At 73.1% G+C, this 56,211-nt stretch carries 50 protein-coding genes, 1 pseudogene and 2 riboswitches (1 of these 53 only partly in view); of the genes and pseudogenes, 28 read left to right on the top strand and 23 right to left on the bottom strand.

All coding sequences use genetic code 11. The annotated features are described in order from the left end of the window. Positions 1-167: 167 nt before the first annotated feature. The 5 genes from ACFCY1_RS08655 to ACFCY1_RS08675 form a co-directional block, all read right to left on the bottom strand. A complete protein-coding gene (locus ACFCY1_RS08655) occupies positions 168-1,214 on the bottom strand; it encodes a C40 family peptidase (RefSeq protein WP_049651827.1) in 1,047 nt (348 codons plus the stop codon). A 227-nt stretch (positions 1,215-1,441) separates the two neighbouring features. Then, positions 1,442-2,557: an NlpC/P60 family protein gene (locus ACFCY1_RS08660; protein WP_049651828.1), complete on the bottom strand. Its 1,116-nt coding sequence runs from the start codon at positions 2,555-2,557 to the stop codon at positions 1,442-1,444. A gap of 10 nt (positions 2,558-2,567) precedes the next feature. Next, a riboswitch (cyclic di-AMP (ydaO/yuaA leader) is annotated at positions 2,568-2,721 on the bottom strand. A 338-nt stretch (positions 2,722-3,059) separates the two neighbouring features. Continuing rightward, positions 3,060-4,097, bottom strand: a complete 1,038-nt coding sequence (locus ACFCY1_RS08665; protein ID WP_049651829.1) for a C40 family peptidase — start codon at positions 4,095-4,097, stop codon at positions 3,060-3,062. 200 nt (positions 4,098-4,297) lie between these two features. Further along, the gene (locus ACFCY1_RS08670; RefSeq protein WP_375874017.1) at positions 4,298-5,728 is read right to left on the bottom strand and encodes an NYN domain-containing protein; all 1,431 of its coding nucleotides are present in this window, start codon (positions 5,726-5,728) and stop codon (positions 4,298-4,300) included. Positions 5,729-5,866: 138 nt separating this feature from the next. Continuing rightward, positions 5,867-6,130, bottom strand: a complete 264-nt coding sequence (locus tag ACFCY1_RS08675) for a hypothetical protein (protein WP_049651830.1) — start codon at positions 6,128-6,130, stop codon at positions 5,867-5,869. A gap of 201 nt (positions 6,131-6,331) precedes the next feature. Between ACFCY1_RS08675 and ACFCY1_RS08680 the strand changes: the two genes are divergently transcribed. Together ACFCY1_RS08680 and ACFCY1_RS08685 are read left to right on the top strand one after the other, a co-directional pair. After that, positions 6,332-7,114 (top strand): rhomboid family intramembrane serine protease, encoded by a 783-nt coding sequence (locus ACFCY1_RS08680; RefSeq protein WP_049651831.1) that lies wholly within the window; start codon positions 6,332-6,334, stop codon positions 7,112-7,114. A 41-nt stretch (positions 7,115-7,155) separates the two neighbouring features. Next, positions 7,156-7,437 carry an Lrp/AsnC family transcriptional regulator gene (locus ACFCY1_RS08685; RefSeq protein ID WP_049651832.1) on the top strand — a complete coding sequence of 94 codons (282 nt, stop codon included), beginning with the start codon at positions 7,156-7,158 and terminating at the stop codon, positions 7,435-7,437. Positions 7,438-7,440: 3 nt separating this feature from the next. Here the strand turns inward: ACFCY1_RS08685 and ACFCY1_RS08690 are convergent, their stop codons facing one another. The 3 genes from ACFCY1_RS08690 to ACFCY1_RS08700 all read right to left on the bottom strand — a co-directional run bounded on the left by ACFCY1_RS08690 (position 7,441) and on the right by ACFCY1_RS08700 (position 10,719). Next, the gene (locus ACFCY1_RS08690; protein ID WP_049651833.1) at positions 7,441-8,823 is read right to left on the bottom strand and encodes an aminotransferase class V-fold PLP-dependent enzyme; all 1,383 of its coding nucleotides are present in this window, start codon (positions 8,821-8,823) and stop codon (positions 7,441-7,443) included. Between the two features lie 51 nt (positions 8,824-8,874). Continuing rightward, positions 8,875-8,993, bottom strand: a riboswitch (SAM riboswitch). Positions 8,994-9,101: 108 nt separating this feature from the next. Then, positions 9,102-10,178, bottom strand: a complete 1,077-nt coding sequence (trpD, locus tag ACFCY1_RS08695; protein WP_107086441.1) for an anthranilate phosphoribosyltransferase — start codon at positions 10,176-10,178, stop codon at positions 9,102-9,104. 115 nt (positions 10,179-10,293) lie between these two features. Beyond that, positions 10,294-10,719 (bottom strand): hypothetical protein, encoded by a 426-nt coding sequence (locus ACFCY1_RS08700; protein ID WP_049651834.1) that lies wholly within the window; start codon positions 10,717-10,719, stop codon positions 10,294-10,296. 396 nt (positions 10,720-11,115) lie between these two features. On the opposite strand from ACFCY1_RS08700, the gene ACFCY1_RS08705 reads away from it, so the two are divergent. From ACFCY1_RS08705 to ACFCY1_RS08725, 5 genes are all read left to right on the top strand, one after another. Then, positions 11,116-11,736, top strand: a complete 621-nt coding sequence (locus ACFCY1_RS08705; protein ID WP_049651835.1) for a heme-copper oxidase subunit III — start codon at positions 11,116-11,118, stop codon at positions 11,734-11,736. A 187-nt stretch (positions 11,737-11,923) separates the two neighbouring features. Then, on the top strand, positions 11,924-12,733 hold the full coding sequence (locus ACFCY1_RS08710; protein WP_049651836.1) for a c-type cytochrome: 810 nt from the start codon (positions 11,924-11,926) through the stop codon (positions 12,731-12,733). An 8-nt stretch (positions 12,734-12,741) separates the two neighbouring features. After that, a complete protein-coding gene (locus ACFCY1_RS08715) occupies positions 12,742-13,794 on the top strand; it encodes a ubiquinol-cytochrome c reductase iron-sulfur subunit (protein ID WP_049651837.1) in 1,053 nt (350 codons plus the stop codon). After that, the gene (locus ACFCY1_RS08720; RefSeq protein WP_074000891.1) at positions 13,791-15,452 is read left to right on the top strand and encodes a ubiquinol-cytochrome c reductase cytochrome b subunit; all 1,662 of its coding nucleotides are present in this window, start codon (positions 13,791-13,793) and stop codon (positions 15,450-15,452) included. The genes ACFCY1_RS08715 and ACFCY1_RS08720 overlap by 4 nt, the downstream gene beginning before the upstream one ends. 104 nt (positions 15,453-15,556) lie before the next feature. Further along, complete coding sequence (locus tag ACFCY1_RS08725; protein ID WP_375874018.1) at positions 15,557-15,928, top strand: GntR family transcriptional regulator; 372 nt, start codon at positions 15,557-15,559, stop codon at positions 15,926-15,928. Between the two features lie 30 nt (positions 15,929-15,958). Here ACFCY1_RS08725 and ACFCY1_RS08730 read toward each other — a convergent pair whose 3' ends face one another. From ACFCY1_RS08730 to coxB, 4 genes are all read right to left on the bottom strand, one after another. Then, positions 15,959-17,215, bottom strand: coding sequence for an Ig-like domain-containing protein (locus ACFCY1_RS08730; RefSeq protein ID WP_375874019.1), 1,257 nt, complete (start codon positions 17,213-17,215; stop codon positions 15,959-15,961). A 188-nt stretch (positions 17,216-17,403) separates the two neighbouring features. Then, entirely contained in the window at positions 17,404-17,826 is a 423-nt protein-coding gene (locus ACFCY1_RS08735) for a cytochrome c oxidase subunit 4 (RefSeq protein WP_049651840.1), read from the bottom strand. Beyond that, complete coding sequence (gene ctaD, locus ACFCY1_RS08740; RefSeq protein WP_074000888.1) at positions 17,826-19,601, bottom strand: cytochrome c oxidase subunit I; 1,776 nt, start codon at positions 19,599-19,601, stop codon at positions 17,826-17,828. Before ctaD ends, ACFCY1_RS08735 begins: the two co-directional genes overlap by 1 nt. Then, a complete protein-coding gene (gene coxB, locus ACFCY1_RS08745) occupies positions 19,598-20,452 on the bottom strand; it encodes a cytochrome c oxidase subunit II (protein ID WP_049651842.1) in 855 nt (284 codons plus the stop codon). The genes ctaD and coxB overlap by 4 nt, the downstream gene beginning before the upstream one ends. Before the next feature lie 368 nt (positions 20,453-20,820). Between coxB and ACFCY1_RS08750 the strand changes: the two genes are divergently transcribed. Then, positions 20,821-22,347, top strand: a complete 1,527-nt coding sequence (locus ACFCY1_RS08750) for a cysteine desulfurase/sulfurtransferase TusA family protein (protein WP_375874020.1) — start codon at positions 20,821-20,823, stop codon at positions 22,345-22,347. Here the strand turns inward: ACFCY1_RS08750 and ACFCY1_RS08755 are convergent. Then, a complete protein-coding gene (locus tag ACFCY1_RS08755) occupies positions 22,340-23,317 on the bottom strand; it encodes a carbohydrate kinase family protein (RefSeq protein WP_049651843.1) in 978 nt (325 codons plus the stop codon). The two genes, ACFCY1_RS08750 and ACFCY1_RS08755, sit on opposite strands and share 8 nt — an antisense overlap. 272 nt (positions 23,318-23,589) lie before the next feature. On the opposite strand from ACFCY1_RS08755, the gene ACFCY1_RS08760 reads away from it, so the two are divergent. Both ACFCY1_RS08760 and ACFCY1_RS08765 read left to right on the top strand, forming a co-directional pair. Further along, positions 23,590-23,796, top strand: a complete 207-nt coding sequence (locus ACFCY1_RS08760; RefSeq protein WP_049651844.1) for a hypothetical protein — start codon at positions 23,590-23,592, stop codon at positions 23,794-23,796. A 112-nt stretch (positions 23,797-23,908) separates the two neighbouring features. Further along, positions 23,909-24,601, top strand: a complete 693-nt coding sequence (locus ACFCY1_RS08765; protein ID WP_117487461.1) for a hypothetical protein — start codon at positions 23,909-23,911, stop codon at positions 24,599-24,601. Positions 24,602-24,675: 74 nt separating this feature from the next. On the opposite strand, the gene erpA is transcribed toward ACFCY1_RS08765, so the two are convergent. After that, positions 24,676-25,029, bottom strand: a complete 354-nt coding sequence (erpA, locus tag ACFCY1_RS08770) for an iron-sulfur cluster insertion protein ErpA (RefSeq protein WP_049651846.1) — start codon at positions 25,027-25,029, stop codon at positions 24,676-24,678. Positions 25,030-25,274: 245 nt separating this feature from the next. Here erpA and ACFCY1_RS08775 point away from each other — a divergent pair, with 245 nt between their 5' ends. Further along, a complete protein-coding gene (locus tag ACFCY1_RS08775) occupies positions 25,275-26,138 on the top strand; it encodes a GNAT family N-acetyltransferase (RefSeq protein WP_375874021.1) in 864 nt (287 codons plus the stop codon). 62 nt (positions 26,139-26,200) lie between these two features. On the opposite strand, the gene ACFCY1_RS08780 is transcribed toward ACFCY1_RS08775, so the two are convergent. From ACFCY1_RS08780 to ACFCY1_RS08790, 3 genes are all read right to left on the bottom strand, one after another. Then, entirely contained in the window at positions 26,201-27,568 is a 1,368-nt protein-coding gene (locus tag ACFCY1_RS08780) for a pyridoxal-dependent decarboxylase (RefSeq protein WP_117487462.1), read from the bottom strand. A gap of 199 nt (positions 27,569-27,767) precedes the next feature. Continuing rightward, positions 27,768-28,232: an Lrp/AsnC family transcriptional regulator gene (locus tag ACFCY1_RS08785; protein ID WP_049651848.1), complete on the bottom strand. Its 465-nt coding sequence runs from the start codon at positions 28,230-28,232 to the stop codon at positions 27,768-27,770. 139 nt (positions 28,233-28,371) lie between these two features. Continuing rightward, positions 28,372-29,295, bottom strand: a complete 924-nt coding sequence (locus ACFCY1_RS08790) for an NADP-dependent oxidoreductase (RefSeq protein ID WP_074000885.1) — start codon at positions 29,293-29,295, stop codon at positions 28,372-28,374. A 191-nt stretch (positions 29,296-29,486) separates the two neighbouring features. Between ACFCY1_RS08790 and nadA the strand changes: the two genes are divergently transcribed. Further along, the gene (gene nadA, locus ACFCY1_RS08795; protein ID WP_375874022.1) at positions 29,487-30,671 is read left to right on the top strand and encodes a quinolinate synthase NadA; all 1,185 of its coding nucleotides are present in this window, start codon (positions 29,487-29,489) and stop codon (positions 30,669-30,671) included. Positions 30,672-30,752: 81 nt separating this feature from the next. Here the strand turns inward: nadA and ACFCY1_RS08800 are convergent, their stop codons facing one another. Next, positions 30,753-31,046, bottom strand: coding sequence for a hypothetical protein (locus ACFCY1_RS08800; protein ID WP_049651850.1), 294 nt, complete (start codon positions 31,044-31,046; stop codon positions 30,753-30,755). A gap of 37 nt (positions 31,047-31,083) precedes the next feature. Next, complete coding sequence (locus tag ACFCY1_RS08805; RefSeq protein ID WP_049651861.1) at positions 31,084-31,872, bottom strand: PspA/IM30 family protein; 789 nt, start codon at positions 31,870-31,872, stop codon at positions 31,084-31,086. A gap of 316 nt (positions 31,873-32,188) precedes the next feature. Between ACFCY1_RS08805 and ACFCY1_RS08810 the strand changes: the two genes are divergently transcribed. Both ACFCY1_RS08810 and ACFCY1_RS08815 read left to right on the top strand, forming a co-directional pair. Next, complete coding sequence (locus ACFCY1_RS08810) at positions 32,189-32,788, top strand: DUF3043 domain-containing protein (protein WP_241852715.1); 600 nt, start codon at positions 32,189-32,191, stop codon at positions 32,786-32,788. A gap of 179 nt (positions 32,789-32,967) precedes the next feature. After that, a complete protein-coding gene (locus ACFCY1_RS08815) occupies positions 32,968-33,708 on the top strand; it encodes a class I SAM-dependent methyltransferase (RefSeq protein WP_181970803.1) in 741 nt (246 codons plus the stop codon). Positions 33,709-33,738: 30 nt separating this feature from the next. Here the strand turns inward: ACFCY1_RS08815 and ACFCY1_RS08820 are convergent, their stop codons facing one another. Beyond that, a complete protein-coding gene (locus ACFCY1_RS08820; RefSeq protein WP_049651853.1) occupies positions 33,739-33,939 on the bottom strand; it encodes a hypothetical protein in 201 nt (66 codons plus the stop codon). A gap of 123 nt (positions 33,940-34,062) precedes the next feature. Here ACFCY1_RS08820 and cobU point away from each other — a divergent pair. From cobU to ACFCY1_RS08855, 7 genes and pseudogenes are all read left to right on the top strand, one after another. Continuing rightward, positions 34,063-34,623: pseudogene (gene cobU, locus ACFCY1_RS08825) on the top strand (bifunctional adenosylcobinamide kinase/adenosylcobinamide-phosphate guanylyltransferase); the annotation flags it as partial. Between the two features lie 28 nt (positions 34,624-34,651). Then, positions 34,652-35,776 carry a nicotinate-nucleotide--dimethylbenzimidazole phosphoribosyltransferase gene (locus tag ACFCY1_RS08830; protein ID WP_049651854.1) on the top strand — a complete coding sequence of 375 codons (1,125 nt, stop codon included), beginning with the start codon at positions 34,652-34,654 and terminating at the stop codon, positions 35,774-35,776. A 118-nt stretch (positions 35,777-35,894) separates the two neighbouring features. Further along, positions 35,895-36,686: an adenosylcobinamide-GDP ribazoletransferase gene (locus ACFCY1_RS08835; RefSeq protein ID WP_375874023.1), complete on the top strand. Its 792-nt coding sequence runs from the start codon at positions 35,895-35,897 to the stop codon at positions 36,684-36,686. A gap of 259 nt (positions 36,687-36,945) precedes the next feature. Continuing rightward, entirely contained in the window at positions 36,946-38,448 is a 1,503-nt protein-coding gene (locus ACFCY1_RS08840; RefSeq protein WP_049659339.1) for a leucyl aminopeptidase, read from the top strand. A 411-nt stretch (positions 38,449-38,859) separates the two neighbouring features. Continuing rightward, positions 38,860-40,266, top strand: coding sequence for a dihydrolipoyl dehydrogenase (gene lpdA, locus ACFCY1_RS08845; RefSeq protein ID WP_107086631.1), 1,407 nt, complete (start codon positions 38,860-38,862; stop codon positions 40,264-40,266). 80 nt (positions 40,267-40,346) lie between these two features. Continuing rightward, positions 40,347-42,131 (top strand): 2-oxoglutarate dehydrogenase, E2 component, dihydrolipoamide succinyltransferase, encoded by a 1,785-nt coding sequence (gene sucB / locus ACFCY1_RS08850; protein ID WP_375874024.1) that lies wholly within the window; start codon positions 40,347-40,349, stop codon positions 42,129-42,131. A gap of 181 nt (positions 42,132-42,312) precedes the next feature. After that, positions 42,313-42,828 (top strand): DUF4240 domain-containing protein, encoded by a 516-nt coding sequence (locus ACFCY1_RS08855; RefSeq protein WP_049658975.1) that lies wholly within the window; start codon positions 42,313-42,315, stop codon positions 42,826-42,828. Positions 42,829-42,869: 41 nt separating this feature from the next. Here the strand turns inward: ACFCY1_RS08855 and ACFCY1_RS08860 are convergent, their stop codons facing one another. After that, positions 42,870-43,958 (bottom strand): DUF2510 domain-containing protein, encoded by a 1,089-nt coding sequence (locus ACFCY1_RS08860; RefSeq protein WP_375874025.1) that lies wholly within the window; start codon positions 43,956-43,958, stop codon positions 42,870-42,872. 151 nt (positions 43,959-44,109) lie between these two features. After that, positions 44,110-44,607 carry a GNAT family N-acetyltransferase gene (locus ACFCY1_RS08865; RefSeq protein WP_375874026.1) on the bottom strand — a complete coding sequence of 166 codons (498 nt, stop codon included), beginning with the start codon at positions 44,605-44,607 and terminating at the stop codon, positions 44,110-44,112. A gap of 85 nt (positions 44,608-44,692) precedes the next feature. On the opposite strand from ACFCY1_RS08865, the gene ACFCY1_RS08870 reads away from it, so the two are divergent. The 3 genes from ACFCY1_RS08870 to ACFCY1_RS08880 all read left to right on the top strand — a co-directional run bounded on the left by ACFCY1_RS08870 (position 44,693) and on the right by ACFCY1_RS08880 (position 48,839). Next, complete coding sequence (locus ACFCY1_RS08870) at positions 44,693-45,598, top strand: TIGR01777 family oxidoreductase (protein WP_375874027.1); 906 nt, start codon at positions 44,693-44,695, stop codon at positions 45,596-45,598. 488 nt (positions 45,599-46,086) lie between these two features. Next, positions 46,087-47,418, top strand: coding sequence for an FAD-dependent oxidoreductase (locus ACFCY1_RS08875; protein ID WP_074000878.1), 1,332 nt, complete (start codon positions 46,087-46,089; stop codon positions 47,416-47,418). A 194-nt stretch (positions 47,419-47,612) separates the two neighbouring features. Beyond that, positions 47,613-48,839: a cation:proton antiporter gene (locus tag ACFCY1_RS08880; protein ID WP_049659880.1), complete on the top strand. Its 1,227-nt coding sequence runs from the start codon at positions 47,613-47,615 to the stop codon at positions 48,837-48,839. 71 nt (positions 48,840-48,910) lie between these two features. Here the strand turns inward: ACFCY1_RS08880 and ACFCY1_RS08885 are convergent, their stop codons facing one another. Further along, positions 48,911-50,839 carry a regulator gene (locus tag ACFCY1_RS08885; protein WP_375874028.1) on the bottom strand — a complete coding sequence of 643 codons (1,929 nt, stop codon included), beginning with the start codon at positions 50,837-50,839 and terminating at the stop codon, positions 48,911-48,913. A 368-nt stretch (positions 50,840-51,207) separates the two neighbouring features. On the opposite strand from ACFCY1_RS08885, the gene ACFCY1_RS08890 reads away from it, so the two are divergent. The 4 genes from ACFCY1_RS08890 to lipB form a co-directional block, all read left to right on the top strand. Further along, on the top strand, positions 51,208-51,969 hold the full coding sequence (locus ACFCY1_RS08890; protein ID WP_049659106.1) for a 3-hydroxybutyrate dehydrogenase: 762 nt from the start codon (positions 51,208-51,210) through the stop codon (positions 51,967-51,969). 153 nt (positions 51,970-52,122) lie between these two features. Beyond that, positions 52,123-53,502: an MFS transporter gene (locus ACFCY1_RS08895; RefSeq protein ID WP_049659105.1), complete on the top strand. Its 1,380-nt coding sequence runs from the start codon at positions 52,123-52,125 to the stop codon at positions 53,500-53,502. A gap of 67 nt (positions 53,503-53,569) precedes the next feature. Further along, complete coding sequence (locus ACFCY1_RS08900; RefSeq protein WP_375874029.1) at positions 53,570-55,510, top strand: helix-turn-helix domain-containing protein; 1,941 nt, start codon at positions 53,570-53,572, stop codon at positions 55,508-55,510. A gap of 150 nt (positions 55,511-55,660) precedes the next feature. Then, positions 55,661-56,211, top strand: the 5' portion of a protein-coding gene (lipB, locus tag ACFCY1_RS08905) for a lipoyl(octanoyl) transferase LipB (RefSeq protein WP_049656811.1). It continues 220 nt past the right edge of the window; only the first 551 of its 771 coding nucleotides appear in the window; it begins with the start codon at positions 55,661-55,663; the stop codon falls past the right edge of the window.

Genomic DNA, 56,211 nt, shown 5'->3' on the forward strand with positions numbered 1-56,211 from the left:
GGCGGGGGCGGTCCGCGCCGGCCGCGCCGGGGGCGCCGGCGGGGCGGCCCGCGGCCGCGCCAGCTGGGCCAGCCCGCCGGCCGCGAGCAGCAGCGCGCCCCGCCGGGACAGCACGCGGCGGGGGCGACGTATGGCGGCGGGTCCGGCGGGGCCGGACGACGGGGCGCTCAGAGCCGGACCACCCCGGAGACCGGCATGGCGGTGACGCTCTCGTAGCGGACCCTGGCGCCCGGGCGGGGGGCGTGCACGATCACGCCGCCGCCGGCGTACATGCCGACGTGGTGCATGTCCCGGTAGAAGATCACCAGGTCTCCCGGTCGCGCTTCGGACAGGCTGATCCGCTGCCCGGCGTACGCCTGGGCCTGCGAGGTGCGCGGCAGGGTCACTCCGGCCTGCCGCCAGCTGTAGTACATCAGACCGGAGCAGTCGAACGCGTGCGGGCCGGTGGCCCCGTAGACGTACGGGGAGCCGATCATCCGCACCGCGGCGGCCAGCGCGGCCGCCCCGCGCTCGGAGGCGGGCGGGGCGGTGCCGAGGTCCAGCCGGTCGGTGCCCCGGGTGGCGCGCTGCTCGGCGTCCCGGGCGTCCTGGACCGCCAGCCGGGCCCGCTCGACGGCGCCCAGGCCGTTCAGCAGCTTCTGCGCCCCGGCCAGCCGCTGCTGGACCTGCTGCTTGCTGTCGGCGAGCGAACGCCGGGTCCGGTCCAGCTCGGCGAGCTTGTCGGCCGCCTCGGTGCGGCGCTGGTCGAGCCGGCGCTGGCGGGTGATCAGCTCGTGCAGGGTCTCCTGCTGGCGCACGGCGGCCTGGCCCTGGGTGCGGGCGCGGGCCAGGTAGCCCTCCGGGTCGGGCGAGAGGATGAGCTGGGCGGTCTGGGTCATCCCGCCGCCGCGGTACTCGGCCCCGGCCACCATCGCCAGGTCGCCGCGCAGCCCGTTGAGCTGGTCCTGGGCGAGGGCGATCTCGCCCTGGAGGATCGTGGTCTCGCCCTGGAGCCGCCGCTGGGCCTCCTGCGCGGCGTTGAACCTCTCGGACGCCTGCTCGGCCTCGTCGTACAGCTGCTCGACCTGCGTCTTGACGTCCTGACGGTCGCCCGGGTCGGGGCTGGCGGGGGCCGCCTGGGCGCTGCCTCCGGTGGCCGCGCCCAACGCGGTGGCGGCGGCCGCGGTCAGCACCAGCGCCCGGGTGAGCAGTTGGGAACGGCGGTGCACGGGCATGGCGGCAGCGGCTCCAATCCTGCGGCGCGGCCCCCGCCGCCGCACCGGGACGGGCGGCCGTCGAGCGGGAGTCCGGTGGCAGACGTTAGCGAGTCCGGGCAAGCGAGTCCAAACCCCTCCCAACCCGAATATTCACTCCCCAATCGGACATCAGATCGAGCCGCCGGAAAAGCCGCAGGCCCGGCCTCCCCTGGGGGAGACCGGGCCTGGAGACGTCCGAGCGGGGATCAGACCCGCACGATGCCGGTCAGCGGCATGTTGGTGACCGCCTCGTAGCGCACCGACGCGCCCGGCTTGGGCGCGTGCAGCACCTGGCCGTTGCCGGCGTAGATGCCGACGTGGTGGGCGTCGGTGTAGAAGATCAGCAGGTCGCCGGGCTGGGCCTTGGAGAGGTCCGTCCCGAGCCGGGTGCCGGCCGAGGCCTGCGCCTGCGAGGTGCGCGGCAGCGACACGCCGGCCTGGTTGTACGCCCAGACCATCAGACCGGAGCAGTCGAAGGAGCCCGGGCCGGTGGCGCCCCAGACGTACGGGCTGCCGATCTTGGAGGCGGCGGCGGACAGCGCGGCGGCACCGCGCGAGCTGCCGGGGGCCACGTTCACCGGAGCGGTGGTCGTGGGGGCCGAGAGGCTGCCGCGGCTGTTGTCGCGGGAGGCGCGGTCGGCCTGCTGCTGCTGGGCCTGGGCGGCGTCGGCCTTGGCCTTCGCCTCGGCGGCGGCCTTCTCCTCGGCCTGGCGCAGCGCCTGGCGGTCCTGCTCGGTCAGCGTGTTGAGCAGGTCCTGGGCCGCCTTCAGCTTGCCCTGGACCTCGTCCTTGGAGGCCTTCAGCTGCTGGGTGGTCGACTCCAGCTCGGCGAGCTTGCCCTGGGCCTCGTTGCGGTCCTGGTCGAGCTTGCGCTGCTGCTCCTGGAGCTCCTTCAGCTGACCCTTCTGGGTGCTGCCGGCCTGGTTCAGCGCGTCGGCCTGGCTGAGGAAGCTGTCCGGGCTGGAGGAGAACATCAGCTGGACGGTGGGGGATATCCCCCCGTTGCGGTACTGCTCGCCGGCGATCTCGGCGAGGCCGCCCTGGAGCTCGGTGACCTGGGCCTGCTGACGGGCCACCTGGTCCTGCAGGCCGGAGACCTGCTTCTCCAGGTCCTGCTGCTTGGCCTGGGCGGCGTTGTAGTTCTCGGTCGCGACCTCGGCCTGCTCGTTGAGCTGGTCGACCTGCCCCTTGACCTGTTCCTTGGTCGGCTGCGGGTCCGCGTGGGCACCCTGCGCGGAGAGGACGACGGCTGCGGCGGCGACGCCGGTCAGGATCGAGACCCGGGCGCGGCCGGCGGGCTTGGGACGACGATGGGACGCCACGAAGGCGGACTCCTTCTTCCTACGGCCGCCTACCGGGTGAGCTGACGGGTTCGGGCCGGAAGCATGCCCTACGACGCCTCACGGCCGTTCCACCGGCCGACCTGGCGCCGATTCACCCCGGAGGAACGTGGTTCCCCGGCTCCGCTCCGCAGCGCCCCCTACCACTGGGCTCCCCTGTCGGACAGTCGCTTCGACCTGTCCCGCTGCCTTGCGAACTCGACGGTAACCACCGCCGCCACCCTGGCTGGGCGATCGACAGTGCGGTGGTTCGGAGCATGACCCTAGTAACTGAACCGTGATCGGTTCAAATCCTTGTCAGAAAAAAGACAGAAGATTACCCAAGTTCCTTTGTGAAAATGACCGATGGTGACCATTGACGCACACAAGGCTGATCGGTTCTCACCATGTGGTCGTCGAAGGGCCGGAAACCCGAAACGCCACCCCGGACGGGGGTGGCGCTTTTCACAGGCCCCCGCGGAAGCCCCTCGGGCGTGTCGGGCCGTCAGACCCGGCGGATGGTGTTGATCGACATCGCGTCGGCCTTCATCACCTTCACCACGTCACCGGTGTGCGGCGCGTGGACCACCATGCCGTTGCCGATGTACATCCCGACGTGGTGCATGTCGGGGCCGTAGATCACCAGGTCGCCCGGCTGGGCCTGGTCCAGCGAGGGGATCCGGGTGCCGTAGTGGCCCTGCTCCTGCGAGGTGCGCGGCAGCGAGACGCCCGCCTGCCCGTACGCCCAGACCATCAGGCCCGAGCAGTCGAAGGTGGTCGACCCGGTGGCGCCCCACACGTACGGCGAGCCCTGCTTGCTCATCGCCTTGGCCAGCGCCGTGGCCGCGTAGCCGCTGGCCGGCGGCAGGCTGCCGAGGTCGACCCGGTCGCTGCCGCGCGAGGCGCGGTCGTCCTGCGCCTGCTGGGCCCGCAGCGCGGCGCGGTCGGCGGAGCTCAGCGAGTTCAGCAGGTCCTGGGCGGCCTTCAGCTTGGTGTTGACGTCCGACTTGGCCTGGTTCAGGTCCTTGGTGGTGGTGTCCAGCGAGGCGAGGACGGCGGCCGCCTCGGTCTTCTCCTGGTCCAGCCGGCGCTGCTGGTCCAGCAGCCCCTTGAGCGCCTCGGCCTGACTGGTGCTGGCCTGCTGGACGGTGGAGGCCTTGTCCAGGTAGCCGGACGGGTCCGAGGAGAGCATCAGCTGGACGGACGGGTCGATGCCGCCGCTGCGGTACTGCTCGCCCGCCACCTCGGCGAGGCCGCCCTGGAGCTGGGTCATCTGCTCCTGGCCGCGGGCCACCTGGTCCTGCAGCTGGTCGGCCTGCTTGCGCAGCTGGTCGGCCCGCTCCTTGGCGCCGTTGTACTTCTCGGCCGCCTGCTCCTGCTCCTCCTGGAGCTGGTCGATCTGCGCCTTGACGTCCGTCTTGTTCGGCTGCGGCGCGGCGTGCGCGGCCACCTGGGCGGAGAGGGCGACCGCGGTCGCAGCGGCCGCGGTGAGCACGGAGATCCGTGCGCGGCTCGGCTGCTTGGGACGGCGGTGGGAGGCCAAGGGACCGGCTCCTTCTTCCAACGGGCTCACCTGATGGGATGAGATTCCGGAAAATAGGTTTGACGCCAGACCCTAGTGAAGATCTATCCGTTTTGCCACTCCCCCGAAGGCGTGAACTCCGGTCCCCACACTGACTTCACCGGACTCGCACAATGCTCCGAAACAGGCCCTGACCAGGCATCATGCGAACCTCCCCGGGTTCAGGGCCGGGCCAGCCGGTTCAGCAGCAGCACCGACGCCACGGGGCGCGCGCCCGCCTTCCGCACGCCCTCCGCGACCTCCCGGTCGGTGGACACCACCACCACCGGACGGCCCTGCGGCTCGGCCCGCACCAGACGGCGGATCAGCTCGTCGGCCGTCTCCCCGGTCCGGCTGAACCGCACCCGGACCCCGCGCGGTGGCGCCATGATCACCGGGACGTCCAGGTCCTGCCCGTCGAACACGCAGGTGACCTCCGCCTGGGTCCGCTGGGCCAGCATCGCCAGCCCGCCCAGCAGCCGGATCCGCTGCTGCTCCAGCGGCAGCGTCGGATAACCGGTCTTGGTCACGTTGTAGCCGTCCACCACCAGGTGCACCTGGGGGATCGCCAGCAGCTGGTCCAGCAGCGCCGGATCGTCCTCGGCCAGCCCGCGCCGGGCCACGTCGTGCGGCGAGGCCGCCCCCGGCACCACCGCCTCCACCAGGTCCGCCGGGCGGATCTGGGCGACCGGCAGCGCCAGCTCCCGCTGGAGCCCCTGGGCCGACTGCAGCACGGTGTCCAGCAGCAGCCGCAGCCGCATGTCCTCCACGCTGCGCCCCTCGCGGGCCGAACGGCGGCCCTGCTCGGCCGCGTTCTCCAGCTCCAGGACCCGGTGCCGGAGCCGGCGCGCCTCGCTCTCGGCCGCGCCGCGCTCGGCCGCGGCCTGCGCCTTCAGCGCGTCCAGCTCGCCGGCCACCCGGCGGGTCTCGGCCTGCGCCCGGCGGGTGTCGCTCTCCAGCGACCGCACCCTCTTGCGCAGCGACTCGGCCTCCCTGCGGACGCCGTCGGACTCGGCCCGCTGCCGGTCCGCGTCCGCCCGCGCGGAGGCCCGCACCTCGGCCAGCTCGGCCTGCAGCTTCTCCACCAGCCGGACCGCCTCCGCGGCCGCGTCCTCGGCACCGGCCCGCTCGGCCTCCTCGCCGGCCTCGGCCACCAGCCGGCTCCAGCCCGTCGAACGCACCAGGTAGGCGGCGGCCGCGACGTCCATCGGATCGGCCGCGCTCGGGACGGTGCCCGACTCCAGCGCCTTCACCAGGTCCGGCTGCCCGAGACGCAGCCGCTCCGCTATCCGCACCCGGAAGGCCGGCTCCGCCTCCAGCGCCGCCGCCAGCGCGGTGGCCGCGTACTTGGCCCGCCGCGCCGGGGTGAACTTGACGTACTGACGCAGGCTCTGCGGGAGCTCGGCCGGCGGCACCCCGCCGAGCGCGTCCGAGGCCAGGCCGACCACCCGACGGCGCACGCCCTCGGGCAGCGGCCGGTCGAGCTTCTCGACGGCGCGCTCCGCCGCGGACCCGGAGGCGCCGTCCGCCGTCCCGGCAGCCTCGGCCGGGGCCTCGGCCGCAGCGGGCTGAAGCCCCTGGGCTGCGCCGGGCTCCTTCGCTGCGTCCACCACGTCCTCGGCTCCGATCCTGGTCCAGCGGGGCACGGCCGCGGCCGCCCCCCGTCGGCACGCTCCGTGCGTCCTGTTCTGTATTGTCCCGTGCGGCGCGGGCGGGTGCGCCGCGCACCCACCCCGCCGCCGCGGCGGGGATCAGCCCTGGTCGGCGGGGGCCTGCGTCTCCTCGGCGCCCGGACGGGCCACCAGCTCGACCTGGTCCACGGCGTTGCACCAGCGGCAGCGCACCGACTCGACGGTCTCGCTCAGCACCTCGGTCTCCTCGACCTTGGACTCGCCGGCCAGGTCGAAGTGCAGGAACTCGGTCACCCGCGCGGTGCGGGTCACGTCGAAGCGGGTGAGATTGCCGCACAGGGTGCAGCGCCAGCGCGTCTCGGCGGTCAGAGCGGGGACGGTCATCGGGGGTCCTCTCGGGTGGTCCCTGGGTGGGGCAGGCGCTCCCCCCGGAGCCCCGGCGTCGGCGGCGGGAGGCGGGAATGCCCGCCCCAAGCCTATTGCCTGGGGCAACCGTCGCGACCACCGGTTGCCTGAACACCCGGGCTAGTCCACCTGCCGTAAACCGCCGTGTCACCTGCGGCGCCCGGAGGGATGCTTGGCCGCATGGCGCTCGCGGTCCCCGACCACACCGCCGCCCGGGGCGGCCGCCCGGCGGCGACCGCCCCCGTGGTCAGCTACGCCCTGATCGCCCTCAACACCCTGGTCTTCCTGCTCGGCCCGGCCGCGGGGCTCAACCCGCTGTACGGCACCGGCCAGGCCCGGGTCTGCGCGGAGCAGCGGTACGAGCAGCGCTGGGGCGCCGTCCCGGCCGAGGTGCTGGCCGGACGGCCGCTGACCGCCGAACAGCTCGCCGAGGCCCCCGACCCGGTCCCCGGCTGCCCGGCCGCCCCGACCCCGGGCAAGCGCCCGGCGCTGTCCGTCCTCACCGGGCTCTTCCTGCACGCCGGCTGGCTGCACCTGCTCGGGAACCTGCTCTTCCTCCAGGTCTTCGGCCCCACCGTCGAACGGCGGCTGGGCCGGGCCCGGTACGCCGTCTTCTACCTGGCCGCCGGCAGCCTGACCACGTACGGCTTCGCGCTCGCCGAGGCGCACTCGCCGAACTCCACCCGGGTGCTCATCGGGGCCTCCGGGGCGATCGCCGCCGCCCTCGGCGCCTACCTGCGCCTCCACCCCCGGGCCCGGGTGACCACCCTCGTCCCGCTGCTGTTCTTCCTGCCGCTGCGCTTCCCGGCCTGGCTGGTGCTCGGCCTCTGGTTCGTCCTGCAGTGGTGGTCGGTGCACGCGGCCGGCCCCGGGGTGGCGTACCTGGTCCACGTGATCGGCTTCTCGGCCGGGTTCCTCTACGCCTGCACCGTGGTCCGCCACCCCCCGCGACGACCGGGCTGACGCCCGATACGCTGGCGGCACCCCACAAAGGAGCCCGAACTGTGATCACCGCCATCGTCCTGATCAAGACCAGTGTCGACCGCATCCCGGAGATCGCCGAATCCATCGCCGCCATCGACGGCGTGAGCGAGGTCTACTCGGTGACGGGGGGCTACAACCTGGTGGCGATGGTGCGGGTGCGCCGGCACGACGACCTGGCCGAGGTCATCCCGGGCCGGCTCAACAAGGTCCCGGGCGTGGCCCACACCGAGACCCAGATCGCCTTCCGCACCTACTCCCAGCACGACCTGGAGGCCGCCTTCGCCCTCGGCCTGGACGAGTAGCGGTCAGCCCTCGGCGCGCCGGCCCCGCTCGACCTGCACGGTGGCGACGCAGCGCCCGCCCTCGTTGCGGTAGTTCCACGCCGCGCCCTCCGTGACCAGCTCCCGGACGGCGGTCAGGAAGCGGTCGACGTGCTCGTCCGGCGTCCCGGCGCCGAAGCTCACCCGGATCGCGTTCAGGCTGCGCTCGCCCGGCAGCGACGGCTCGGGCGCACCACACTCGGACGGTGCCTCGTCCTCGTCGCCCAGCAGCGTGCGCACCAGCGGGTGGGCGCAGAACAGGCCGTCGCGCACCCCGATGCCGTACTCGGCGGACAGCGCGGCGGAGAAGTGCGAGCTGTTCCAGTCCCGGACGACGAAGGACAGCACGCCCACCCGGGCGGAGCCCTCGCCGAACAGGTTCAGCACCTTGACCTGCGGGATCTCGGCCAGCCCGGCCGTCAGCCGGGCGATCAGCTGCTGCTCGCGGGCCTCCAGCCCGTCGAAGCCGGCCTCGGTCAGCGCCCGGCAGGCCGAGGCGATCGCGTAGGCGCCGATGACGTTCGGCGAGCCGGCCTCGTGCCGGGCCGGGCCGGTGTGCCACTGCACGGCCACCGAGCCGTCGGCCTCCCGGGCCACCGTCCGGGTCGCCCCGCCGCCGGCCAGGTACGGCTCGGCCGCGTCCAGCCAGTCCGCCCGGCCGGCCAGCACCCCGGCGCCGAACGGCGCGTAGATCTTGTGGCCGGAGAAGGCGATCCAGTCGACGTCCAGCTCGCGCACCGAGACCCGGTGGTGCGGCGCCAGCTGGGCGGCGTCCAGCACCACCCGGGCGCCGTGCCGGTGCGCGGTCGCGGTCAGCTCGGCGACCGGCCACAGCTCGCCGGTCACGTTGGAGGCGCCGGTGACGCAGAGCAGCTTGGGGCCCTCGGGCGCCTCGGCGAGCGCGGCGTCCAGCGCGGCCACCGCCTCGGCCCGCGAGCGCGGCGCCCGCAGGTAGGTGACGTCCAGTCCGGCGTGCGCCCAGGGCAGCAGCGAGGCGTGGTGCTCGGTCTCGAAGGCGAACACCCGGGTGCCGGCCGGGACGGCGGAGGCCAGCAGGTTGAGCGAGTCGGTGGTGGCCCGGGTGAAGACCACCTGGTCTCCCTCGCGCAGGTCGAGGAACTCGCCGACGGTGCGGCGGCTCTGCTCGAACAGGTCGGTGGACAGCTGGGAGAGGTACCCGGCCCCGCGGTGGACGCTGCCGTAGTACGGCGCGTAGGCGGCGACGTCGTCCCACACCCGCTGGAGCGCCGGCGAGCTCGCCGCGTAGTCGAGCGCCGCGTAGCCGACCTTCTCACCGCTGGCGAGCGGGACCTGGACGTCGGCGCCGAGGACGGCGAGCGGGGTGCGGATTTCGGTGGCCAGAGACATGGGGATGCACTCCTTCTGGGGCAAGGGACCCCGGGAGTGCTAGTCGTCGGGCGTCCGCGCTTGTCGCACGGACGGCTTGCCGTGACGACCCGGTCCTCACCCAGGGCACCCCGCCACGGACGGAGGGTTGCCGGACAGCCAGCTGGGGCTTGGCGCTGTCACTCATGACCTGGCGAAGACTCTAGGCCGGGTCCACCGGGTGGTCAAACGGGCATCCAGCATCCGGACAGCACGGGAGCCCGCGCCGGCGTACCGGCACGGGCTCCCCAACTGCCGCCTCAGGCCCGGCTGGTGGCCTCCGACCAGCGCCGCAGCAGGTCCTGCGCGGCACCGGAGTCGATCGCCTTCGCGGCCCGCTCCATGCCGGCCGCCAGCTGCTCGGTGAGCGGCGCGTCGCCCAGCTCCAGCGCGACCAGCGCCGCCGCCGTGTTCAGCAGGACGGCGTCCCGCACCGGCCCGTGCTCGCCGGCCAGCAGCCGCCGCGCGACCTCGGCGTTGTACGAGGCGTCCGCCCCGCGCAGCGCCTCGATGCCGACCAGCTCGATGCCCACGTCCCGCGGGTCGAAGGTGGACTCGGTGACGACCCCGTCGCGCACCAGCCAGACCTGCGAGGTGGTGGTGATGGTCAGCTCGTCCAGCCCGTCGTCGCCGCGGAAGACCAGCGCGGTGGCGCCCCGCCGGGCCAGCACCCCGGCGATCAGCCCGGACAGCCGGGTGTCGAAGCAGCCGATGGCGTGCGCGGTGACCTTGGCCGGGTTGGTCAGCGGGCCGAGGATGTTGAAGGCGGTCGGCACCCCGAGGTCGCGCCGCGCGGTGGCGGCGTGCCGCATCGAGGGGTGGAACTTCGCCGCGAAGCAGAAGGTCAGCCCGACCTCCTCGGCCACCTCGGCGACCCGCCGGGGGGAGAGGTCCAGCGCCACCCCGAGCTTCTCCAGCACGTCCGAGGAGCCGCTGGTCGAGGAGGCCGACCGGTTGCCGTGCTTGACCACCTTGGCGCCGGCGGCCGCCGCGACGATCGCCGACATGGTGGAGATGTTGACGGTCTTCGCCCGGTCCCCGCCGGTGCCGACGATGTCCACCGCCGGGCCGGGGATCTCCAGCGGCTCGGCGTGCGCGTACATCGCGTCGACCAGGCCGGCGATCTCCTCGACCGACTCGCCCTTGGCCCGCAGCGCGATCATGAACCCGGCCACCTGGACGGGGGACGCCTCGCCGCTCATGATCCGGTCCATCGCCCACGCGGTGGACGAGCGGTCGAGGTCCTCCCCCTGCAACAGTGCCGCCAGGAGGTCCGGCCAGGTGCGGACCACCTGCGCGGGGTCGCTACCGCCGTTCGCAGGGTTCACGTTCACCATGGCTGACTCCAGCTGTTGTCGGTTCCCCGCTCCGGGGACGTCCGTACGGATGGAGCCAGCCTATCGAGCGGAGCGCCCGCTTCTACCCCTGTCTTTCCTACTCCTGGCGCGGATTTCAGCGGACGGCCGGAGTCCGCTTCGCCAGCCGGTCCCGCAGCAGGGTGGCGACCGCCCCGGCCAGCGCCACCGGCTCCACCGGACGGGAGATCGCGGCGTCGGCCCGGCTCCAGGCGGCCAGCCAGGAGTCCTGCGGCCGGCCGATCAGCACCAGGACCGGCGGGCAGCCGTAGATCTCGTCCTTGAGCTGGCGCCCGAGGCCCAGCCCGCCGGCCGGGACGGCCTCGCCGTCCAGCACGCAGAGGTCCACTCCCCCCTTCTCCAGTGCCTTGAGCACCGCGGGGGTGGTCGCGCACTCCAGGTAGGACAGTTCCGGAAGGTCCTCGGCAGGGCGGCGGCCGAGCGCCGTCAGCACCTGCTCGCGGGTGTTGCGGTCGTCGCTGTAGACGAGGACGGTGAGCGTCTCATCGGTCGTGTACGCCATGGGCCCTGCTCCCTCAAGTGTGATCCGGACCACGTTCGCCTGATCCGGATGCTACTCCCGATCACCCTCCGCCGAGTCCCCCTCGCGCACGTTCCTCCTCAAGCCGCCGCGCCCCGGACTCACCCGCCTGGAGGACGGCCCGTCACCCGACCCCGCCCGGTCCACCCGTACGGCTCACCCGGACGCCCTCCCCCCTACCTCCCTCGGCTACTCCGACCGTGCACCGGCGCGCCGGGCAACGGGGTCCAGGCTCCTCCGAGGAACCATCAGAAAAGGGACACGCCGCTGCTCACCCCCCGTACGGGCACCCCGTCGCCCCCCAAGCGGGCATACCGCACGCACCGGACACTCCGAGGGACACCCCCCGACGTGAAGACGGAATAAGGGACCGACATAATGTCCGTCGTGGCGACAGCAACAGCAGTAGAAACCGGGCACGCGCACGGATCGGTCAACCGGCCGAACATGGTCAGCGTCGGAACGATCGTCTGGCTCAGTTCCGAGTTGATGTTCTTCGCGGCCCTCTTCGCGATGTACTTCACGCTCCGCTCCGTCAAGGGGCCGGAGTTCTGGACCGAGAAGGCCCACGCCCTCAACGTGCCCTTCTCCTCGGTCAACACCACGATCCTGGTGCTCTCCTCGCTGACCTGTCAGCTCGGCGTGTTCGCCGCCGAGCGCGGAGACGTGAAGAAGCTCCGGGCGTGGTTCATCCTCACGTTCGCCATGGGCGCGGTCTTCATCGGCGGCCAGGTCTTCGAGTACACCGAGCTGGTCAAGAAGGACGGCCTGTCGCTGTCCTCCGACCCGTACGGCACGGTGTTCTACCTGACCACCGGCTTCCACGGGCTGCACGTGACGGGTGGTCTGATCGCCTTCCTGCTGGTCCTGGGACGGACGTACGCAGCCAAGCGCTTCACGCACGAGCAGGCCACCGCCGCGATCGTCGTGTCGTACTACTGGCACTTCGTCGACGTCGTGTGGATCGGCCTGTTCGCGACCATCTACCTGATCAAGTAACCAGCTGATCAGGTCGCTGGCCACCGGCTGCGGCCCCCGCCCTCACCGGCGACGGGCCGCTTCTGCCGGTGCCGACGCTCCCACCGACCGACCGCGCGCGCAGCCCTAGACAGGCAGCCTCGTGCCGGCCAGACCGGCCGCCGGGTGCACCCACCAGTCGACCAGATCCTGACACCGGGGTTATTCCGTGAAAAAGCTCTCCGCACGACGGCGCCACCCATTGGCGGCGCTGGTCGTCCTACTTCTCGCCCTGGCGGCAACCGGGGGGCTGTACGCCGCGTTCGCGCCCGCCGACAAGGCGCAGGCCGACGTCGCCGCGCAGTCGCTCGCGATCGATGAGGGCAAGAAGCTCTTCGCCGTGGGCTGCTCCTCCTGCCACGGCCTGAACGGCCAGGGCAGCAGTGACGGTCCGAGCCTGGTCGGCGTCGGCTCCGCCGCTGTCGACTTCCAGGTCGGCACCGGCCGCATGCCGGCCCAGCAGCCCGGCGCCCAGGTCCCGCGCAAGAAGAACATCTACTCGCAGGCGGAGATCGACCAGCTCGCCGCCTTCGTCGCCTCCCTCGGTCCCGGCCCGGTGACCCCGACGGAGGAGCAGTTCACCTCGACCAACCCCGAGGACGTCTCCAAGGGTGGCGAGCTGTTCCGCACCAACTGCGCCCAGTGCCACAACTTCGCCGGCCAGGGTGGTGCCCTGACCAAGGGCAAGTACGCCCCCTCGCTGGAGGGCGTGGACGCCAAGCACATCTACGAGGCCATGCAGACCGGCCCGCAGAACATGCCGTCGTTCCCGGACACCACCATGCCCGAGGAGCAGAAGAAGCAGATCGTGGCCTTCGTCCGCCACACCACCAACGATGAGCCCAACCCCGGCGGTCTCACCCTGGGCAGCCTCGGTCCGGTGACCGAGGGTCTGTTCGGCTGGATCTTCGGCCTCGGCACGCTCATCGCGGTCGCGATCTGGGTCGCCGCCCACACCACCAAGGCCAAGAAGTCATGAGCCACGACATGTCAGAAGAGAAGCTCCCGGAGCCGCACGGCTCCGCCGGCGAGGTGGCCGACCACGGCAGCCCGTTCGCCGACCCGGGCCTGCCGGCCCACGAGCCCCGTCGCACCGACATCGACGAGAAGGCCGCGTCGCGTGCCGAGCGCCAGGTCTCGCTGATGTTCGTGGTCTCGATGCTCGCCACCGTCGGGTTCATCGCCTCGTACGTGGCCATCGACCCGGACAAGATCGTCTACATCTTCCCGCTCGGTCACGTCAGCGCGCTGAACTTCGCGCTCGGCCTGACCCTGGGCGTCGCGCTGTTCATGATCGGCGCGGGTGCGGTCCACTGGGCCCGCACGCTGATGTCGGACGTCGAGCTGCCCGCCGAGCGTCACCCGATCGAGGCCTCCGACGAGGTCCGCAACGACGTCATCGAGCAGTTCAAGACCGGTGCCGCCGAGTCCGGCTTCGGCCGCCGCAAGATGATCCGCAACACCCTGATCGGCTCCATGGCGCTGGTCCCGCTCTCCGGCGTGGTCCTGCTCCGTGACCTTGGCCCGCTTCCCGAGAAGAAGCTCAAGGAGACCGGTTGGAAGGAGGCGACCGAGACCAAGCCGCTGCAGCTCATCAACATGAACACCATGCAGCCGATGAAGCCCGAGGACATCATCGTCGGCTCGCTCACGTTCGCCATGCCGGAGGGCCTGTCCACGCACAGCGAGGACTTCCAGCAGCGGATCGCCAAGGACGCCCTGATGCTGGTCCGCATCGCGCCCGAGGACATCAAGGACGACAAGTCCAAGGAGCTGGGTTTCGAGGGCATCCTCGCCTACTCCAAGATCTGCACCCACGTCGGCTGCCCGATCAGCCTGTACGAGCAGCAGACCCACCACGCGCTCTGCCCCTGCCACCAGTCGACCTTCGACCTGGCGGACGGCGCCCGCGTGATCTTCGGCCCGGCCGGCCACCCGCTGCCGCAGCTGAAGATCATCACTGACGAGAAGGGCAACCTGGTCGCCACCGGCGACTTCGCGGAGCCCGTCGGCCCGAGCTACTGGGAGCGTGCTCGATGAGTAGCGCGAGCAGCACCACGACCGGTGCCGCCAAGCCCTCCAGCACGCGTGAAAAGCCCGCCAACAAGTGGGAAGCCGCGGCTGACTGGACTGACGGCCGGCTGGGGATCTACTCCCTCGCCAAGGCCAACCTGAGGAAGATCTTCCCGGACCACTGGTCCTTCATGCTGGGCGAGATCTGCCTCTACACCTTCGTCATCATCATCCTGACCGGTGTCTACCTGACGCTGTTCTTCAAGCCCTCGATGGCCGAGGTCGTCTACGACGGCTCGTACGTGCCGCTCAAGGGCATCCCGATGTCGGAGGCCTACGCCTCCACGGTGGACATCAGCTTCGAGGTCCGCGGCGGTCTGCTGATCCGGCAGATCCACCACTGGGCCGCCCTGGTCTTCGTGGCCGCGATGCTCGTCCACATGATGCGCGTGTTCTTCACCGGCGCGTTCCGCAAGCCGCGTGAGATCAACTGGGTCTTCGGCTTCCTGCTGCTGATCCTGGGCATGTTCGACGGCTTCTTCGGCTACTCCCTGCCGGACGACCTGCTGTCGGGCACCGGTATCCGCTTCATGGAAGGCGCGATCCTCGCCGTCCCGCTGATCGGCACCTACGTCCAGATGTTCCTGTTCGGGGGCGAGTTCCCCGGCCACGACATCGTGCCGCGGTTCTTCACCATCCACGTGCTGCTGATCCCGGGCATCATGCTCGGCCTGCTGGTGGCCCACCTGATCCTGGTCTTCTACCACAAGCACACCCAGTGGGCGGGCCCGGGCAAGACCGAGAAGAACGTCGTCGGCATGCCGCTGATGCCGGTCTACATGGCCAAGGCCGGTGGCTTCTTCTTCCTGGTGTTCGGCCTCATCGCCGTCATCTCGGCGATCGCCACGATCAACCCGATCTGGGCGTACGGCCCGTACCGTCCCGACCAGGTCTCCACGGACGCCCAGCCCGACTGGTACATGGGCTTCTCCGAGGGCCTGATCCGGATCATGCCCGGCTGGGAGATCAGCGTCTGGGGCGGCCACACCCTCAACCTGGGTGTCATGGTCCCGCTGGCGATCTTCCCGCTGGTCCTGGTCTCGATCGCGGCCTACCCGTTCATCGAGGGCTGGATCACCGGCGACAAGCGCGAGCACCACATCCTGGACCGCCCGCGAAACGCCCCGGTCCGCACCGCCCTGGGCGCCGCCTGGATCAGCCTCTACCTGATCCTGCTGATGGCCGGTGGCAACGACCTGTTCGCCACCCACCTGCACCTGTCGATCAACTCGGTCACCTACTTCGTCCGCGTCGGCTTCTTCGTCGTCCCGGTCGTCGTCTTCATCATCACCAAGCGCTGGTGCCTCGGCCTCCAGCGCCGTGACAAGGAGAAGGTGCTGCACGGCCGCGAGTCGGGCGTCATCAAGCGCCTGCCGCACGGCGAGTTCGTCGAGGTGCACACCCAGCTGCCGCAGAAGGACCTGTACAAGCTCACCGCGCACGACCAGAACCAGCCGGTCGAGCTGCCGGCCCAGACGGACGAGAACGGCGTGGCCCGCAAGGCCGGCGTCGTCACCCGCACCCGGGCCAAGCTCTCCCGCGGCTTCTACGGCGAGGGCAGCCAGATCCCCAAGCCGACCGCCGAGGAGCACCACGAGATCACCAGCGGCCACGGCCACCACTGATCCCGTAGGCACCACCGCGTCACCCCGAGGGCCGCTGACCAGAGTTCTGGTCGGCGGCCCTCGGGCTTTCCCGTACCCGCCGCCCCGCGTCCTCAGGAGCCCCCGTGCAGCTGTCCGTCGACCCCGCCTCGGCCACTCCCCCGTACGAGCAGATCCGCGCCCAGATCGCCGACCGGGCCCGCTCCGGCGAGCTGCCGACCGGGCTGCGGCTGCCCACCGTCCGCGCCCTGGCCGAGCAGCTGGGGCTGGCGGCCGGCACCGTCGCCCGGGCCTACCGCGAGCTGGAGGCGGACGGCGTGGTGGAGACCCACGGCCGGCGCGGCACGCTGATCGCCGCCACCGGGGACGCCGCGCACCGGCTGGCCGCCGAGGCCGCCGCCGAGTACGCCGCCCGGGCGAGCCGCCTGGGCGTCTCCCGCGCGGAGGCCCTGGCCGCCGTGGACACCGCCCTGCGGCTGGCCTACCCGCAGGGCTGAGCGCCCCCCCGGAGGGGGCCTCAGGGGGTCTCAGAGCTCGGGGCGGACCATCCCGGCGGCGGGGGCCTGGGAGGCCGGTGCGGTGGTGCTGACGGGCTGTCCGGAGGCACTGTGCTTGACCCAGTCCGTCCAGGCGATGTTCCAGTCCCCGAAGCCGTTGCCGAAGGGCTCCATCCGGCCGCCGCGGCTGTTCACCACCGTCACCAGGTCCCCCACCCGGGTGTGCTGGAAGAACCACTCGGCGTTGCCGGTGCTCATGCCGGTACAGCCGTGGCTGACGTTCTCGACGCCCTGCGAGCCGACCGACCAGGGCGCCGCGTGGACGTACTCGCCGCTCCAGGTCACCCGGGTGGCCCAGAGCACGTCGAGGTCGTAGGACTCCGTGCTGCCCGGCGCTATCCCGATCGTCTCGCCGTTCATCCGGACCGACCGCTCCTGGCCGAGCACCACCTTGACGCCGTTGCGGGTGTCGAAGCCGGGCTTGCCGGTGGTGACCGGGATGGTCCGCAGCGCCTCGCCGTCACGCTTCAGGGTGAGCTCGTGGGCGGCCGCGTCGATCACCGACTCCACCCGCTCGCCGATCCGCAGCTTCAGCGAGCTGCGGTCACCGCCGTACAGGCCGTCGGCGATCCGGCTGCCGGTGCCGTCGAAGGCCAGCGAGACGGTCGTCCCGGCCGGCCAGTAGTCCTCCGGACGGAAGTGCAGGTTCTTGTCGTCCACCCAGTACCAGGCGCCGGTGACGGCGGGCTGGGAGCCGACGGTCAGGGCGCGCTCGACCTCCTGGCGGGCCTGCGGGTCCTTCACCGCCTCGGAGAGCTCCACGGTGAGCGGCTGGCCCACCCCGTAGACGCCGCTGCCGGAGGAGTCCGGGCCGAGCTTGGCGGTGAGCAGGCGTTCGGCGGCGAGGGTGCTGAAGCTCGCGGTGGTGTCGCCGCGGCCGCCCTTGCCGTTGTCGGCGGAGATCCGCACCGTGTACGCGGTGGCGGCCTTCAGCCGGCCGGTGGTCTGCCAGCTGCGCTGGTCCTCGGCGAGCTTCCCGGCGACCACCCGGCCGTCCGGGCCGACCACGGTGACGTCGGTGAGCCGGCTGTCCTGGACGGCCGTCACGGTGACCGGCTGGGAGGGGTCCGCCTTGGCGTCCGCCGAGAGGTGGACCAGCGGGGCCGCGTCGACCCGGTGCGGTCCGACGGGCGCCTCGTCCCCGGCCGTGCAGCCGGCCAGCGGGGCCAGCACGGCGAGGGCCAGCGAGATGCCGCCGAGAGCTGCGATTCCGCGCCTGTCGGCCATGGCCGCCTCCGAAGGTTTCGCACGATTGATCAGATCGTAGGAACGCCCCCGGTGAAGCGACATCCGAGGGACATCCGGTTCACCCAGCTGAGTGAGGCCGTCATCCCGGGGACGCAGCGGCGTCCGGGAACGCGGCAGGGCCGGTCCCCCCGTACGGGAGGACCGGCCCTGGTGCACGAGCGCGAACCCTACTGGTTCTGGTTCTCGCCGCGGTAGAACTCGAAGACCCATCCGAAGATGCCGATCATGATGATCGGGGCGGCCCAGAACATCAGCCACCAGCCGAAGATCACGCCCAGGAAGGCGAGCGCGCCACCGAGCGCCAGCGAGAGCGGCTGCCAGCTGTGCGGGGCGAAGAAGCCCAGCTCGCCGGAGTCGTCCGCGACCTCGGCCTCGGGGTTGTCACCCGCGCCGCTGTCCACCCGGCGGGCGGTGAAGGCGAGGTAGTACCCGATGAAGGCGCACAGCGCGAAGGCCAGGAACAGCGCCGTGGTACCGGCGGCCTCCAGGCCCGGGCCGTTGGTGTCGGAGTTGGTCCACAGGCCGTAGGTGATGGCCATGGCCAGCACGAAGACCGACAGGCCCAGGAAGATCTTTCCCTGTTCCTTCATCAGGCGTCGCCCTCCTTGTTGCCCTTGCCCAGCTTCGGGGCGTCGTACTTCGCCGGGGTCACGCCGGCGAGGTGCTTGGCCGGCTCACCGTGGTTCTCCAGGTAGTCCAGCGCGGCGATCTCCGGGTGGTGGAGGTCGAAGGCCGGGGATTCGGAGCGGATCCGCGGGAGGGTGAGGAAGTTGTGCCGCGGCGGCGGGCAGGAGGTCGCCCACTCCAGCGAGCGGCCGAAGCCCCACGGGTCGTCCACGGTGACCTTCTCGCCGTACTTGGCGGTCTTCCAGACGTTGTAGAGGAACGGCAGGATCGACAGGCCGAGCACGAAGGAGCCGATGGTCGAGACGGTGTTCAGGGTGGTGAAGCCGTCCGAGGCCAGGTAGTCGGCGTAGCGGCGGGGCATGCCCTCCGCGCCGAGCCAGTGCTGCACCAGGAAGGTGGTGTGGAAGCCGAAGAACAGCGTCCAGAAGGTGATCTTGCCGAGGCGCTCGTCCAGCATCTTGCCGGTCATCTTCGGCCACCAGAAGTGGAAGCCGGCGAACATCGCGAACACGACGGTGCCGAAGACCACGTAGTGGAAGTGGGCGACGACGAAGTACGAGTCCGAGACGTGGAAGTCGATCGGCGGGGAGGCCAGCAGGACACCGGTCAGACCACCGAAGAGGAAGGTGACCAGGAAGCCGACCGTCCAGAGCATCGGGGTCTCGAAGCTCAGCGAGCCCTTCCACATGGTGCCGACCCAGTTGAAGAACTTCACACCGGTCGGGACCGCGATCAGGAAGGTCATGAACGAGAAGAACGGCAGCAGTACCTGTCCGGTGACGTACATGTGGTGCGCCCACACCGTCACGGACAGACCGGCGATCGCGATGGTGGCCGCGATCAGGCCGGAGTAGCCGAACATCGGCTTGCGGCTGAAGACCGGGATGATCTCCGACACGATGCCGAAGAACGGCAGCGCGATGATGTACACCTCGGGGTGGCCGAAGAACCAGAACAGGTGCTGCCAGAGCATCGCCCCGCCGTTGGCCGGGTCGAAGACGTGGGCACCGAACTTGCGGTCCGCCTCCAGGGCGAACAGCGCGGCGGCCAGCACCGGGAAGGCCAGCAGGACCAGCACCGAGGTCAGCAGGACGTTCCAGACGAAGATCGACATCCGGAACATCGTCATGCCCGGAGCGCGCATGCAGATGATCGTGGTGATGAAGTTGACCGCACCGAGGATCGTGCCGAAGCCGGAGAAGGCCAGACCCATGATCCACATGTCGCCGCCGACGCCGGGCGAGTGCACCGCGTCGGACAGCGGGGAGTAGGCGAACCAACCGAAGTCGGCGGCGCCGTTCGGGGTCACGAAGCCGGCCACCGCGATGGTCGAGCCGAAGAGGTACAGCCAGTACGCGAACATGTTCAGACGCGGGAACGCCACGTCCGGTGCGCCGATCTGGAGCGGCATGATCCAGTTCGCGAAGCCGGCGAAGAGCGGCGTCGCGAACATCAGCAGCATGATCGTGCCGTGCATCGTGAACGCCTGGTTGAACTGCTCGTTCGACAGGATCTGGGTCCCGGGACGAGCCAGCTCGGCACGCATGACCAGGGCGAGGATGCCACCGATCAGGAAGAAGGCGAACGACGTGCCCAGGTACAGGGTGCCGATCGTCTTGTGGTCGGTGGTGGTCAGCCACTTGATGATGGTGGAACCCGGCTTCCGGGTCCGCTGCGCCCCGACCGTGACGGCATCGGCGCCCCCGCCGGCCGCGGCGGGCTCGTTGAGGATGGTCACTTCTCTTCACTTCCCATGCCGATGAGGCCGGAGGGCACCCAGCCGTTCTGGCCCTTGGCGCGAAGCTCGGCCAGGTGCTTGTCGTAGTCGGCGCGGTCGACGACCTTGACGTTGAACAGCATGCGCGAGTGGTCGACGCCGCAGAGCTCGGCGCACTTGCCCATGTACTCGCCCTTGACGGTCGGCGTGACCTCGAACTTGTTCACCACGCCCGGCACGACGTCCATCTTCATCATGAAGTTGACGGGCCAGAAGTCGTGGATGACGTCACGCGAGGTGAGGCGGAACTGCACCGACTCGTTGACCGGCAGCCACAGCGTCGGAACCTCCTTGGGGGTTCCGACGTCGTACGCGGCGTCCTTGTTGGCCGGGTCGGGGGTCTCGGTGTTCTCGTAGTTGAACGCCCAGCTCCACTGGAAGCCCACCACGTTGACGTAGTGCTGCGGCTTCTCGGAGGTGGCCGTCAGCTTCGACTCGTCGCGGGCGACGAAGTAGAAGAGGACCGAGACGATGATGATGGGGACCGCGGTGTAGAGCGCCTCGATGGGCACGTTGTACCGGGTCTGCGGGGGGACCTCCACACCGGTGCGCTTGCGCCGGTGGAAGATCACGCTCCAGATGATCAGACCCCACATCAGTACGCCGACCACCAGCGCCGCGATCCAGGAGCCCTGCCACATCTGGAGGACCATGGGCCCTTCCTTGGTGACGGGGCTCGGGAGGCCAAGCCTGGGGAGGTCGTTGGCCGAGCAGCCGGTGGCGGTCGCGATGACGAGGCCCAGTGCCAGCGCCTGAGGCAGCTTCCGCCGCATCGTGCGCCGCGGCGAGCGGTCGGAGCCGTTGGGACTCACGTAGCGCCTTCCCGAAGTCTCGCCCGCCTTCGCGTCGCCCCGGGGAGGAGTGTGAGCCTCCCCGGCGACCCGTCCACGGGCACGGTTTGAATGCTTATGCGGGCCAAACCCTACTCCAGCCTTATGCGCTCCTGACGGGCAGCCCCCGGTAACGCGCCGCCCGCTAGCCCGATCAGGCCCGGTGGGGGCTGCGCCGCAGGTCATCGTAGGCATTCGAGGTCCGTACGCCCGATCGGGGGATGACCTCGGGCGACACCCGTGACGGCCCGTCGGGCGCGGACGAAGCGGACATTCGGGATGATCGACTGACGGTGGGTGAGCCGCGCGACCGACCGGGGACGCGGCCGGGTGTGTCGTTAAATGTGACCGTGTACTTCGACGCGGCCTCGACGGCCCCTCTGCACCCCGTCGCCCGGCAGGCGCTGACCGCCGCCCTGGACGAGGGCTGGGCCGATCCGGCCCGGCTGTACCGCTCCGGCCGGCAGGCCCGGATGCTGCTGGACGCCGCCCGCGAGACGGTGGCCGCGGTGCTGGGCACCCGGGCGGACGAGATCTCCTTCACCGCGAGCGGCACCCAGGCCGTCCAGCTCGGCCTGCTGGGCGCGCTGGCCGGGAACCGGCGGCGCGGCGGCCACTTCGTGCACTCCGCGGTGGAGCACTCCAGCGTGCTGCACGTCGCCGAACGCCACGAGAGCGCCGGGGGCGAGGTGTCGGTGACGCCGGTCGACCGGGGCGGCCGGGCCGACCCGGCGGCCTTCGCCGCGCTGCTGCGACCGGACACCGCGCTGGCCGCGCTGCAGAGCGCCAACCACGAGGTCGGGACGGTGCAGCCGGTCGGCGAGGTCGCCGCGCTGTGCGCCGGGGCCGGTGTCCCGCTGCTGGTGGACGCGGCGCAGAGCGCCGGTCGGGTGGACGTCCCGACGGGCTGGTCGCTGCTGACCGCGAGCGCCCACAAGTGGGGCGGCCCGCCCGGGGTCGGGGTGCTGGCGGTCCGCAAGGGCGTCCGGTACGCCTCGCCGCTGCCGGCCGACGAGCGCGAGGGCGGCCGGGTGCCCGGCTACGTCAACGTCCCGGCGATCGTGGCCGCGGCCGCCTCGCTGCGCGCGGTACGGGCCGAGGCCGAGCGGGAGAACGCCCGGCTGCACGCGCTGGTGGAGCGGATCCGCGCCCGGGTGCCGCGGCTGGTGCCCGAGGTCGAGGTGGTCGGCGACCCGGTGCGGCGGCTGCCGCACATCGTCACCTTCTCCTGTCTGTACGTCGACGGGGAGGTGCTGCTGACCGAGCTGGACCGGGCCGGCTTCGCGGTCTCCTCCGGCTCCTCCTGCACCTCGTCCACGCTGACGCCCAGCCATGTGCTGGCGGCGATGGGGGTGCTCACCGAGGGGAACGTCCGGGTCTCGCTGCCGTACGGGACGGCCGAGGCGGACGTGGAGCGCTTCCTCGCGGTGCTGCCGGACCTGGTGGCCGGCGTCCGGGCGCCGCTCGGGCTGGACCTGCCGGCGCCCGGGCCGGCGCCGGCCGCGATCGGGGCTGCGCCCCGAGCCGAAGGGCGCGCCGGTGCCGAAAGCGAGGAGCGACAAGCGACCGACGGAGGAGGGAGTGCCGGAGCGAGGAGCGTCGGCGCCGGGTCAGAGCGCCCGGAGGCGAGCGGGCGGGTCACGGTGATCGACGCGCTGGGGAAGCGCTGCCCGCTGCCGGTGATCGAGCTGGCGAAGCGGATCGGCGAGGTGCCGCCGGGTGGCACGGTCGTCGTGCTGGCGGACGACGAGGCGGCCCGGCTGGACATCCCGGCCTGGTGCGGGATGCGCGGACAGGAGTACGCGGGCGAGGCCCCGGCCGCCGAGTACGGCGGCGACCGGGGCTCGGCCTACCTCGTCGTCCGGCGGACTACTTGACCAGGCGGGCGCTGATCTCGGTGGCCGCCTCGGCGCCGTAGGCCTCCTCGAAGCGCTTCAGGAAGGCGGCCGGGCGCAGCTCGTACTCCTGGGTGCCGACGGTCTCGATCACCAGGGTGGCGAGCATGCAGCCGATCTGGGCGGAGCGCTCCAGGTCGAGGTCCCAGGACAGGCCGGCCAGGAAGCCCGCGCGGAAGGCGTCGCCGACGCCGGTCGGGTCGACCTTGGCCTCCTCCTTGGCGCAGCCGACCACGATCGGCGCCTCGCCCTTGCGCTCGATCCGGACGCCCTTGCTGCCCAGGGTGGTGATCCGGGTGCCGACGCGGGTGAGCAGCTCCTCGGCGCCCCAGCCGGTCTTGGTCTCGATCAGCGCGGCCTCGTACTCGTTGGTGAAGAGGTACGCGGCGCCGTCCACGATCTCGCGGATGTCCTCGCCCTCCAGGCGGGCCAGCTGCTGGGAGGGGTCGGCGGCGAAGGCGTAGCCGCGGGTGCGGCACTCCTGGGTGTGGCGGACCATGCCCTGCGGGTCGTCGGCGCCGACCAGGACGAGGTCCAGGCCGCCGACGCGGTCGGCGATCGGCTTCAGCTCGATGTTGCGGGCCTCGGCCATGGCACCGGTGTAGAACGAGGCGATCTGGTTGTGGTCCTCGTCCGTGGTGCACATGAAGCGCGCGGTGTGCCGGGTCTCGGAGATGTGGACGGAGTCGCAGTCCACGTTGTTGCGCTCCAGCCAGCTGCGGTACTCGGCGAAGTCCGCACCGGCGGCGCCGACCAGGACCGGGCGCAGGCCGAGCACACCCATGCCGAAGGCGATGTTCGGCGCGACGCCGCCGCGGCGGATGTCCAGGGTGTCGACCAGGAAGGACAGCGACACGGTGTGCAGCTGCTCGGCGACGAGCTGGTCGGCGAACCGGCCGGGGAACGTCATCAGGTGGTCGGTGGCGATCGAGCCGGCGACGGCGATACGCACGGGGGGTCTCCTCAGGGTGGCTGCGGGGCCAGCGGGCAGGCGGGGACGAACCCGCCTACGGTACCCGGCCCCGGGGAGCGCCCGGCAAGAGTGCCGCAAGTTGCCGCCCCACGGCCATGGTGGCACCCGTCGCCCTCCTCCGTGTACTACCTCCCGGTAGCACTGGTGGGCGGCCGGGCCCCTGCCTAGGGTCGGCCGTGGGGGGCCCGTCGTGCGGGCCCCGTCGTCGACCGCGGCAGCGTGGCCGCGGCCCTGGATCGGAGCGATACCGGATGATGACCGACCACTGTGCCCTGCCCGTCCTGCGGACCGAGGACGGCGAGACGCTCGACGCCCTGCTGGACTCCTCCCGGCGGCTGCGCCGGTTCTGGCCGCAGCTCGCGGCCGGCCCGGAGCCCGTCGCCCCCGCCTCGACCGGCTTCCGGGTGTCCTCCGGGGCCCAGCGGGTGGTCGCCGGGATGGCCGAGTACGGCTTCTGAGCCCGCGCCGGACCGGATCAGCCGCGCGCGGAACCGGATCCGACCGGAGCACGTCACATCCGCGCGGAGCGGCGAGGAGGCGGCACCGCTGAACCCTCGGGAGGATGTGCAGATGGATCTGGAGACGATGCCCCGGCGCGGTCGGCGAGCGGTGGCCCTGACGGGTCTGGTGCTGGCGGCGGTGGTGACGGTGGCCGGCTGTGGCAGCGGCGGCGGCAAGCCCGCCTCGGACGCGGCGACGAGCGGCTCGGCCGCCGCGTCCGCCTCGGCCAGTGCCTCACCGCAGGCCCCGGCGGACTCCGCGAGCCCGTCCTCGGCGGCTCCGACCGGGAGTTCCTCCGGGGCCGCGCAGCCGGCCCAGCCGCCGACCGGCTTCACACCCAGCCCGGCCTCGCCCCCGCCCGGGCAGCCGGCCCCGGCCACTCCCCCGGGCAACGGGATCGCGGTGGGCGAGCCGAACCCGAACGGTTCGGACGCGCCCGTCCGTCCGCCGGTCGCCTACCGGGTGGACGGCACCACCAAGCTGACCGTCTACTTCTTCGGCGGGGTCTGCACCACGTACGCGCTGAAGGCGGACGAGTCGCAGCCGGGCCGGGTGGACGTGCTGGTCGTGCCGGGCCCGCCCACCGTCCAGCCGGGGCAGGTGTGCAACGCGCTGGCCAAGCGGCAGTCGGTCGCGGCCGACCTGCGCTCGCCGCTGGCCGGGCGGACGGTGGTCGACAGGACGAGCGGTCAGGAGCTGCCGCTGGAGGGCGACCCGCACATGGGGCCGGACCCGGTCACCCCGGACGTCGCGGGGCGGTAGGCGCCGCGGCGCCCGCGGGCGGAAACGGAAAGGCGGCCCCGGGGATCACCCCGGGGCCGCCTTCCGCAGCGGGCTTAGCTGAACGAGTCGCCGCAGGCGCAGGAGCCGGTGGCGTTCGGGTTGTCGATGGTGAAGCCCTGCTTCTCGATGGTGTCGACGAAGTCGACGGTGGCGCCGCCCAGGTACGGGGCGCTCATCCGGTCGGTGACGACCTTGACGCCGTCGAAGTCCTTGATCACGTCACCGTCGAGCGAGCGCTCGTCGAAGAACAGCTGGTAACGCAGGCCGGAGCAGCCACCGGGCTGGACGGCGACGCGCAGCGCGAGGTCCTCGCGGCCTTCCTGCTCCAGCAGGGCCTTGACCTTGGCCGCGGCGGCATCGGTGAGGAGGATGCCACTCTCGACGGTGGTCTCGTCCTGGACGGTCATCTGCTTTCTCCCGGTCTTGACGACGGTCTGCCGCCAGTGCCAACCAACGGCCGTCCGGTTTCATTTCCCGGGCGGCGATCGATTTCTGCGGCCTGTTCGCGGCTGGTTGTCCGTAGGCCGGGTGTGCCACCCGCGTCCCCTACGCTCCCCATGCTCGCACACCCCCGGAGGGCCGGTCACCGCCCGAGGCACGGATCCGGGTGAACGGGCCCCACGGCCGCCCGTCGGACGCCAGGATGGTCGGCATGATCCTTCGCCAGGTCAGGGACACCGCAGCGGACGCGGAGGTCGTCCGGGAACTGTCCTTCGCCGCGTTCGCCGCACCGTCCGACGACCCCGCGCGGCCACCGCGGTCGACGCCGCTGCAGCTGGCCCGGACCAGGCACCTGGCGCGCACCGATCCCGGGGGCTGCTGGCTGGCGGAGAGCGGCGGGCAGGCGGTCGGGGTGGTGCTGTCGATGCGCCGCGAGGGCCTGTGGACGCCCTCGCTGTTCGCCGTCCGGCCGTCCGCGCAGGGCCGGGGGGTGGGGCGGCTGCTGTTCGAACGGGCGATGGCGCACGCCCGGGGCTGCCTGCGCGGGATGGTCTGCGCCTCCGGCTCCCCGGCGGCGGCCCGCCGCTACCGGCTGGCCGGGTTCACCCTGCACCCGGCGATGCGGCTGACCGGGACGGTGGACCGGCAGGGGCTGATCGATCCGGGCGACATACCGGTGCACCGCGGCAACGCCACCCACCTGCACCTGCTGGACTCGGTGGACCGCCGGCTGCGCGGGTCCGCGCACGGGCCGGACCACGAGCTGATGCTCGGGCACTTCGAGGAGCTGCTGGTCGCGGACGCGCTGGCCGGCAGCGGCTACTGCTACCGGGACGGCGGCACGGTGCGGCTGCTGGCGGCCACCAGCAAGCGGATCGGGGCCCGGCTGCTGCGCGAGGCGCTGGCCCGGGTGCCGGACGGGGCCGAGGCGCGGGTGGAGTACCTGACCGCCGAGCAGGAGTGGGCGCTGGACGTCGGGCTGGAGGTCGGGCTGACGCCGGAGACCGGCGGCTTCGTCGGGGTGCGCGGGATGCGGCCGCCGGCGCCGTACCTGCCGAACGGGGCGTTCCTGTAGGCGGGCACGCGTACGGCCCCCTCCGGAGCGCTCCGGAGGGGGCCGTACGGACGTCAGGGTGCTCAGACCATGGTGTCCAGGATCTCCTTGACCATCTCCATGGTGGTGCCCGGGTGCAGGAAGGCGAAGCGGGCGACCGTCTCGCCGTCCCAGCCGGTGGGGGTGACGAAGCCGATCTGGTCCGCGAGCAGCTGCTGCGACCAGCGGTAGTAGTCGTCGTTGGTCCAGCCCCTGCGCTTGAAGCAGACCGCCGAGAGCTGCGGGTCGAACAGCAGCTCCAGGTGCTCGCTCTCGCGGATCAGCTGGGCCGTCTCCCGGGCCAGGGTGAGGCCGGCCTCGATGGCGTCGGTGTAGGCCTGGACGCCGTGGACGGCCAGCGAGAACCAGAGCGGCAGGCCGCGGGCGCGCCGGGTCAGGTGGTAGGCGTAGTCGGTGGGGTTCCACTCGTCGCCCTCGGTGTGCAGGACGTCCAGGTAGGAGGCGTCCTGGGTGTGCACGGCGCGGGCGAGCTGCGGGTTGCGGTAGATCAGCGCGGCGCAGTCGAAGGGGGCGAACAGCCACTTGTGCGGGTCGACCACGAAGGAGTCGGCGTGCTCGATGCCGTTGTAGCGCTCGCGCACCGAGGGGGCGAACAGGCCGGCGCCGCCGTAGGCGCCGTCCACGTGGAACCAGAGGTCGCGCTCGCGGGCGACCTCGGCCAGGCCGGCCAGGTCGTCGACGATGCCCTCGTTGGTGGTGCCGGCGGTGCCGACGACGGCGATCACCGTCTCCGGGTTGGGGTCGGCGGCCAGGGCGGCGCGCAGCGCCTCGCCGGTGAAGCGCCGGTTGACGGTCGGGACCTTGAAGGCCTCGACGCCGATGATGTTGAAGGTGTTCTTGACCGAGGAGTGCACCTGGTCGGCGACGGCTATCCGCAGCCGGGCCTCCGGGCCGACACCGAGCTTGCGGCGGGCGGTGTCGCGGGCGACCACCAGGGCGGAGAGGTTGCCCGCCGAGCCGCCGGACACGAAGCAGCCGCCGGCCGACTGGGGCAGGCCCGCGCGGTCGGCGATCAGGCGCAGCACCTGGTTCTCGGCGGCGATCGCGCCGGCCGCCTCCAGCCAGGAGATGCCCTGGAGGGAGGCGCAGGAGACGACCATGTCGAACAGCAGCGCGGCCTTGGTCGGGGCACACGGGATGAAGGACAGGTAGCGGGGGCTGTCGGCGGAGATGACCGCCCGGGACAGCTCGTGGTCGTAGAGCTTGAGCACGTCGACCGGGTTGTTGCCGTCCTGGTTCAGCAGGCCGGCCAGCTGGGTGCGCAGGTGCTCGCCGTCACCGGGGTGGTCGAGCGGGACGGGGTCGTACTGCAGCCGCTCCCGCATGTAGTCGAAAACCAGGTCGACCAGCTCGTTGTCGGGCCGGTGCATGCGGTCGGGTGCTGCGGACACGGCGGTCCCTCTCGGCGTGGGGGTGTCGGGGGGCGTCCGGTCGGCGGGACGCTTCACCGCGACGACCGGACGTGATCAGCGTAGGCAGCACCGGGCCCTCCCCGCGCGTCGGAACGCGGCTGGTCAGGCAGGTTTCGGGCGTCTTCGGGCGGGTCCGCGCAGGATTCCTGCGTACGGTCCGGGGGCGGCCGGCGGGCGGTCAGCCGATGAGCTGGGAGAGGACCACCGAGGAGCGGCTGCGCTGCACTCCGGGCTCGCGCCGGATGCGCTCGATGACGGCCTCCAGGTGGCGCATGTCGGCGGCCCGCAGGTGCACCAGGGCGTCCGGGTCGCCGGTGACCGTCCAGGCGGCGACCACCTCGGGGAACTGCCGCAGGCTGGCGAGGATCTCCTCGGGGGCGGTGCGCTCGCGGCAGTAGACCTCGACGAAGGCCTCGGTCTGCCAGCCCAGCACGGACGGGTCGAGCACCACGGTGAAGCCCCGCACCACGCCGCGCGCCCGCAGTCGGTCGATCCGCCGGCGCACGGCGGTGGCGGAGAGGTTCACCTGCAGCCCGATCTCGGCGTACGAGGCGCGGCCGTCGCTGCCGAGCCGGGCGAGCAGGAGCCGGTCGGTCTCGTCCAGGTCGGCCCCGACCACCTCGTGCGCTCGGCTGCTGGTCATGGGTGAGGGGCTCCACGGGTCGTACGGGGGGTTCGGCGGGGCGCTCCGGCGGCGGGCTGCCACTGCCGAAACGGTTCGCCACCATTCTGGCGGATGACCTGGACGAGTTCACCGCCGTCGGATGACGGGCGGGCGGCCGTCACGGGACGAGCAGCACGATCTTCCCCCGGGTACGGCCCTCGGCGCTGAGCGCCTGGGCGGAGGCGGCCTGGGCCAACGGGAAGGTGGAGGCGACGGTGACGGTCAGCCGGCCGTCGTCGGCGAGCGCGGCCAGCTCGGCGAGGTCGTCGGCGTCCGGGCGGACCCAGACGTACCGGCCGCCGAGCGCCTTGACCCCGTAGTCGGTGATCGAGGCGATCCGGCCCGGGTCCGCCACCAGGCCGGCCGAGAGCTGGACGGCGCCGTGGCCGACCAGGTCGAGGGCGGCGTCCACCCCGTCGGGGGCGAGCGCGCGGACCCGGTCGGCCAGGCCCTCGCCGTACACCACCGGCTCGGCGCCGAGGCCGCGCAGGAAGTCGTGGTTGCGCTCGGCCGCGGTGCCGATCACCCGGGCGCCGCGGGCCCGGGCCACCTGCACCGCCAGGTGGCCGACCCCGCCCGCGGCGGCGTGCACCAGGACGGTCTCCCCCTCGGCGAGGCGCAGCGCCCGCAGGCCCTGCAGGGCGGTGAGCCCGGCCAGCGGCAGGCCGCCGGCCTGCGCCCAGTCCAGCGCGGCCGGCTTGCGGGCCAGGGTGCGGACCGGGGCGGAGACCAGTTCGGCGTAGGTGCCGTGCTCGACGGCGTCCTTGCGGACGTAGCCGTACACCTCGTCGCCCGGGGCGAACTCGGTGATCCCGCCGCCGACCGCGCGGACCACGCCGGCCACGTCCCAGCCCATGACCAGCGGGAAGTGCGCGTCGAGGATGCCGTCCAGGGCGCCGTCCCGGACCTTCCAGTCCACCGGGTTCACCCCGGCCGCCCGGACCTCGACCAGTACGGAGTCGGGCCCGACCTTGGGGTCGGGCAGGTCGGTGTACTCGACCACCTCGGGGCCGCCGTAGCGGTTGATCGCGATTGCTTTCATGGGCTCAGCCATACCCGTCGGCTTCGAAGTATCGATTCGGCCACGCCCGGAAGCATCCGATTCGACGAGCGGTTCTCGTCACATCGACAGGATGGCCATCGTCACTCTGACGCTAAGCGGTTAGAATAGATAGCGTCAGTTAGACGAAAAGGCCCCACCGCTAGCTCGGCCGCACAGAAGGGCACCCGCCCGTGACCACCACCATCACCGAGACCCACGGCGTCGACCCCACTCCGACGCCGCTCGCTCTGCTGCTGCTCGGCCGCGAGGCCGACCCGAACAGCGAGCGCGGCGTCGAATGCCCCGGTGACCTCCCCCCGGCCTCCGACCCCCACCTCGTCGAGCGCGCCCGCGCGGCCAAGGCCGCGCTCGGCGACCGCGTCTTCATCCTCGGCCACCACTACCAGCGCGACGAGGTGATCGAGTTCGCCGACGTCACCGGCGACTCCTTCAAGCTCGCCCGCGACGCGGCCGCCCGCCCCGAGGCCGAGTACATCGTCTTCTGCGGCGTGCACTTCATGGCCGAGTCCGCGGACATCCTCACCAGCGACCGCCAGCAGGTCGTCCTGCCGGACCTCGCGGCCGGCTGCTCGATGGCCGACATGGCCACCGCCGAGCAGGTCGCCGAGTGCTGGGACGTGCTGACCGACGCCGGCATAGCCGACGCCACCGTCCCGGTCTCGTACATGAACTCCTCCGCCGACATCAAGGCCTTCACCGGCCGGCACGGCGGCCTCATCTGCACCTCCTCCAACGCCAAGCGCGCCCTGGAGTGGGCCTTCGAGCAGGGGCAGAAGGTGCTCTTCCTGCCCGACCAGCACCTCGGCCGCAACACCGCCGTACGGGACATGGGCTTCTCGCTGGACGACTGCGTCGTCTACAACCCGCACCGGCCGAACGGCGGCCTGACCGCCGAGCAGCTGCGGGACGCCAAGATGATCCTCTGGCGCGGCCACTGCTCGGTGCACGGCCGGTTCAGCCTGGACTCGGTGAACGACGTCCGCGAGCGGATCCCCGGCGTGAACGTCCTGGTGCACCCCGAGTGCAAGCACGAGGTCGTCGCGGCCGCCGACATGGTGGGCTCGACCGAGTACATCATCAAGGCGCTGGACGCCGCCGAGCCCGGCTCCAAGTGGGCCATCGGCACCGAGCTGAACCTGGTCCGCCGCCTGGCCAAGGCGCACCCGGACAAGGAGATCGTCTTCCTGGACCGGGCGGTCTGCTTCTGCTCGACCATGAACCGGATCGACCTGCCGCACCTGGTCTGGGCGCTGGAGTCGCTGGTCGAGGGCCGGGTGCCGAACGTGATCACCGTCGACCCGGAGACCGAGACCTACGCCAAGGCGGCGCTGGACCGGATGCTGGCCCTGCCGTAGCCGTCCGCGGACAACAGCCGAAGGGCGGGCCCCCTCCGTGGTGGAGGGGGCCCGCCCTTTCGTCTGGCAGCGGCCGCGGCCCTACTCCGGGAAGCCCGGGATCACGCCCTCGCCGTCGGCCATCAGCAGCTCGCGGACCTCGTCGATCGTCGCGTCGGCGCTCGGCAGGATCAGCTCGGACGGCTCCAGCGAATCCAGCGGCACCGGGGTGCCGTACTGCTTCACCGCCTCGATGAGCTTGCCGTAGGCCTCACGGAAGAGCGCCTCGTCCCCCGACTCCACTGCGGTGACGAGCTCGGCGTCGAGCTCGTTGAGCAGGTTCAGGTGGTCGTCGCCCACCTCGTACTGCCCCTCACCCATGACCCTCATGATCATGCCGTGCGTCTCCCTGGTTCGTGGGGTCGAGCTCAGATCACTTGTTGTAGTTGATGCGCGGGGTGTCCTGCTGCGGCTGCGGCTGGACGTCCTGCTTGCCCTGCTCGATCGCGGCGGGGCCGGCCGAGGAGGGACCGGAGAGCTCGGCCTTCATCCGGGCCAGCTCCAGCTCGACGTCGGAACCGCCGGCCACCCGCTCCAGCTCGGCCTCGATGTCGTCCTTGCGGCCGAGACCGCTCGCGTCGTCGAGCGCACCGGAGGCCAGCAGCTCGTCGATCGCGCCCGCCCGGGCCTGCATCTGGGCGGTCTTGTCCTCGGCACGCTGGATCGCCAGGCCGACGTCGCCCATCTCCTCCGAGATCCCGGAGAAGGACTCGGCGATGCGGGTCTGCGCCTGGGCGGCGGTGTACGTCGCCTTGATGGTCTCCTTCTTGGTGCGGAAGGCGTCCACCTTGGCCTGAAGTCGCTGGGAGGCGAGGGTGAGCTTCTCCTCCTCGGCCTGGAGCTGCTGGTACTGCGTCTCCAGGTCGTTGATCTGCGACTGCATGTTGGCCTTGCGGGTCAGCGCCTCGCGGGCGAGGTCCTCCCGGCCGAGCGACAGCGCCTTGCGGCCCTGGTCCTCGTACTTCGCCGACTGCTGCTGGAGCTGCGTCAGCTGGAGTTCGAGCCGCTTGCGCGAGGTCGCGACATCCGCGACACCACGCCGTACCTTCTGGAGCAGCTCAAGCTGCTTCTGGTAGGAGTAGTCAAGCGTCTCACGCGGATCCTCCGCCCGATCCAAGGCCTTGTTCGCCTTGGAGCGGAAGATCAGCCCCATACGCTTCATGATTCCGTCGCTCATGGGCCTCGGGTGCCCCCTTCTCCGGCCTGCGGTCTCTATCTCGTTACCAGACACGACGAGTGTATGTGCAGCGAGCCCTTCGCCGCAGTGCACCTGCCTGCAACAAGACTGCTACAGCGACCAGTGGCGTTTCCTCCTCCCCCGGGTGGATCCGCCCCTCATCCCCCCCATCGTCCATCCGACTGATCCCCTACGGGAAGGGCCCGGGAAACCCGCTTCGGACGGCGACCTGGCGGTATCGATATGTGTTCGGTTCCGAGGGCGCCCGTGGAAGCCGCGTCGCACCCCGTACGCTGGTGGTGTGTTCCGACGCCGTTCAGATGATGCCGCCGCCTCCGCCACCGTGCTGGAGAAGCAGGACGAGACGACCCAGGCCCGCGATCCGCAGGCCAAGAAGGGCCGCCCCACCCCCAAGCGCAGTGAGGCCGAGGCCAACCGGCGTACCCGGGTGACCGTGCCCAAGGACCGCAAGGAGGCCGCCCGCCAGGGGCGCGAGCGGATGCGCGCCGAGCGCGAGAAGCAGCGCCAGGCGCTGATGAACGGCGACGAGCGCCACCTGCCGGCCCGTGACAAGGGCCCGGTGCGCAAGTTCGCCCGCGACTACGTGGACTCCCGCTGGTCGCTGGCCGAGTTCTTCCTGCCGGCCGCCGTGGTCATCCTGGTGCTCAGCATCGTCAAGGTGCCGGCGCTCCAGCTGCTCTCCACGCTGCTGTTCCTGCTGTTCTTCGTGCTGGTGATCCTGGACTTCGTCCGCCTCGGCTTCGGCCTGCGCAAGCAGCTGGCCGAGCGCTTCGCCGACCAGAACACCCGCGGCGCCGTCGCGTACGGCATCATGCGCACCCTCCAGATGCGCCGGCTGCGCCTGCCCAAGCCGCAGGTGCGGCGCGGGGAGAAGCCCTGACCGCCGAACCGGTCGGCTCCGGCTGGGCCCCGCCCTCCTGGGAGGGGCCCGGCCTCTACGCACTCCCCGGGCAGGGCGGCGCGCTGCCGGGGCAGGGCGACGGCGGCCACGACCGCCTCGCCCAGGAGCGTCGGCTGCCCTCGCGCAGCGGCTCCTTCGCGGGCGGCACCGGCGCCTGGCTGGACCGGCTCGGCGGGCTGCGCAACTTCGTCCGCCAGGAGCTCGTCGCCCGCCAGCTCGCCGAACAGCTGGCCGGCCGCAGCGGGCAGCGCGTCCTCGACATCGGCTGCGGCCAGGGCACCCAGGCCCTGCGGCTGGCCCGGGCCGGCCACTACGTCACCGGGATCGACTCGGACCCGGTCGCGCTCGGTGTCGCCCAGGGGGCGCTCGCCGAGGAGCCGCCGGAGGTCCGCGGCCGGATGCAGCTGCTCAGCGGCGACGGCCACCAGTGCGGGCGCTGGTTCGGCCCGCGCAGCTTCGACGTGGTGCTCTGCCACGGCGTCCTGATGTACCTGCCCGACCCTGACCCGATGATCGCCTCGCTGGCCCGGCTGCTGGCGCCCGGGGGGCTGCTCTCGCTGCTGGTCCGCAACCGCGACGCGCTCGCCCTGCGGCCGGCCGCCGCCGGGGACTGGCGGGCCGCCCTGCACGCCTTCGAGAGCGACCGGTACTACAACCGGCTCGGACTGGCCGCACGGGCCGACCGGCTCGCCGACCTCACCGTCACCCTCTCCGAGGTGTCCGTCCCGCTGCGGCACTGGTACGGCGTGCGGGTCTTCACCGACAGCGCCCCGGACGACGCGGCCCCGCCGGTGGACGGGCGGCAGCTGGCCCAGCTCCTGGAAGCCGAGGACCGGGCCGGCCGCACCGACCCGTACCGGCAGGTCGCCGCGCTCCTGCACGTGATCGGGGCGAAGTAGCCGCGCCGCGGCCGCTCCACCCCGTCCGCGCTACTCCTCGCCCAGGCTCATCGAGTAGACGACCCGGTCGTCCTCCAGCAGCACCGCGGTGTCCACACCGTCCTCCGCGAGCTGCTTCCAGGTCTCCCCGATCCAGGTCTCGGCGTCCCCCTGGCCGGCGAACTCCTCCTGGCCGGCGCCCGGCGTCACCGCGCTGCCGTCCGCCTTCTCGTACCGCCACGTCCAGACCATGCCGGCTCCTCCCACTGACCACGCTGCCTGTGTTGCTGCGCACCATAGCCTGCCCGGCCCGATCTTCCGTATGCCTGCTCCGGCAGGATGGACGGCATGGCGACCCGATCCGAGCCCACCCGTCCCCCGCTGCCCCGCACCCTGCTGCTCGGCGGCGCCCGCTCCGGCAAGTCCACCCGCGCCGAGCAACTGCTCGCCGACCGTCCGGACGTCCTGTACGTGGCCACCGGCGGCACCCGCGACGGCGACGCCGAGTGGGCCCAGCGGGTCGCGCTGCACCGGGAGCGCCGGCCGGCGAGCTGGCGCACCGCCGAGACCTGCGACCTGGAGGCCGTGCTGGCCGACCCGGCCGACCCGGCACCGGTGCTGGTCGACTGCCTCGCCCTGTGGCTGACCGCCGTGATGGACGAGTGCGGCGCCTGGGACGACGAGGTCTGGGCGGCCGGCGGCGAGGCCGCCGTGCAGCGCCGCTGCGAGGCGCTGGCGCGGGCCTGGGCGGCCACCGGACGGACCGCCGTCGCGGTGAGCAACGAGGTCGGCATGGGCGTCGTCCCGGCCACCGCCGCGGGCCGCCGCTTCCGCGACACCCTGGGCCGGCTCAACATGGCCGTGGCGGACGCCTCCGAGCGGGTCCTGCTGGTGGTGGCCGGTCAGGTGCTGACCGTCAAGCCAGCCGTTGGCTGAACACCCGCGCCGTGTAGCCTTCCGGACGATGGACACGACCGTGGATCTCGATACGTTCTCCTCGCTCGTCGAGCGCCCCGACGAGAGCGCCCGGCGGGCCGCCGAGGAGCGCTGGCAGGCGGCCGACCGGCCGCGCGGCGGGCTCGGCCGGCTCGAGGAGCTGGGCAGCTGGCTGGCCTCCGTACAGGGGCGCTCGCCGGTGCTGCCCGTCTCCGCCCCCAAGGTGCTGCTGTTCGCCGCCGACCACGGCGTGGCGGCGCTCGGGGTCTCCCGGATGCCCGCCCGGGGTGGCACCGCGGCCCGGGTGCGGGCCGTGCTCGACGGCAGCGCGCCGGTGTCCCGGCTGGCCGCGCGCTACGGCGCCCAGGTGCGGGTCGTCGACGTCGCCGTGGACGCCGACCCGACCGACTTCCCGGACGAGGTGGTCGCCCACCGGATCCGGCGCGGCTCCGGGCGGATCGACGTCGAGGACGCGCTCACCGCCCAGGAGACCGTCCGGGCGTTCCGGGCCGGCATGGCCGTCGCCGACGAGGAGGCCGACGCCGGCACCGACCTGGTGCTGCTCGGCGACCTCGGGGTCGGCGCCACCACGGTGGCCGGCGTGCTGGTCGGCGCGCTCTGCGGGACCGACGCGGCGGCGGTGACCGGGCGCGGCTCCGGGATCGACGACCGGGTGTGGATGGTCAAGTGCGCCACCATCCGGGACTCGCTGCGGCGGGCCCGGCCGGTGCTCGGCGACCAGCTGGCCCTGCTCGGCGCCACCGGCGGCGCCGACTTCGCCGCGATCACCGGCTTCCTGCTCCAGGCGGCCGTCCGACGGCTGCCGGTGGTGCTGGACGGCGTGGTCTCGGCGGCCTGCGCGCTGGTCGCGCAGCGGATCGCCTTCCGGGCACCGGAGTGGTGGCGCGCCGGGCAGTCCAGCGGCGAGCCGGCCCAGGCGAAGGCGTACGACCGGCTGACCCTGACGCCGCTGCAGGACCAGGGCATCACCATGGGCGAGGGCGTCGGCGCGCTGCTGGCGCTGCCGCTGCTCCAGGCCGCGGGGGACGTGCTCGCGGACGAGGCGCCGAAGCCCTTCGTGCCGGCGGCGCCGGGCGCGCCGAAGGAGCAGCCGAGGCTGCCCTCGGCGGCGGACCTGCTGCGGAAGCTGTAGCGGCGGCCCCGGCCGTCCGGAGAACGCCCCTTCGCCGGGGCGTTCTTGCTTTCCCGCCCTCTCCTACTGTCCTGCTGTCTGACTGTCCTGCTGTCTGACCTTCGAGAGGAACACGCACATGACGGACCGCGGCGACCGGGCCGGCTGGGCCGAGGGCCTGCGGTTCGGGTTCGGGACGCTGTCCGTGCTGCGGGTGCGGGTGGAGCGCTGGGACCGGGCCGCGGCGGCCCGGGCGATGGTGGCGGCCCCGGTGGTCGGGCTGGTGCTGGGCACCCTGGCGGCCGTGGTCGGGGCCCTGGTGGCCTGGCGGGCGGGCGGGCCGCTCGGCGCGGTGGCCGCGGTGGGGGTGCTCGCCGGGCTGACCCGGGGTCTGCACCTGGACGGCCTGGCGGACGTCGCCGACGGGCTGGGCAGCGGGAAGCCGGCCGAGGACGCGCTGCGCATCATGAAGCAGTCCGACATCGGTCCGTTCGGCGTCCTGACCCTGGTCCTCGTCCTGCTCGCCCAGGTGGCCGCGCTGGCCGGCCAGTTCGGCCACTCCCCGCTGCGCGGCGCGCTCGCGGTGCTCGCCTCGGCGACGGCCGCCCGCTGCGCGCTCGCCTGGGGCTGTCTGCGCTCGGTGCCGGCCGCCCGGCCGGGCGGGCTGGGGGCGATGGTCGCGGGCACCGTGCCGCCCGCCGGGGCCGCCGCCGCGACGGCCGCCGCCGCGCTCGCCCTGGCCGCGGCCGGACTGCTCGACGGATGGTCAGTTCTCCGCCTCCCGCTGGCCGTTGCGGTCGGCACGGGCTGCTCCTGGCTGCTGCTCCGGCGGTGCGTGCGCAGGTTCGGCGGGATCACCGGGGACGTGCTCGGCGCGATGGCCGAAACCGCCGCGACCGCCTCGCTGTTCGCCCTGGCGTTGCTCGGCTGACACCGGGCGGCGCGTGATCCCACCATGCGGACTACCATGCGTGGAGCACCGCAGCCCTGCACCGTGGCAGGTCCTGCCCGCCCGGCGCGTACCGAGGAGCCGGGGCCTCTGGTGTACGCGGCCACCCCGGCGGACGCGCGCAGCCAGGGGGCCCGGACCCGGAGGCCCGCCGGCGGACGGCCTGCGACGGCGCGGGCTGCGCCGGTGCGGCAGCCTCGCCGTGGCCGGCCGTGGACCGCGAAAGAACAGGACGCATTACGTGACTGCATTGTCTGTGAGCACCTCCTCCGCCGCCTCGCTGCGCGCGGACGCCCTGGTGGTCGGTGTCGCGAAGGGCCCGAAGGGCATCGTGCTGGCCCCCGGTGCCGAGGCCGTGAACGAGGCGTTCGAGGGCAAGCTGACCGAGGTCCTCAGCACCCTGGGCGCGACCGGCGCCGAGGGCGAGGCCGTCAAGGTCCCCTCCCCCGCCGGCCTGAAGGCCGCGCTCGTGCTCGCGGTCGGCCTGGGCGAGGCCGCCGAGGACGGTTACGCGCTGGAGACGCTGCGCCGCGCCGCCGGTGTCGCCGCCCGCACCCTGGCCGGTGCCAAGAAGGCCGCGCTGGCCCTGCCGGCCGAGTCCGCGGCGGACATCGAGGCGGTCGCGCTGGGCGGCCTGCTCGGCTCGTACGCCTTCGGCACCTACAAGGGCGACGGCAACGGCAAGGAGCCGGTCGGCGAGCTGGTCGTGCTGGCCGCCCGCAAGGGCAGCAAGGACGCCAAGGCCGCCGTGGAGCGCGCCACCGCGATCGGCGAGGAGATGAACCGGGCCCGCGACCTGGTCAACACCGCGCCGAACGACCTGAACCCGAAGAGCTTCGCCGCGATCGCCCAGGCGGCCGGCAAGGAGCACGGCCTCAAGGTCGAGGTGCTGGACGAGAAGGCGCTGACCAAGGGCGGCTTCGGCGGCCTGATCGGCGTCGGCATCGGCTCGGCGAACCCGCCCCGCCTGGTGAAGGTGGCCTACACCCACCCGAAGGCCAAGGCCACCCTGGCGTTCGTCGGCAAGGGCATCACCTACGACTCGGGCGGCATCTCGCTGAAGCCGGCCGGCCACAACGAGACCATGAAGTGCGACATGGCCGGCGCCGCCGCCGTGTTCGCCGCCGTGGTGGCCGCCAAGCGCCTGGGCCTGGCCGTCAACGTGACCGGCTGGCTGGCGCTGGCCGAGAACATGCCGTCCGGCTCCGCCACCCGCCCCGGCGACGTGCTGCGGATGTACGGCGGCAAGACCGTCGAGGTGCTGAACACCGACGCCGAGGGCCGCCTGGTGCTGGCCGACGCGATCGTGCGGGCCGGCGAGGAGAACCCGGACGTCATCGTCGACGTGGCCACCCTGACCGGCGCCATGGTGCTGGCCCTGGGCAACCGCACCTTCGGTGTGATGTCGAACAACGACGAGCTGCGCGACGGCCTGCACGCCCTGGCCGGCGAGGTGGGCGAGCAGTCCTGGCCGATGCCGCTGCCGGCCGACCTGCGCAAGGGCATGACCGAGTCGACCATCGCCGACCTGGCCAACATGGGCGAGCGGATGGGCGGCGGCCTGGTGGCCGGCCTGTTCCTGAAGGAGTTCGTGGCCGAGGGCACCGACTGGGCGCACCTGGACATCGCCGGTCCGGCGTTCCACGAGAGCGCGCCGTACGGCTACACCCCGAAGGGCGGCACCGCGAGCGCGGTGCGCACCCTGGTCCGCTTCGCCGAGCAGCGGGCGAACGGCAAGGCCTGACCCGGACACCCCTGACCCGGGGCGTCCCCCGGTCCAGGACCCGCTGCGACGGGGCCCGGCGCGTGTGCGCCGGGCCCCGTCGGCGTTCCGGCCCGGTTACCCGCGAGTAGGCCGGAGCGCCGCGACGCACGCCTGTTCGCTGCGGGCGAAACTTTGTTCCACAGTGCGGAAGAAGCCGTGGCGGATGGCGCGGAAGACGCCCGTCCGGCGGCTGTCAACACCGCTCTGAGCTGCGATGATGCCCTTCCGTCGGGGGCGTTCCCGCCCCGGTGACCACTCCGCGGGACACCCCTGGGGCGGACCCGGACATCAGCCACCGTGAACAAGTGCGAAGATGTATTTCCGGCACGACTGGGCGCCCCACAAAGGCTTCCGACCCACCGGACCGCGACCGGCCCGGCGACCCACCCCATGCATGGAGGACGTGACGTGGCGAACGACGCCAGCACCGTTTTCGACGTAGTCATTCTCGGAGGCGGAAGCGGCGGTTACGCCGCGGCGCTCCGCGCCGCTCAGCTGGGCCTGAGTGTTGCCCTGGTCGAGAAGGGTGAGCTGGGCGGCACCTGCCTGCACCGCGGCTGCATCCCGACCAAGGCGCTGCTGCACGCCGCGGAGATCGCGGACGAGACGAAGGAGGCCGCCGAGTTCGGCGTCCTGGCCACCTTCCAGGGCATCGACATCAACGGCGTCCACAAGTACAAGGACGACGTGATCGCCGGCCTGTACAAGGGCCTCCAGGGCCTGGTGGCCTCCCGCAAGGTCACCTTCATCCAGGGCGAGGGCAAGCTCTCCTCGCAGACCTCGGTGGACGTCAACGGCCAGCGCATCGAAGGCCGTCACATCGTCCTGGCCACCGGCTCCGTGCCGCGCTCGATCCCGGGCCTGGAGATCGACGGCAACCGCGTGATCTCCTCGGACCACGCCCTCAAGCTCGACCGCATCCCGAAGTCGGTCGTCATCCTCGGCGGCGGCGTGATCGGCGTCGAGTTCGCCTCGGTCTGGAAGTCCTTCGGCGTCGAGGTCACCATCGTCGAGGCGCTGCCGCACCTCGTCCCGTTGGAGGACGAGAACTCCTCCAAGCTCCTGGAGCGCGCGTTCCGCAAGCGCGGCATCAAGTTCGAGCTGAAGGCCCGCTTCTCGGGCGTGGAGTACACCGAGACCGGTGTCCGCGTCTCCACCGAGAACGGCAAGCAGATCGACGCCGACCTGCTGCTCGTCGCCATCGGCCGCGGCCCCGTCTCGGCCGGCCTCGGCTACGAGGAGAACGGCGTCGCGATGGACCGCGGCTACGTCCTCGTCGACGAGTACATGCGCACCAACGTGCCCACCATCTCCGCCGTCGGCGACCTCGCCCCGACCCTCCAGCTGGCCCACGTCGGCTTCGCCGAGGGCATCCTGGTCGCCGAGCGCCTGGCCGGCCTCAAGCCGGTGCCGATCGACTACGACGGCGTTCCGCGGGTGACCTACTCCAACCCCGAGGTGGCCTCCGTCGGCATCTCCGAGGCCAAGGCCGTCGAGCTGTACGGCAAGGACAAGGTCGTCACCCTGAAGTACAACCTGGCCGGCAACGGCAAGAGCAAGATCCTGAAGACCGCCGGCGAGATCAAGCTCGTCCAGGTCAAGGACGGCGCCGTGGTCGGCGTCCACATGGTCGGCGCCCGCATGGGCGAGCAGGTCGGTGAAGCCCAGCTGATCTACAACTGGGAGGCGCTCCCGGCCGAGGTCGCGCAGCTCATCCATGCGCACCCGACCCAGTCCGAGGCCCTGGGCGAGGCGCACCTGGCGCTGGCCGGCAAGCCGCTGCACGCGCACGACTGATCACGCCCCACCCCCTTTCCCGGTACTTCCCGTACGCAAGTACTTCCCGTACGCAAGACTTGATAGGAGTCGCTGAAACCATGGCGGTCTCAGTAACACTGCCCGCGCTGGGCGAGAGCGTTTCCGAGGGCACCGTCACCCGCTGGCTGAAGGCCGAGGGTGAGCGTGTCGAGGTCGACGAGCCGCTGCTGGAGGTGTCGACCGACAAGGTCGACACCGAGATCCCGGCCCCGGCCTCCGGCATCCTGGCCTCGATCAAGGTCGCCGAGGACGAGACCGTCGAGGTGGGCGCCGAGCTGGCGATCATCGACGACGGCTCGGGCGCCCCGGTCGCCGCCGCGGCCCCGGTCGTCGAGGCCGCGCCGGCCCCGGTCGCCGCCCCGGCTCCGGTCGCTGCCCCGGCTCCGGTCGCCGCTCCGGCCCCCGTTGCCGCCCCGGCCCCGGCCGCCGCTCCGGCCGCCGACGCCACCCCGGTGCTGCTGCCCGCTCTGGGCGAGTCGGTCACCGAGGGCACCGTCACCCGCTGGCTGAAGGCCGAGGGCGACACCGTCGAGGTCGACGAGCCGCTGCTGGAGGTGTCGACCGACAAGGTCGACACCGAGATCCCGTCGCCGGTCGCCGGCACCGTGGTGAAGATCCTGGTCGCCGAGGACGAGACCGCCGAGGTCGGCGCCCAGCTCGCGCTGATCGGTGCCGCCGGTGCCGTCGCCGCCGCCCCGGCCCCGGTCGCCGCTCCGGCTCCGGTTGCCGCTCCGGCCCCGGCCCCGGTTGCCGCTCCGGCTCCCGTTGCCGCCCCGGCTCCGGTCGCTGCCCCGGCCCCCGTCGCTCCGGCCGCTCCGGTCGCCGCCCCGGCTCCGGTGGCCGCTCCCGCCCCGGTTGCCGCTCCGGCCCCCGTCGCCGCTCCGGCTCCGGTCGCCCCGGCCGCTCCGGTGGCCGACAGCGGTGACGCCTACGTCACCCCGCTGGTGCGCAAGCTCGCCGCCGAGCACGGCGTCGCGCTGTCCTCCGTCGCCGGCACCGGCGTCGGCGGCCGCATCCGCAAGCAGGACGTCATCGCCGCCGCGGAGGCCGCCAAGGCCGCTCCGGCCCCGGTCGCCGCTGCCGCCCCGGCCGCCGCGCCGAAGGCCGCCGCCGCGCCGTCCGCCCTGCGCGGTCAGACCGTCAAGATGACCCGCATGCGCAAGGTCATCGGCGACAACATGCTGAAGGCGCTGCACGAGCAGGCCCAGCTGACCAGCGTGGTCGAGGTGGACGTCACCAAGATCATGTCGCTGCGCGCCAAGGCGAAGGAGGGCTTCCTGGCCCGCGAGGGCGTCAAGCTCTCCCCGATGCCGTTCTTCGTCAAGGCCGCCGCCCAGGCGCTGAAGGTCCACGCGGTCGTCAACGCCCGGATCAACGACGCCGAGGGCACGGTCACCTACTTCGACACCGAGAACATCGGTATCGCGGTGGACTCCGAGAAGGGCCTGATGACCCCGGTCATCAAGGGCGCGGGCGACCTCAACATCGCCGGCATCTCGAAGAAGACCGCCGAGCTGGCCAGCAAGGTCCGCGACAGCAAGATCACCCCGGACGAGCTGTCCGGCGCCACCTTCACCATCAGCAACACCGGCTCGCGCGGTGCGCTGTTCGACACCGTGATCGTGCCGCCGAACCAGGTCGCCATCCTGGGCATCGGCGCCACCGTCAAGCGCCCGGTCGTCATCGAGGCCGACGGCGGCACCGCCATCGGCATCCGCGACATGACCTACCTGTCGCTCTCCTACGACCACCGCCTGGTGGACGGCGCCGACGCCGCCCGCTACCTGGTCGCGGTCAAGGAGATCCTGGAGGCCGGCGAGTTCGAGGTCGAGCTCGGCCTCTGACCCCACCAGGTCCCCGCGGCACCCCGCGTACGGAACCCCGCGTCGTCCCCGGACGGCGCGGGGTTCCGCCGTTCCCGGCCCCCGGGCGCACCGGGTTCCGGAGCCCCGGGCACACCGGGCACGGGCCCGTGTCGAGTCGTGGCATGCGCGGAGGCGGCCGAACGGGGATGCTTGAGCGGTGATGGACGAGACGGACTTCTGGCAGATCATCGACGACACCCGGGACGCCGCCGACGGCGACCCCGACGAACAGGCCGACCTCCTGGTGGAACGGCTCCTCCAGCTGACCCCGGACGACGTGATCGACTTCGCCCGGCTGTTCCAGGCGCGGTTCCGGCGCGCCTACCGCAACGACCTGTGGGGCGCGGCCTACCTGCTGCTCGACGGCGCCTCGGACGACTCCTTCGACTACTTCCGCTTCTGGCTGATCGGCCAGGGCCGCGAGGTCTTCGAGGGCGGACTGGCCGAACCGGACGACCTGGCGGACCTGTTGCCGGAGTTCGACGAGGAGGAGGACGGCGACGCCGAGGACCTCGGCTACGCCGCCGACGAGGCGTACGAGCGGCTGACCGGGCTGCCGCTGCCCGAGGTGGGCGGGCGGCAGGCCGAGCAGCCGTCCGGGCCGGCGCTGGACTTCGACGACCCGGACGTGATGGCCAAGCGCTACCCCAAGCTCTGGGAGCGGTACGGGGATTAGGGCGGACCGGACGGGCCTGCGGACCGGCCCTCGCGGTTTCGTCAGGTGCTGCTGCCGGAGGAGCTGTCCTGCTGGATGCCGTTGAGGATCTGGTCCAGCGCCGAGAAGTCCGGCGCGGCCGGGCTGTCGTCCACGCCGCCCTCCATGACCACGTAGCCACCGCCCTTGGCCGGGAGGGCGGCCAGCAGGACGTAGCCCTGGGTACCGTCCGTGGTGCGGATGTGCCAGCGGGTGGCGTAGCCGAGCACCCCGGCCACCCTGACGTACCCGGATCCCGCGTCGGTGTGCGAGCTGACCCCGGAGAAGATCTGCCCGGCGTAGACGGGGATCTGGGCGTCGGCGGCCGCCTTGGGGGTGGTGCCCTGGACGGTGTCCTTCTCAACCGAGAACTGGCCGCGGATGCAGGAGCTGCCGTCCGGGCAGCTGTAGCGGCCGGTGCCGAGGTAGACCGTCGAGTGCGGCGGGTTGGTGGACACGTCCCAGCCGTCGAAGACCGGCACGGTGATCGCGTGCTGCGGGTCGGGGACGGTGCTCTTGACCACCGGCAGGGGCTTGGGCTTGGGGGTGGGCGTGGGCACGGTGGGGCTGGGGCTCGACGTGGGGCTGCCGCTCTGGGTCACGGTGACCGTGGGGTCCGGGGTCGGGTCCGCCCTCCGGTCGCCGCCGCCGCTGAACACGATGCCGGCGACGATCCCGCCCACGGCCAGCACGGCGACCGCGATGCCGATGACCAGGCCGGTCTGCGGCCTGGCCTTGGCCGCCGGGGGCGGCGGGTAGCCCGGGCCCGGGTACCCGTAGCCGGGGCCCTGGCCGGGGTAGGCGCCCTGGGCCGGGTAGCCGCCCTGGGCCTGGTAGGCGTCCTGCCCCGGGTAGCCGTAGGCCGGGGCCTGGTGGGCGTCCTGGCCCGGGTGGCCGTAGGGCGCCGCGGGGCCGCCGGGGTAGCCGTAGCCGGGCCGCTGGTCGGACGGCGGCCGGGTCTGGGTGGGGGCGTCGGCGAGCCCGCCCGCGACGCCGTCCTGGAGCGGTCGGACCTCGCTGCTCCAGGCGTTGCCGTCCCACCAGCGCTCGTGACCGGGGGTGCCGTCCGCACCCGGGACCGGGTACCACCCGGGAGGCGTCGAGTTGCTCACGGGCGTACGGTACCCGGCGCGGCGGCGGTCCAGACAGCGCGGAACCGTCACGACTCGGCACCGGCCCGGAACGCCGAACATCCGCTCGCGGCAAGCCTGTTCGGATCTTCGGCGCGGGCCCGGGCGGGCTCGGCGGGGTGCCGTCCGGGGCTCAGTCGGCCAGGCGGCGGGCCATCCAGACGTCGTCCACGTACCGGCCGTCGATGAGGAACTCCTCGGCCAGCGAGCCCTCGACGACGAAGCCGCAGCTCTCGTAGAGCCGACGGGCCGGGGCGTTCCAGCCGAGCACCCGCAGGGTCAGCTTGCGGGCGCCCTCGGCCCGGGCCGCCGCGCAGGCCGCCTCGACCAGCCGGCGGCCGATGCCCCGGCCGCGGACGGTGCCGTCGACGGCCAGGCCCTGGATCTGCCGGACGTGCCGGTTGCTCGCCAGCGGGGTGGCCGGGACCTGACGGACGTAGCCGACGATCCGGCCGTCCAGCACGGCCAGCAGGTACTGCTCGGCCGGGTGCCGCTCGTCGAAGACCGGGTCCTCGACGGGCGGTCGCGGGGAGACGTCGGACAGGACGGACCAGGCGGCGTGGTTGAGGACGGCGAGTTCGCGCTCGTCCTCGCTCCGAGCCGTACGGATGATCAGATCGTCGTCAGGCATGCGCGTCATGCTAACGGGACGCATGCGAAGGTGACGGGCGGTCGGGAACACCGCGGGAGCGGGCGGGAGCTGCGAGGATGGGCGCATGCGCATCGCTGTCACGGGTTCCACGGGTTTGATCGGTTCGGCGCTCGTCCGCTCCCTGCTGGCGGACGGCCACGAGGTGGTCCGGCTGGTCCGGCACCGCTCCAAGACCGGCCCCCGGCCGGACGGCAGCACGGCGATCGGCTGGAACCCGCTGCTCGGCGAGGTCGAGCGGGACGGGCTGACCGGGGTCCAGGCCGTGGTGCACCTGGCCGGCGCCGGGGTCGGCGACCGCCGCTGGACGGACTCCTACAAGCGGGAGATCCGGGAGAGCCGGGCGTACGGCACCGAGACGCTGGCCGTCGCCCTGGCCGCGCTCAAGGAGCCGCCGCAGGTCCTGGTGAGCGCCTCCGCGGTCGGCTGGTACGGACAGACCGGCGACCGGGTGATCGACGAGGACTCCCCCGCCGGGGACGACTTCCTGGCCGAGGTCTGCCGGGAGTGGGAGGACGCCGCCAGGCCGGCCGAACGGGCCGGGATCCGGGTCGTCCACCCCCGCACCGGGATGGTGCTGTCCGCGTCTGGCGGGGCGGGCGGACGGCTCTTCCCGCTCTTCAAGCTGGGCCTCGGCGGGCGGCTCGGCAACGGGCGGCAGTACTGGAGCTTCATCTCGCTGCACGACGAGGTGGCCGCGCTGCGGTTCCTGATCGACCACGACGGCCTCTCCGGCGCCTTCAACCTCACCGCGCCGAACCCGGCGACCAACGCCGAGCTGACCACCGCGCTCGGGCGGGCGCTGCGGCGGCCGACGCCGTTCCCGGTGCCGGAGGCGGTGCTCAAGGCGGTGCTGGGCGAGCTGGCGGTCGAGGTGGTCGGCAGCCACCGGGTGGTGCCGCGGCGGCTGCTGGACGCGGGCTTCCGCTTCACCCACCCGGACGTGTACTCGGCGGTGCTCGCGGCGATGTGACGGGCCGGCGTGCGTGTGGCGGTGCTCGCGGCGATGTGACCGGTAGGCGTGCGCGCGGGGGCGCGACGCCTGGGCGTGCGCGCGGCGGTGTGACGGATGGGTGTGCTCGCGGCGATGTGACGCGTGGGCGTGCGCGCGGGGCGTGCGGAGCCGTGCGTACTCCGACCGCGGCATCCACCCTGGCCAGCGGCATATGCCGGGCCCGGCCCGAGGGGGCCCGAGGAGGGGGCGCACGGGAGCACATGGTGGGCGCGTCGCACGCCCCCGGTGACCGTACGCGCCCGCCGACCCCCGAACCCGGCCACCACGGCGCACTGTCCGTGACCGCGCCCCCGCCCGGTGCCGCACAACCCTCCCCGGCCCTCGGATCCGGCCCGATGCGCTTGTCTGATGCTCGTACTGACTGGGCATCACCCTCCACGGACCGTGTCCCGGCACCCCGCTGCCTGCGTCGGCCGGAGCCCCGGGACCAGGGAGGGAGCACCCCAGTGCCCACGTACGACTTCACCCGCCGCGCCCGCCGGCCGTCCGACCCGGACGTCGTCGTGGTCGGCGCCGGACTCGCGGGCCTGGCCGCCGCCCGCGCGCTCACCGGCCACGGCCTCGACGTCCAGGTCCTGGAGACCACCGACCGGATCGGCGGCCGGATGGCCACCCGCGAGCAGGACGGATTCCGGCTCGACGACGGCAGTCACCTGCTGAACACCGCCTTCCCCGAGCTGCGCCGCACGCTCGACCTCGACCGCCTCGACCTGCGCCCGCTCGCGCCCGGCGTGCTGGTGCACAGCGCCGGCCGCCGGTACCGCGCCGGGGACCCCCAGCTCGCCGTCGCCCGGCAGGCCGCCGCCCGGGCCCCGCTCGGCAGCCCGCTGGACAAGGCCCGGCTGGCCGGCCGGCTCGGCCGGCTCGCCACCACCCCGGTCGGCCGGCTCCAGGCCCGCCCGGAGACCACCGCCGCCCGCGCCCTGGCCGGCCACGGCCTCGCCCAGCGCACCGTGGACGGCTTCCTGCGCCCGCTGCTCAGCGCGCTGCTCTCCGATCCGGCTCTCGGCACCAGCAGCCGGATCGCCGACCTGGTGCTGCGCTCGTACGCGCGCGGGCGGCTCTGTCTGCCCGCCGGCGGGATCGCGGCGGTACCGGCCCAGCTGGCCGCCGCCCTGCCCGCCGGAACCGTCCGCACCCGGGTGCAGGTCACCTCGATCGCCGCGGACGGCGTCGAGACCCTCGCGCACGGGCGGATCGGCGCCCAGGCCGTCATCGTCGCCACCGACGCCCGCTCCGCCACCGGACTGCTGCCCGGGCTGCGGCTGCCGGACTTCCACCCCGTCACGACCTTCTACCACGCGGCCGACACCGCCCCGCTGGGCGAGGCCGTCCTGCTGCTCGACGGCGACCGGCCGAACGGGCACCCGCCACTGGTCTCGCACTCGCTGGTGCTCAGCGAGCTGCACCCGTCCTACGCCCCGGCCGGCCAGGCGCTGATCGCCACCACCGTGCTCGGGCGGCGCGCCTTCGACGTGGGCGGCCCGGCCGGGCTGGAGCCGGCCGTCCGGGCCCGGCTGACCGAGCTGTACGACGTCCCGACCTCGGGCTGGCAGTTCCTCGGCGTACGGCACGTCCCGGACGCGCTGCCCGCGATGCCGCCGCCGCACAACCCCCGCCGCCCGGTGCGGCTGCTGGCCGGGCTGTACGTCGCCGGGGACCACCGGGACACCAGCACCGTGCAGGGCGCGCTGGTCTCCGGGCGGCGGGCGGCGCAGGCGGTCCTGGGCGACCTCGGCGTCCCGGCGGACGCCCGGGAGGCGGAGGCGGCGGCCTGACGGCGGCACGGGTGGCCGTCGGGGCGGTCCGAGCGGCGGGGCGGCAGGGGCGGCCGTTGCCACCACCGGAGCGCATCGGGGCACCGGGACACACCAGCGGTCTGCCGGGGTGACAGACCGACGGCGTGCCAGGATGCCGGGGTGCCTGCTCTGACCGTTCATCGGATGGTTTCGACCGTTCGGCCGGTTGCGCGGTGAGCGCCGCCGCCCAGCCGCTGACCCTGATCCTGATCCCCGCCGCAGCCGTGGCCGCCCCGCTGCTCGCCGACCGGCTGCTGCGGTGGATCGCCGTCCCGACCGTCGTGTTCGAGATCGTGCTCGGCGTCCTGATCGGCCCGGACGTCCTGGGCTGGGCGCACGTCGACGGCCTGGTCGACGCGCTCTCCCAGTTCGGCCTGGCCATGCTGATGTTCCTGGCCGGCTACGAGATCGACTTCGCCAAGCTGCGCGGCGGCCCGCTGAAACGGGCGGGCACCGCGTGGCTGGTCTCGGTGGCCGTCGGGCTCGGCGTGGGCGCGCTGGTCAACCGGGACCCGCTGGACGGCGCCTTCGCCGGGCTGGTGCTCACCACCACGGCGCTCGGCACCATCCTGCCGATCCTCCGCGACTCCGGTGAACTGCCCACGCCCTTCGGCTCCCTGGTGATGGCCACCGGGGCGGTCGGCGAGTTCGGGCCGATCATCGCGATCGCCGCCCTGCTCAGCGGCAACTCCCCGGCCCGCACGGCGGTCATCCTCGGGGCCTTCGCGGTGATCACCGCGCTCGCCGTGTTCGGCGCGCGCCGGCCCCGCCCGGCCTGGACCACCCGGCTGATCGAACGGACCCTGCGCACCTCCGGACAGTTCGCGATCCGCGCGGTGATCCTGGTGCTGGCCGCCATGGTCGCCGCCGCGCTCTGGCTGGACCTCGACATGCTGCTCGGGGCCTTCGTCGCCGGGATCGTCTCCCGGCTGCTGCTGGCCGGCGTCCGGCAGGCCGAGGAGGAGGTGATCGAGGCCAAGCTGGAGGGCATCGGCTTCGGTTTCCTGGTGCCGGTGTTCTTCGTGGTCAGCGGGATGAACTTCGACCTGGACGCCCTGCTGGACGACCCGGGCACGCTGCTGCTGGTCCCGGTGTTCCTGCTGCTCTTCCTGGCCGTGCGGGGGCTGCCCGCCGCGCTGCTCGCCCCGGCCGGGCTCGGCCTGCGCGACCGCGCGGCGCTCGCGCTGTACGGGGCGACGGCGCTGCCGCTGGTCGTGGTGATCACCACCATCGAGGTGGACGCCGGGCACCTGCCGTCCTCCACCGCGGCGGCGCTGGTCGGCGCCGGGATGCTGTCGGTGCTGGTGTTCCCGCTGGCGGCGCAGCGGGTGCGCGGCGGCGCGCGGCCGCCGGTGGCGGCCGACGCGGATCAGCCGAGGGTCCGGGCCGAGAGCTGGTAGGCCCGGGCCTCCGTACGCCGGGTGCGTGAGGCCCGTCCCCACGCACTCCGCCGGTCAGTTCACCTCCGCGCTCAGATCACTCCCGCCTGCCGGGCCGTCTCCTCGAAGGCGCGGGCCACCGGGCTGCCGCGGTAGGGGGTGAGGCGGCGGTGGAAGTCCCGGACGTACTCCAGCGAGCGGGCCGAGCGCATCTCCCCCGCCGCCCGCAGCGCGTCGGTGGCCATGGTGCACGCCTCGTCGAGGTCCCCCATGCCGAGCCGGGCGGTGGCCAGCACCAGGCGGCAGAAGATCCGGCTGCGGGCGTAGGCGGGCGAGCGCAGCCGCAGCGACTTCTCGGCGTGCTGCGCGGCCGTCCGCCACTGCTGGAGGTCGCGGTAGCAGTGGGCGAACTCGTCGGAGAGCTGGGCCTCGTCGAAGTACCGCGCCCAGGAGGGCAGTTCGTCGCCCGTCCGGGCCGCCGCCAGGGCGCGCTCGGCGCGCACCAGGGCGGTGGTGCAGGACCGGACGTCGCCCAGCAGGCCGTGCCCGCGCGCCTCGGCGGCGTGCATCAGCGACTGGACGACCGGCGGCACGGCGGTGCCCACGCCCTGCTGGGCGACCCTGGCGAGCTGGACCGCCTCCCGGCCGTGGCCGAGGTGGACGGCCTGCTGGCTCATCGTCACCAGCACGTAGCCGCCGAGCGCGCGGTCCCCGGCGGCCTGGGAGAGGCGCAGCGCCTGGACGAAGTAGCGCTGGGCGAGGCCGTGCGCGGCGATGTCGAAGGACGTCCAGCCGGCCAGCCTGGTGAGGTCGGCGACGGCGCCGAACAGGGCCCGGCCGATCTGCTCGCCGTAGCGGCCGCGCAGCATCGGCTCGGCCTCGCTCTCCAGGTAGCGGACCAGCGCCTGGCGGGCGTGGCCGCCGCCGTAGGCGTGGTCGAGCGCGCGGAAGAGGTCGCCGACGGCCCGGATGGCGGCGATGTCGCCGCGGCCGACCCGCAGGGTGGGGCGGGACTCGCGGGCCGGGTCGGTGTACGGCGGCTCGACGGCGACCGGCGGGCGGCGGCTCTGGATCGGCACCCGGCCGATGGTGGGGGCGGTGCCGGTCGTCCCGGCGGTGCTGCGCGCGGTGGGGGCCCCGGGGGCGCCGGGGGCCGGGCCGCGCAACGGGCTCCCGGGGGACGCGCCGGGCGCACCCGGCGCCGGGGCGCCGGTGATGGCCGCGGAGGTGGCGCTGCCGGAGGGTGGGCCGGTGGCGGTGTCCGGCCGGGCCAGGGTGGAGCCGTCCCGGGCGACCCGCTCGTCGGTGCGGCCGATCAGCCAGTCCCGGCTGGGGACGACCAGGCCGGCCGGGGTGAAGGCGATCCGGCGCAGCTCGGACTGCGGGCCGTTGTCCTTGCGCCACATGCTCGCCACGATGTCCACCGCCTCCTGCGGCGTCTCGGCGAACTCCAGGCCCGCGTAGACCGGGGCGCAGGCGTCCAGGCCGAGGTCCTGGGCGGTGAGGCGGCGGCCGAGCCGGCGGGTGAAGACCTCGGCGATCAGCGCCGGGGTGGCCCCGCGCGGCTGCTGGCCGCGCAGCCAGCGGGTGACCGAGGTCTTGTCGTAGCGCAGGTCGAGGCCGTGCTCCAGGCCGAGCTGGTCGACCCGGCGGGCCAGGCCCGCGTGCGAGAAGCCGGCCTCCTCGATCAGCGCCGCGAGCTGGCCGTTCTGCGGGGCCGGGCCGGAGTGGCCGGCGCCGCGGGCCGGGGCGGGCGCGGGCACGACGGGGTTCTCGTGCCGGTCGGGTGTGGCCTGCACCGGCAGCCGCAGGTCGTCGGCGTCCGGGGCGTCGGCGGTCAACGTGTCGGTGGTCGACGCGTCGGCGGTCATGGCGTCGGCCGTCAGCGTGTCGGCGGTCATGGCGTCGGCGGTCAGGGCGTCGGGGGCGTCCGGAAGGGTCCGGCCGACCGGACCTCGGTGCTGGCCGAGCGGGTCGAGCGGTCCGTACGCCGGGCTGTCGGTTGCAGGCCGTTGGGGCATGTCTGTCAACACCTCTCGGACGTCGCACCGGGCCTCACCAGCACTTCGGCGGCCTGGGGCGGCGCCCCCTGTCGGGAATCGGCGTGAATGTAGCGAGCATTCGGGCGCTATGGGTGGATCTGACCGAGCAATCCACCGAACGGGTGAAGCAACCGCGCCCATTGTGGGGAAGCGGAGCCGGGAGGGGTTTGGTCTTCCGTAGCCGAACCGTCGGTGGTTCCGGGGGCCTCCCCGAGGGCCTCTCCGAGGGTCGATCCGCCGTTCGGGCCGCGGGTCGCCGTCATGGCGGACGACGCCACAACCTGGCGGGATGCTGTGGCGGTCCGCCACATGGGAGCGGGGCCGCCGGATTCCTACCGTTCTGGGCCATGGACACCTCTACTGCCCGCCCGCTCGCCGGGCGCACGGCCATGGTCACCGGGGCCGCCTCGGGCATCGGCCGGGCCTGCGCCGAGGCCTTCGCCGGGGCCGGCGCCCGGGTCTACGTCGTCGACCTCGCGGCCGGCCCGGCCGAGGAGCTCGCCGAGCGGATCGGCGGCCGCGCGATCGTCACCGACCTCGCCGACCCCGGGGCCGTGGACGCCCTCCCGGACGACGCCGACATCGTCGTCAACAACGCGGGCCTCCAGCACGTCGCCCCCGTGCACGAGTTCCCGCCCGACCGCTTCACCCTCATCCAGCGCGTCATGGTCGAGGCCCCCTTCCGCATCCTGCGCCGCACCCTGCCGCACATGTACGAGCAGGGGTGGGGCCGGGTCGTCAACATCTCCTCCGTCCACGGCCTGCGCGCCAGCGCGTTCAAGTCCGCGTACGTCACCGCCAAGCACGCGCTGGAGGGCCTGAGCAAGACCGTCGCCCTGGAGGGCGCGCCGTACGGCGTCACCAGCAACTGCGTCAACCCGGGCTACGTCCGGACCCCCCTGGTGGAGAAGCAGATCGCCGCCCAGGCGCTCGCCCACGGCATCCCCGAGGACGAGGTGGTCGAGCGGATCATGCTCGACCGCACCGCCGTGAAGCGCCTCATCGAACCCGACGAGGTCGCCCAGCTCGCCCTCTGGCTCTGCTCCCCCGCCTCCTCCTACATCACCGGCGCCAGCCTCCCCGTCGACGGTGGCTGGACGGCGCACTGAGCGGCGGGCGCTCCGTGGTCCGGCCATCCCTCTCATAGGGAGAGCGGGCACATTCGGCCCCGGGACTGTGTGGGCCGCCCACATAGTCCCGGGGTCGGCCGCTTCCTACCTTGTGGCGACATCGTCTCCCCCCTGGTTCTGGAAGTGGTGGCCATGAGCACCTCCGCACGAGGTACGGCGGCGAGCAGTTCACTCCCGAGAGTGGTGGCTGCGAGCCTGATCGGCACGACGATCGAGTGGTATGACTACTTCCTGTACGGAACGGCGGCGGCCCTGGTGTTCGGGAAGCTGTTCTTCCCGCACAGCGATCCGCTGACCGGGACGCTGCTCTCCTTCCTGACCTACGCGATCGGCTTCGCGGCGCGGCCGCTCGGGGCGCTGGTGTTCGGGCACTTCGGGGACCGGGTGGGGCGGAAGAAACTGCTGGTGGTGAGCCTGCTGCTGATGGGCGGGTCGACCACGGCGATCGGGCTGCTGCCGACCTACGACTCGATCGGGGTCGCGGCGCCGGTGCTGCTGACGGTGCTGCGGCTGGTGCAGGGCTTCGCGCTCGGCGGCGAGTGGGGCGGCGCGGTGCTGCTGGTGTCGGAGCACGGGGACCAGCGGCGACGGGGCTTCTGGGCGTCCTGGCCGCAGGGCGGGGCGCCGGCCGGGAACCTGCTGGCGGCCGGGGTGCTGTCGCTGATGACGGCGGTGCAGTCGGACGCGGCGTTCCTGGCCTGGGGCTGGCGGGTGCCGTTCCTGCTGTCGGCGGTGCTGGTCGCGGTCGGGATGTGGATCCGGCTCGCGGTGGACGAGTCGCCGCTGTTCAAGCAGGCGCTGGCGGCGCAGCAGTCCCGGAAGGCGCCCGAACGGCCGCCGCTGGTCGAGGTGTTGCGGAACCACTGGCGGGAGGTGCTGGTGGCCATGGGCGCGCGGATGGCGGAGAACATCTCCTATTACGTGATGACGACGTTCGTGCTCGTGTACGCCGTCAACCACGCCCACTTCTCCAAGCAGACCGCGCTGAACGCCGTGCTGGTCGCCTCCGCGATCCAGTTCGCGCTGATCCCGCTGTTCGGCGCGCTGTCCGACCGGGTCGGGCGCAGGCCGGTCTACCTGGTGGGCGCGGTCGGGGTGGGCGCCTGGGCCTTCGTCTTCTTCGGCCTGGTCGACACGAGGTCCTTCGGCTCGCTGCTCGCCGCCGTGACCGTCGGACTGGTCTTCCACAGCGCCATGTACGCGCCCCAGGCCGCCTTCTTCTCCGAACTGTTCGCGACCCGGATGCGGTACTCGGGCGCCTCGATCGGGGCCCAGTTCTCCTCCGTGGCGGCCGGCGCCCCGGCGCCGCTGATCGCCACCGCGCTGCTCAAGGACTACGGCAGCGCCACCCCCATCGCGGTGTACGTCGCCATCGCGGCGGCGGTCACCGTCCTGGCGGTGCTCTGCGGCCGGGAGACCAGGGGCCTGGACCTCGCGGAGGTCGAGGGGCAGGCCGGCCAGGACGGCCCGGAGCCGGACGCCGCCGCGGCCGGAAGGCCCGCCGTCGTCTGAGGGCCGAGCCGGTACGATCGCGCTTTCTCGGAACCGACGGAACCGACGCCGATTGGCAGCACGCACCATGAACCACCCTCAGGAAAGCGCCGCGCCCGCGCTGCGGCGACTGCTCGACCTGCTCGCCTCCGGCGCCGCCACCGAGGACTTCGCCGACGTGCTGGCCGACGCCCGCCGCCGCGGGGCGCCGGCCGCCGTCCTCGCCGAGATCGACGACGCCACCTGGCAGGCCCTGCGGGTCCACCGCACCCTGCGTCAACACCGGCGCCGCGAAGCCGAGTTGACCGCCCTGTTCGACACCGCCGGGGACCTCGCCGCCTCCCGGGACCTGGACACCGTGCTCCAGGCGATCGTCCGCCGGGCCCGGATGCTGCTCGGCACCGACACCGCCTACCTGACCCTGCCGGACGAGGCCGCCGGGGACACCTACATGCGGGTCACCGACGGCTCGGTCTCCGTCCTGTTCCAGACCCTGCGGCTCAGCCTCGGCCACGGCCTGGGCGGGCTGGTCGCCCAGACCGCCCGCCCGTACGCCACCCCCGACTACCGCACCGACGAGCGCTTCCACCACACCGGCACGATCGACGCGGGCGTGCTGGACGAGGGCCTGGTGGCGATCATCGGGGTGCCGCTGCTGCTCGGCGGGCAGGTCATCGGCGTCCTGTTCGCCGCCGACCGCTCGCCGCGCGCCTTCTCCCCCGACGAGGTCGCGCTGCTCTGCTCGCTGGCCGCGCACGCCGCGATCGCCCTGGACACCGCCAAGTCGCTGGCCGACACCCGGGCCGCGCTCGCCGAGCTGAACGCCGCCAACGAGCTGGTCCGGGCCCACTCCGCCGCTGTCCAGCGCGCCGAGCAGGCCCACGACCGGCTCACCGACCTGGTGCTGCGCGGCGCCGAGGTACCGGACGTCGCCGCCGCCGTCGCCGCCCTGCTGGGCGGGGAGATAGCGGTCCTGGACGCCGAGGGCGAGCCGCTGGCCGGACGCTCCGCCCCCGCCGCCGAACTGGCCGAGGCGGTCGCCGCCTCCCGCGCCGAGGGCCGGTCCGTACGCCACCGCGAGCAGTGGGTCTGCGCGGTGCTGGCCGGGCACGACGCGCTCGGCACCATGGTGCTGCGCGGCCGCCCCGACCTCGACGACGCCGACCGGCGGCTGTTCGAGCGGGCCAGCGTGGTCACCGCCCTGCTCCTGCTGCTGCGCCGCTCCGTCGCCGAGACCGAGAACCGGATCCGCGGCGACCTGCTCACCGACCTGCTGACCGCCCCCGAGCGCGACCCGGCCGGGCTCACCGCCCGCGGCCGCCGGCTCGGCGTCGACCTCGCCCGGCCGCACCTGGTGCTGGTCGCGGAGCCGGCCGACGGGAAGACCGACGAGCGCGGACGGCTGGCCGGGGCGGCCCGGCGCTACCTGTTCGGCTCCCGGGGCGTCAGCGCCGAGCACGCCGAGACGGTGGTGCTGCTGACGCCCGTCGAGATCGGCAGTGGCAGCAGCGGCAGTAGCGGCGCGGTCGGCGCCGGCGATCCCGAGGAGACCGCCCGGCAGGCCGCCGAACGGCTGGCCCGGCTGGCCGGGTTCCCGGTCACCGTCGGCGCGGGCCGCCCGGCCGCCGGGCCGTCCGCGCTGGCCGCCTCCTACGGCGAGGGCCTGCGCTGCCTCCGGGCACTGCGGGTGCTCGGCCGGGCCGGGGAGGGCGCCTCCGCCCGGGCGCTCGGCTTCCTCGGCGTGCTGCTCGGCGACGGCCACGACGTGGACGGCTTCGTCGGCGCGACGCTCGGCCCGCTGCTGGCCTACGACGCCCGGCGCGGCACCGAGCTGGTCCGCACCCTGCGCGCCTACTTCGACTGCGGCGGCAGCCTGACCAGGGCCAAGGACGAGCTGCACGTCCACGTGAACACCGTGGTCCAGCGGCTGGACCGGGTCGAGGCGCTGCTCGGGCGGGACTGGAACCAGCCGGAGCGGTCGCTGGAGCTCCAGCTCGCGCTGCGGCTGCAGCTGCTCGCGGGGGGCTGAGCGGGGGCGGGGCGGCTGGGCGGGCTGGGCGGGGCCGCTGCCCGCAGGCGGCTGAAGGGGTTCGGACGGGCTGGGCGTACAGTGGCGAGGTTGGTCTCGAACGCCTGGCAAGGAGCGGCAGCGGTGAGCGAGAACGTGCGTTTTGTTCGCATGGGCATAGGTGAGCGGACCGTGCCCTACCAGGAGGCCTGGGAGGAGCAGCAGCGGCTGCACGCGCTGCGGGTCGCGGACGAGATCCCCGACACCGTCCTGCTCCTGGAGCACCAGTCGGTGTACACCATGGGCAAGCGCACCAACCCCGCCGACCTGCCGCTGGACGGCACGCCGGTGGTCGAGGTCAACCGCGGCGGGGAGATCACCTGGCACGGCCCCGGCCAGCTGGTCGGCTACCCGATCGTCAAGCTGCCCGACCCGATCGACGTCATCGCCTACGTCCGCCGGCTGGAGGAGGCGCTGATCCGCACCGCCGGCGAGTTCGGCATCGACTCCACCCGGGTCGAGGGCCGCAGCGGGGTCTGGGTGCTGGGCGAGTCCATCCCGGACGCCGTGGTGGACCCGGCGCAGGTCGTGGACATCGGCAAGCTGACCCTGCGGATGGGCCTGCCCCTGGGCATCGACCCGCGCCTGGCCGGCCCCGAGTACGCGCCCTCCAACGCCGGCCAGCGCGGGGACGACCGCAAGCTCGCCGCGATCGGCGTGCG

Source organism: Kitasatospora sp. NPDC056273, from assembly GCF_042268845.1.
Taxonomy (GTDB): domain Bacteria; phylum Actinomycetota; class Actinomycetes; order Streptomycetales; family Streptomycetaceae; genus Kitasatospora.

Bases quoted from the DNA above. Each gene is read 5' to 3' on its own strand.
- ACFCY1_RS08705 (WP_049651835.1), top strand. From the start codon at position 11,116: ATGTCCGTCGTGGCGACAGCAACAGCAGTAGAAACCGGGCACGCGCAC.
- sucB (WP_375874024.1), top strand. From the start codon at position 40,347: ATGGCGGTCTCAGTAACACTGCCCGCGCTGGGCGAGAGCGTTTCCGAG.
- ACFCY1_RS08785 (WP_049651848.1), bottom strand. From the start codon at position 28,232: ATGACCAGCAGCCGAGCGCACGAGGTGGTCGGGGCCGACCTGGACGAG.
- ACFCY1_RS08890 (WP_049659106.1), top strand. From the start codon at position 51,208: ATGGACACCTCTACTGCCCGCCCGCTCGCCGGGCGCACGGCCATGGTC.
- ACFCY1_RS08855 (WP_049658975.1), top strand. From the start codon at position 42,313: ATGGACGAGACGGACTTCTGGCAGATCATCGACGACACCCGGGACGCC.
- ACFCY1_RS08885 (WP_375874028.1), bottom strand. From the start codon at position 50,839: ATGCCCCAACGGCCTGCAACCGACAGCCCGGCGTACGGACCGCTCGAC.
- lpdA (WP_107086631.1), top strand. From the start codon at position 38,860: ATGCATGGAGGACGTGACGTGGCGAACGACGCCAGCACCGTTTTCGAC.
- ACFCY1_RS08720 (WP_074000891.1), top strand. From the start codon at position 13,791: ATGAGTAGCGCGAGCAGCACCACGACCGGTGCCGCCAAGCCCTCCAGC.
- ACFCY1_RS08690 (WP_049651833.1), bottom strand. From the start codon at position 8,823: ATGTCTCTGGCCACCGAAATCCGCACCCCGCTCGCCGTCCTCGGCGCC.
- ACFCY1_RS08735 (WP_049651840.1), bottom strand. From the start codon at position 17,826: ATGAAGGAACAGGGAAAGATCTTCCTGGGCCTGTCGGTCTTCGTGCTG.
- ACFCY1_RS08765 (WP_117487461.1), top strand. From the start codon at position 23,909: ATGGATCTGGAGACGATGCCCCGGCGCGGTCGGCGAGCGGTGGCCCTG.
- ACFCY1_RS08830 (WP_049651854.1), top strand. From the start codon at position 34,652: ATGGACACGACCGTGGATCTCGATACGTTCTCCTCGCTCGTCGAGCGC.
- ACFCY1_RS08715 (WP_049651837.1), top strand. From the start codon at position 12,742: ATGTCAGAAGAGAAGCTCCCGGAGCCGCACGGCTCCGCCGGCGAGGTG.
- trpD (WP_107086441.1), bottom strand. From the start codon at position 10,178: ATGGTGAACGTGAACCCTGCGAACGGCGGTAGCGACCCCGCGCAGGTG.
- ACFCY1_RS08655 (WP_049651827.1), bottom strand. From the start codon at position 1,214: ATGCCCGTGCACCGCCGTTCCCAACTGCTCACCCGGGCGCTGGTGCTG.
- ACFCY1_RS08775 (WP_375874021.1), top strand. From the start codon at position 25,275: ATGATCCTTCGCCAGGTCAGGGACACCGCAGCGGACGCGGAGGTCGTC.
- ACFCY1_RS08675 (WP_049651830.1), bottom strand. From the start codon at position 6,130: ATGACCGTCCCCGCTCTGACCGCCGAGACGCGCTGGCGCTGCACCCTG.
- ACFCY1_RS08680 (WP_049651831.1), top strand. From the start codon at position 6,332: ATGGCGCTCGCGGTCCCCGACCACACCGCCGCCCGGGGCGGCCGCCCG.
- ACFCY1_RS08820 (WP_049651853.1), bottom strand. From the start codon at position 33,939: ATGGTCTGGACGTGGCGGTACGAGAAGGCGGACGGCAGCGCGGTGACG.
- ACFCY1_RS08760 (WP_049651844.1), top strand. From the start codon at position 23,590: ATGATGACCGACCACTGTGCCCTGCCCGTCCTGCGGACCGAGGACGGC.
- ACFCY1_RS08835 (WP_375874023.1), top strand. From the start codon at position 35,895: ATGACGGACCGCGGCGACCGGGCCGGCTGGGCCGAGGGCCTGCGGTTC.
- erpA (WP_049651846.1), bottom strand. From the start codon at position 25,029: ATGACCGTCCAGGACGAGACCACCGTCGAGAGTGGCATCCTCCTCACC.
- ACFCY1_RS08730 (WP_375874019.1), bottom strand. From the start codon at position 17,215: ATGGCCGACAGGCGCGGAATCGCAGCTCTCGGCGGCATCTCGCTGGCC.
- ACFCY1_RS08900 (WP_375874029.1), top strand. From the start codon at position 53,570: ATGAACCACCCTCAGGAAAGCGCCGCGCCCGCGCTGCGGCGACTGCTC.
- ACFCY1_RS08805 (WP_049651861.1), bottom strand. From the start codon at position 31,872: ATGAAGCGTATGGGGCTGATCTTCCGCTCCAAGGCGAACAAGGCCTTG.
- ACFCY1_RS08895 (WP_049659105.1), top strand. From the start codon at position 52,123: ATGAGCACCTCCGCACGAGGTACGGCGGCGAGCAGTTCACTCCCGAGA.
- ACFCY1_RS08700 (WP_049651834.1), bottom strand. From the start codon at position 10,719: ATGGCGTACACGACCGATGAGACGCTCACCGTCCTCGTCTACAGCGAC.
- ACFCY1_RS08800 (WP_049651850.1), bottom strand. From the start codon at position 31,046: ATGATCATGAGGGTCATGGGTGAGGGGCAGTACGAGGTGGGCGACGAC.
- ACFCY1_RS08790 (WP_074000885.1), bottom strand. From the start codon at position 29,295: ATGAAAGCAATCGCGATCAACCGCTACGGCGGCCCCGAGGTGGTCGAG.
- ACFCY1_RS08865 (WP_375874026.1), bottom strand. From the start codon at position 44,607: ATGCCTGACGACGATCTGATCATCCGTACGGCTCGGAGCGAGGACGAG.
- ACFCY1_RS08870 (WP_375874027.1), top strand. From the start codon at position 44,693: ATGCGCATCGCTGTCACGGGTTCCACGGGTTTGATCGGTTCGGCGCTC.